Origin of the sequence: Collinsella sp. An2 (assembly GCF_002160065.1) — a bacterium.
Taxonomy (GTDB): domain Bacteria; phylum Actinomycetota; class Coriobacteriia; order Coriobacteriales; family Coriobacteriaceae; genus Limicola.
Window position 1 is genome coordinate 57672 of the sequence record NZ_NFJW01000004.1, and the last position, 57027, is coordinate 114698.

The following is a 57027-nucleotide window of genomic DNA, read 5'->3' on the forward strand; positions in this document are numbered from 1 at the left end:
GCCGAAGAATCCCGCTACGGCGGCAAAGGGCAGGATGCCCTGGAAGACGACGCCGGAGACGAGGTAGTTGGGACACACAGTGAGCGACATGATGCCCGCGCCGAGGCACACGATGACGCCTCGCTGCTCGTTGGAGCAGCTAGCCTTGACCTTGCCAGAAAACGTGACGAACAGAGAGCAGGTCACAGCCGCTCCGAGGGCACAGACGAGGGCGACGGGGTCGTAGCCGGCGAGCCCTGTTTTGTAGACGCCGCTTGCGAACACGGTGCCGAACACGATGACCGCGGCCGAGGCGATTTCGAGGGGCTTGGGCGCCCGCCGCGTTATGATGGTCTGCCAGATGAGTCCCATCCAGGTGAACTGGAACAGCAGCGTGAGCGCTACGGGTGCGGGGAGCACGCTCATGGCGTAGCAGTACAGAATCGAAGTGGTGCAGGTTAGGGCGCCAAGCCCCATGAGTTTGAGCGCCTGCGTGCCCGTAAGGCGAACCAAGCGCCCGCCGCGCGCCAGTTTCACAGCCGTTGCAAGTACGAAGAACAGGCAGCCGAACCACGCCTGGCTCGCCACCACCTGCGCGGAGGTAAAGCCTGCTGCGTAAGCAAGCTTGTACGTGGTTGCCATCGCGCCATAACAGGCCCCGCCGGCAAATACCTGCAGGGCGGCCGTAACCTGGCGATGCTGCGAAGACGAGGCGTCCGTAGATGGCGTTTGCGAATTGATTGCGCTTCCCATGTCCTCTCCCTCCCGCGCCCCGCCTCGCGCGGGGCATGGCTTCGTACGTTTCGAGCTGTCGGAAGAGAGACCATGCGGTTGGCGACCGCCGACAAAGAAAAGGCCACGCGACCGAAGCTCGGTTGCGTGGCAAAAAGGTGGCTTGCGCCCAGAAAAGTCCACACGTTTTTAGACGGACTAAATTGTCGAGGGTTCTTCGAAAATGTCAAGCAGGAATGGTCGGATCGCCCTCGGCTCTTGACAGCGCTGACGTTGAGGCCATAATGGGTCTCGAAAATCGCAGCGGATTTTTCCGGATACCGTCATCTTTTCGCCGCTCGCCTGCCTCTGGCAGACGGGCGGCCTTTCTATATAGACAGCACCAGCGGGAGAAAGGACATGACATCATGGCGAACGACCTTATCGACCTCATCAAGACGCGTCGCAGCGTGCGATCATACACGGCGGAGCCCGTGCCGGAGGAGCTGCTCGATCAGGTGCTCGAGGCGGGCACCTTCGCGCCCACCGGCGGCGGCCATCAGTCTCCGGTAATCGTGGCGGTGACCAACCCCGAGACCCGCGAGCGCCTGCGTCGGCTCAACGCCGCCGTCATGGGCAGGGACACCGACCCGTACTATGGCGCCCCGGTCATCGTGGTCGTGCTCGCCGACGGCGGACGCGGCACCTTCGTTGAGGACGGTTCCTGCGTGCTGGAGAACCTCATGCTCGCGGCGCATGCCCTGGGGCTCGCCAGCTGCTGGATCCACCGCGAGCGTGAGGTCTTCGACAGCGCGGAGGGCAAGGCGCTCCTCAGGGAGTGGGGCCTGCCCGAGACGCTGCGCGGCGTGGGTGCCATCGCCTTGGGATACGCCGCGGGGCCCGAGGGCGCGGCCGCCCCGCGCAAGGACGGCTATGTTGTGCGCATCTAGCAGGATTTGGTCTTGCCAGAGGCGTCCGTCCTCCTCGGCGGGAATGCAAGCCGCTCGGAAGCTGTCGAGCGAACATCGGCGTTGAGTTCATATTGAGTTCAACTCAAGTGCTCGAAAATTGCCAGATTCTGGCGAATAGGGGGACACCGATACACCACGTAGACGAGAGGCTATGGAAGTGCACGATTTGATTACTGAGTGGGAGTAAAACGATCGCCGTAGGATTGTGGTTCTTGCTATTCCAGGCAGGAGCACTTCTATGGATCGTAAACGTCTCATGGAGGAGGCCATCCACTCTGGCGAGATGGAGGGCGCGTACGTGTCGGCGGAGTTCCGCGAGGACGCCGACGAATACGTCAAAGGGGACATCTCTATCGAGGATTTGATGAAGCGCACTAAGCGGCGCTGGAAGGTCGACCGGGAGAAGGGGACTCGTGCCGTCTGAGTTCGTAGACCCGTATATTGACCCGGCGACCGGGGTACTGAGGAACCTGGTTGGTGCGCAAACGTACGACGAGCTCGCTCGTGCGGAGGGTGAATTCGCCGCCCTGCGCACGGGCGAGCTCTTTGAACAGGGGGATTTGCACCCGACGGGGACGCTCGATGATTTCTGCAGGATTCATCGCGCCCTTTTTCAAGATGTATACGAGTGGGCAGGATGCATCCGCATCATCGAGATTCGAAAGAACATCGAGGGCTCTGAGTTTTTCCTTCCTTCGACAAATATTGCCATGGGCATCGAATGGTCTCGATCAGAGCTTATGAATGATGGCTTGCTCAGACATCTTGATAAACGGCGATTTGTCGAGCGCTTGTCATACCACTACGACAATTACAACTTCGTTCACCCGTTCCGGGAGGGAAACGGGAGAACCCAGCGGGTGTTCTAGTCGCTGCTCTGCCATGATGCGGGTTATGACCTCGATTGGCGCCGCGTGTCCGGCGAGGAGAACGACGAGGCGAGCCGTCTTGCGGCCGAGGATAGGGATTACACAGCGTTGGTTGGCATGTTTGAGAAGATTGCGTCGCCTTGCGATTCGAGCGTTCCCATCAATAGGGACTTGCTGAGTGGGAGACATTTGTAGGCTGGTCAGAGCGGCGTCCACGGGCAGTTGCTTGCCCGGAACGGCATCTACGCGGAGCTGTGCAACAGCCAGTTCGAGCAGACGTTGTAGCAGCTGTGTGCTGAGGAGGTGGACCGGCCGGTCCAAGCTCGAAGGGCCGACGCGACCTAAGGACTTCGCTCATGCCGAGCTGCTGGTCTGAGGCTTCCACCCATGCGAGGCGTTGCTGGGTGGGGGCCTCGATTCTGGACATAATCTGGACACTAAACTGGACAGTAATCTGGACATGAACGGGGGATGTCCAAAATGGGTTGAGCTTCGGTACTGGCCGTGTCCGGCCCGCATTGCTTCGCGGGTACAAAAAGGCAGTCGGGGAAGCCTGGTGGGACGAAAAATGCGGCTGAAGGTACAGGTACCCGCAGCCGCTAAAAGCCTTAGAGCTTTTCACACTGTGCCAAAATTACCACATTAATGGATCCGTTGCAGGGTCGTGGTCATAATGGGGGGAGTGGAGGCGCATCTGTTGGTTTTCCGGCGGGGAGGCGCCGCCGACCGGTTGCTTCGGGCGTGCTTCGCCGACACCGCTCTGAGCGGGGTCGGCTGAACCCGAAAGAGGCCGGGAAGGCATCGCGGCCCTTGCGGGGAGAGCGGACCCCTTGATAGGCTGCGGCGCGAGGAATAACCGACATCCGCCGGCCTCGGCTCGTCGTTATTGGGCTGTTGTCTGGATTTCGTTCGATCGGCTCAGCGCCTGGCCGCGAGGGCGAACTCGGTCCCTACTCTGACCACTCGGACTTACTCTTACCCGAACTAGGCGCTTCATGTGACGGCATGTCATGCGTCTGAGCTGCTGTTTTCATGCATCGGGTAGCCGGCTTGCTGCTGGGCTGCTCGGATCTGCTCGGACTTACTCGGACCTACTCGGAATTACTCTTACCCGCTCGTCCCCGCAGGCCCGGGAATCTCGCCGGGCCTGCGGGGACGTCTCATCAGTCTTAACGGGAACGGGAGAAGGAGTAGTACTGGGACGGGTCCTTGGGGCCGAAGCCGTGCCATGAGAGGATGTCCTTATCGGTGAGGCTCCTCAGGGTCGACCTGGCGAACTTGGCGCTTCTTCCGAGGTGCTCGGACAGCTGCTTGACGGTGACCTTGCCCCTTGCATACACGATCTGAACCGCTGACAGCTCGGGTTCGGTGAGGGCCCTGTACGCGTTCTCCTTTTGAGGCAGTGTTCGATGTCGAGCGCGAGGTCGAGGAAGAGCGAGCGCGGGGCCGAGGTCTGAAAAAGGGCGACTAGCTCAAGCTGTTCATAAATGATGGTGAGACGCTGCTCAATAGCCCTGACTCCGTAAGCCAACAAGGAAGGTTTTCGGCGCGGCTTTGGTCGAGTCCTATGGTCCACGACTATCTATTGAGAAAAAATGCCGCATGCGGCAAAAATGCTCAATAGGTATCATTCGGAAAACTCAGGGAAGCCCAGCGAGCTCGATGGCCTCGTGAACGCGCTCGCCTCCGGCATCGGGACGCTCACGAATCCGAGCAAGCTCGAGGACACGTTCCGAAGCGTGCTCCACTCAAAGATCTCCTCGAACACGATCTCCGGCACATAGGATCTCTCGAGGTGGACTTCGTTGCCAACAGGGGCTCCGACCGCGTCTACATCCAATCAGCGCTGGAGATGCGGACTCCCGAGAAGGCCGCCCAAGAGAAAGCCTCCCTACTCGGCATCAACGACAGCTTCAAGAAGGTCGTGCTCGTGCGGGACGTGGTGAGGCCCCTGCGCGACGAGCGGGGCGTGGTCACGATGAGCGTGTTCGACTTTCTGCTCGACGAGAACAGCCTTGCGGGGATATAGGGGATGAGCTCGCTTGGATGATCGCAACGATGTTCGCCACGTACCTCTCTTTCGGACGGTGATTCCCGGTCCTTTGGGAGAAGTGTCTGCCACGGTCGCAAACAGCCTTCCCGCTGGGGGCGGATCGTGGCGTTTTGTCACTTCACGCAATGGCTCACAGGGGAGTTAACTGCTCGAAAAGCTGTGCGAATCGAGATGGGAAGGCTTCGAACTGGCAGCGGATCTACGTAGAAACGGGCGTCTCCGATAAAATAAAATCTAGGCAGCATCCATTTCGAGAAAGTATTTCTTATGGGCAAAGAAGACGTCAATCGAACATCGCCCAACCAACAAAACGAGAGATTGGGACCGGCTGAATCCGCGGGAAGGGGTATCGGCGCAGAACGCGCCGTAAACCAGCTCTTTGACCAAGAAAAGTTTCACGCACGGCAAGGTCATGGCTTTGCGGCAGAACAGGCGAATAACCTGTATAACAGGATTCATGGCAAAGATGCGCGCGTACTCGGGGATGATTTCGCGAAGAATGGGCCGGATCGAATCGTAGACGGCCAATGGATTCAATCAAAGTACTACGCCAACGGTCGCGAAGCCGTGAACGCATGCTTCGAGGACAGCGGAAAAGGGGCGTTTCGCTACGTAGGCAAGCATGGCGAACCGATGGTCATCGAAGTGCCGAAAGACGATGCTATCTACGATCAAGCCGTCAAGGCGATGCGAGAGAAGATCGCCAACGGCCAGATAGAGGGGGTAAGCGACCCCGCTCAAGCAGAGAAATTCGTCAAGCGCGGCAACTACACCTACCAACAGGCAAGAAACATCGCCAAAGCGGGCAACATCGACTCGCTCAAATTCGATGCGACCAACGGGGCCGTAACGGCCGCTTCCGCCTTTGGCGTGAGCGCCGTCATAGCCTTTGGAACCTGCATCTGGAATGGTGACAAGCCGGATGTCGCCGCGAAGAAGGCGGCGCTATGTGGACTTCGGGTAGGGGGAACTTCGTTTCTCGTCTCTGTCGTTTCGAGCCAGCTTCTAAAAGCAGGACTCAACAGCGCAATGGTTTCAGGCACGGAGGCCATTGCGTCCGCGTTGGGGCCGAAGGCATGCGCGGTCATCGTGAACGCATTCAGAACAGGCGGAAACATCTACGGTGCCGCTGCGATGAAAAGCGCGGCAAAGCTCTTGCGCGGGAACGCCGTGGTCGCCGGCCTCACGGTCGTCGTACTCTCGTCGTTCGACATAGCGGATATAGTACGCGGAAGAATATCTCCCGGCCAGCTCGCGAAAAACCTCGCCAGCACACTCTCATCCGTGGCAGGCGGAACGGCCGGGTGGGTCGGAGGTGCTGCGTTTGGCTCCATGGTGCTCCCAGGCGTCGGCACGGTCGTAGGGGGCGTAATCGGCTCGCTTGGCGGCGGAACTGCCGCAGGAGCAGCGGCGAAAGCGATAACCGGCCTATTCGTCAAAGACGACGCAGAGCAGATGTGCTTGGTCATCGAGGAAGAGATCAAAATCACGGTGACGAATTACCTCATGAATGAAGACGAGGTGAAGCGTCTCGTTGAGTTCGTGAACGGGAAGCTCGACGGGAAGACCCTGAAGGACATGTTCGCGTCCAAAGACCGACCAGAGTTCGTGAGGACTCTCATGAAAGAAGAGATCGAAACGATAGCGGGAGAGCGTCCTGCCATAGACGGGGACATCGATAGCAGAATCGTTGAAGGCCTGGCAAGCGTTCTCGACGATGCGGCGGAAGGCGGAGACCATGGAAACCAAAGCCCTGCTTAAGACGATCGCAGACGAGTATGCTCCTTCCCTTGGGGAGCTCGACGTGCATGTGAGCGAGAGGTCTTTCGAAAAGGGCTCATATTTTGCCAAGGTGGCCGTTCGCGAAGAAGATCCGTTCAAGGCTGCCCGCGATACGGTAATCGACATGGGAACTGTGTTATCCGAAGACCGTGAACATGGAATCGTCGTCGCGATGCTCGGTGGCGGCATCGCCGGCAAAACGCCCGTGGTTTTTGTCGTCGTTGTCGTTGAAAGCGAGATCTCTCTCGGCGCGTACTCTAAAGAAGGCTTGATAAAGCAGAGGGCGGCAAAAAGAGCGGTCGAATCGTTTATCGCATTGCTGAATCGAGATGCCTAGCGGGCTTCCATGGGTCAGCATAAAAACTAGAGCGGTTCCGCCAGGCGGCCCCGCTCTTACAAAACCCGAAGGTTTTTACATCTGTTTGTATTCTGCCCCACTCGGAGCCCAGATGTCAACGAGTCTCCAGAGGAAGCCGAAGAACGACACGATTGCCATGTTGGTTCCGGCGCTCGAGCTCTGCGCGAAGTGCGGCCCCTCGACCGAGGCTTGCACGGCCGCGAGCTTGGTGGCGTGGCGCTTGCGGGTCGATGGTCGCTTGCAGAAGTGGTCGAGCGACCAGAGGGCGGCGGCGATCTGGGCGACGCGCAGGTTTTTGAGCTTGCCGCGCCGCGTGCGCGAGTTCCTCATGCCATGGGCGTTGAGGGAGTCGGATATGAGCAGGTTGGTTGGGAAGTTGGCGGGCGCGTCGTGGGCGTCGAGTCCGTGGACGAGGAGACTGTTGTGCGCGCAAGCGTTGCGAAGGGCCTTCGCGCTCTTGAGCGGGAAATGCACCTGGCGCATCTCCTCGTCGCCCCAGCGCTCGGCGCAGAACAGCCAGAAGTCCACGAACGCTCCGAAGTCGACTACCTCGAGCATGACCCAGGCGGGCATGTCGTCGAGATAGTGGGCGATGAGGTCCCCGCTGTAGACGTCGTGCCGCTCGCCCTCCTCTGCGCGCGCCCGGAGGCCGCCGAGGACGCGCGGGTGGCGCTCGAGGTAGTCTGAGACGATGGAGTGGCCGTCCTCGCCTTCGGCCTCGAGGCGGCGCAGCAGCTCGATCTTCGCGAAGTGTTCGACGTCGATGACGATGCCGAGCATGGCGTCGCGCAGATTGCGGTCTACCGACGACAGCTCGATGAGGTGGGCGAAGTCGAGGTTGATGTACTGTCCGACGCGAGACCCCTCGACCTGCGTCGGGAACAGCTTGCGATAGGAGGCGGCGCGCAGGTAGTTGTTGGTATTCGTGAGGTATGCCACCGCGTCGGCTTCAGGGCAGAGGTCGAACGTGACGCCCCTGGACTTGAGGCGGGCAACCAGCTCTGTGGCGGAGAGCGGGGGTTTAGAGTGCGTGTTGTGGTTTTGGCTGCTGCTTTTGGGCTCGTCCATAAGGCTTTCTCATGTTTGTCAGGACCACGAGAGGGTCCACGGAGAATCGCCTTGTACCGAATCAGGGGGCTCGAGGATTTCATCGGGCAGGCTAATCGGATGTTCGCCGCGCATTGCAAAGTTGTAACTTCGGTTGAGGCTCCTGCGCATGAAAATCCTGGCTCGTTCAGCGGCATTTGGATGCAGCTTCGCTTCCGCATGTGCCTTTTCGAGAGGGATATCTTCGAGTAGTTCTGGATATCCAATTTCATCTAAGACGGCAATCCAGTCAATCCAAAGGAAGGGGTGGTATTGGTAGAGGCGCGCCCCGGCAACAACAGCAAATAGCGCGCCCTTGCTGACAATAGGCCCCTCGTCTTTCGGTATCTCAGAGAGCTTTCGTTCCCCAAACATGCCCCCATAGTAAAGGTCGGTGTTAGCCCGTGTGGCACAGCAACAAACAAGATATTCAAGCGTTTTAAGTTCTTCGGATTCCTCTATCGCGCGGCAGATGCCGGAGACCTCTACGAGGCTGCTGACTTGGATGAAAGATTCTTGGTAGCCCATCGTTTCTTCTCCTGTCCCTTCCTCGTAGCGAACTTATCGCTCAAAATGGAATTGCAATTCCAAATATATCATGTATGATAAAAATGGAAATAGACTTCCGAAACTTTCGTAAGAACCATTCGGGAGGAGAGAGGTACAACAGCAGGGAGGAGTGGGAACATGCAGACGAAGACGTTTACCTCGGCGAGTGCGTCAAAGTTCATTAAGCGGCTGGAGAACGAGAAGAGTCGCCTAATTAACATTGAGCAGAAAAACTCGACGTATGTGTTGGCACAAGGGGAGGAAAGCGAGCCTCCCGTATACGATTACGATGAAATCATCGGCCGCATAGATGAGCTTGATGGGGCTATCCGGCGTGTTCGTCATGCGCTTCACGCGTTTAATGCCCGTACGGTAATTCCTGAAGAGGGAATTACCGTTGACGAGGCGCTCATACGGTTGGCGCAAATGAATGGAAAGCTGCGGCGTTTAGAGCGCCTGCGCGCTGTTGAGCCGAAAAAGCGTCTTACCGGCGGTTATTTTGGCAGCAAGGGCCTTATTGAATATGAGTACGCAAACTTCGATGTAAAGAAAGCCCTTTCCGATTATGAGGAGCTTTACAAGCGCATCGCCGATCTGCAGCTTCGGCTTGATCTGACGAACCAGACCGAGACCTTTTCCGTTGAGATGGACGACTGGATACGATAGAGACGCTCATCGTTCCGGACCTCAGATGCCTGAATGAATATGGACCGCTTATCAGAATAGGGTTGAACCGTTCGTGTTGCTTGTTGTTTGTAGTCGTTTGTATCGTGCGGTTTTGCGTTGAGGTAACCGAAGGTTCAGAGCCTTCATCCGCTATTGAGCAGAAGAGGTCGAAAACCTCCCAAGGACGGCAATGCCCGTTCGTGGGGCTGCTGAGGTTCGGTTTCAAGCAGCGTGTTTATATCATGTCAGAAAACCATCGGTCTCGTTCTGCATTGAGTTCCGCACGCCTATGCTTCATCTCAGCTATTTCGTTGAGTTGGGTGAGGTAGCGGTTGGCGATATCGTGCTGTTCCGTTATCGGCGGCAGGGGGATAAACATATCTCTTAAATCATTGGGAGATATCTGCTGCATAGTGGTCGCGCTGTTTGCAGTGCGACAAAGTGCTTGCTGGCCGAGCGTACTACTGAGGAAAGCGAGCAAATAGTCCGGATTAAGGCGGGGTTTAGGCTGGATGCAATACAGGTTGTCAGCGATGAGGTATGCACTTGCCGGATGCTCGAATGATTCGCGTCCCAGTCGGCAGACTTTGAATGGGGCACCGGTGCGGGAGAGCAAGATGTTGTCGGTGGTGATGGGGGATACGTTGATGGTCTCGAGATCTTTCGCTGCAAAGAATGAGGAGGAGAGGTGCATACCAGCAAAAGTGAGGTGACAATAGTCGTATCCATGCTCGAAATCTTTGGATGTGAGATAGGCCACGGGAGCATTGTTATCGAGTGTGGGCTCAATGCTGCCCAGTGATGAAACGGTGAGGAGCCGGATCCCGCGCAGCCGTGTTTTCGGTATGCCACGCGTTACGGTTGCCACATCTCTTAGACGGACGCCATTGGAGAATGTCGGCCGATATCCTCGATAGCGAAGCGGGGTGAGAAGATAGCCACTGTTCTTAACGTCTTCATAGGGAATCAGCATGTCGCTTTGATCCGCGAATCGCTTCCCGGAGGCGAGGCGGTCGACTTCGTCGGGGAGGATGAACGCAATGCTGTCGGCGAACGCACGATTTTCGGGGCGGCTCAAAATGACTAGCGAGTCATAGGCGACGGTGCTCGGGCGGTGCTGGGGCGGTTGATAGGGATCGTCCATGGCCGCGGAGATCGTGTCCGGAAGCGCGATGACTGCCTCGATGAGCCTGTGGTCGATGAAGTCTTGCTGTCCCATGCGCCAGGCAGAGCGCGAGAGGGCGGTCTGAGGCATGAGAACCATGGCGATGCCTTTTGGACCTGCAAAGTAGAGCGCAAGTGCGGCGAATAGCCAGAACGTAAGCCGGGGAGGTTTGATTTCCAACGCTGTGCAGATGGTTCGGTATACAGATTCATCGCTGGCGGAGAGCGTCTCTTGTACTGGGGGCACACAGAGGACGATGCGTCCGGTCGATTCTTTGGCACGGCTTTTGTTGAACGGTGCCCTGATGATTTCGGGTGGTTCGGGAAGGAAAGGGAGCAACGCTGGAAGGATGCCTGCAACGATGCCTGCAGGGTCGATGATGTTGATAGGGCGCTTCTCGAGCTGCGCGGCGTGCTCAAGGCAGGTGGTGATGGCTGAGATGGAATTTGTTGTGGTCGCTGTCATACGTGCCAATCGATGGTGGTGTCGGTAGGTTGAAAAGACAAAGTGCATCTATCGAAATACTCGGAATTGTATTTCCGAATGCTCTCTTGAGCAAGTCGATGCATCAGAAGTCCCGGTATAGCCTTGCATTGAGCACGTTCATCGATAACGTTTGCGCATTGTTTGGATGAGCATTTGCCCGGCGCTGAGCGGGCACCGAAGCCCATATGACTCGGATTGGAGGATTGCATGGAATGGAAGCTCGTAGCGCCCGACGTTGATAGGCTTCTCAGATGCTTTGACAGAGGCTACAGAAACCCATCGCCCCAGACGAGCATTGTGCTCGGTGCGCTCGACCGGCTTTTCGAGGTGCTGGCCGATCTCGCACCGCTCGTGACCAACGATGAGGCAAAGTCCATCTGGCTCAAGGTTCCACGTGGGAGCCTGGATGATTTCGACAGCTATGAGGACTTACTTGAAGATGGGGAAGTACGTTCACGTTCTGAATACGTTGCGCTATGGGAGAGCGAGTATCCTGATGCCTATACCTGGTACGAACTTACAGTCGTAAAAAATGAGTATTGCCAAGCGGTAGCGGTCGGCAGGGTGTCCGTTGTCTGCGCCGACATCAAACAGAGTCCTGTTGAGTTCGATTGGTATGAAGAGTATCTGCTCGCGCTTCTCGAGCTGCTTGCTCAAGCTGCATGTGAAAGCATGGACGCATTAAGGAGTGGCGCGTACAACGCAGTCGTTTCAGGCGAACTGCCATATTTCCATCGTACCGGTATGGTTGCTCGGAGCGCCGTATGGGCAGCCAATCCAGAATCGAAGAAGGCAATCTTTGAGGGGATGGACGACTCTACCTTCAATGCATTTTGCAAGTATGCTGCGATGGGCGCCGAGGATGCGAGTGCCATCGGACGTCTGCCCTCTATGACGGGAAACGACTTTCTAGCTGCGTGTGCGCTCGGCTATGAGGCGTGTGGATACGACTTGTGCGGGAAGGATGGCAAGCGCTTGCCACTTGATGAGCTGTATCTGCGTTATGCGGATGGGCGTGATGAAGGCCTCACTGGCAAGGGAACGGGTCTCCATTCCGGGCCGGGCATCGATCTCTCGAGCCCTCGGGCATGGGAGGAATGGTACTTCGATCGAAAGCGGATGGGAGGTCATCCATGGGAGGTGTGTCGCGGCGGGAACTCCACACACGTGAGTCTGGCCGTATGTCACGATAGATCGGAAGCCGAGTTTTTACTTCATCTAGGGAGGCTTAGCGATGACGAGTTCCAGGAGATGAGAAGGTCATGGGGGTACTACTACGTCGTTGCGGGCAAAGCTTGGAACAGAGCAGTTGAGGCAGTTCACTTTTATGTTGCGCTCAAATGTGCAGGCTTGCCCGTTATTCTCTCGGACGCTTGCGCCATCCTCGCGCGTTTCAAGGGGGAAGACCTTATCGGTGTGGTTCCGCACGACGTCATCCCTGCAAATTGTGAGGGGCTGTTTCCCGAGCGCTTTGGGACGGTCCTTGATTTCATGCATGTATACGATGAGGATATAGCGAATTTCGGCGACAAGATCGAATGGCTACCAGAGCCAGAGGCGCGGCTCGCGAGCGGGGTCTTGGGATGGGCCTCGCCATCGTGCCTATGGAGTTGACCTTGGACCTGGGACGTCGTTTTCAGGCTCACGAGATACATTCCGAAGGGCGGATCAACGGGGCGCTGCGTGGGTGCCGTTGGATCATCTCTTTGTAACGATTAGGCAAGGAGGGGGTGGTTTGGCAATGTGCGGTATTGGCAACCTCAAGGTTCTTTGTTATTTGGCTGAAACATTGCAAGAGAGGATCCGTCGGTTTCCCGACGAGGAGGAGCTTCTCGCAGCAGTTCGTGCGGTTGGAATGTCCGATCCAATAGCTTTATCGGATATGCGTTCGGCTGCTATAGAGCGTCAATCTTGTTACGTTCTTGTGCCGGTGCTCTGGAATGCCGGCGATTTGAACGCCTATCGTAAGGCTGGATCCCATGGCGCTTCATTGTTCATGCTCGGCCAACGGCTTGTTCGGGACGCGATGGTGCAGTCGGAGCTCTTTCATAATGCCGGGAATCGGTTTATGGACTACCTTTCCTTATGGGCTCAAGAGCTCAATTGCCGTGGCGATGAGATGTATCGGCAGAATGCCCACGAGGATAAGAAGTTAACGCACGACATTGCTCGCTTCGTTGCTTCGCTCGAGTGTATGCATTCCATAGCCCATGAGAGCATGCGCGTCGAAGAGCTGCTCGGAACTCCTCTTCTGCAGAGTTCCGACAATCATGGAGACGTGGATTACATGGCTGTGATTTCCTTAGTTGCGTGTCTGGCGGATCTAAGGCTCAACGGGACGCTCATGAATCGTTTGAAAGCGGACATCGATTGCACGCCTGATATCGAAGAGGGGCCTGAGCAAGAGGTGGATCCAGAGAGGCTCGACGCCATCGAGTCGCCAGCGCTATGGCCTGATCAAATTGAGATAGAGGGACAACGATTTTATCCGGAGATCGAGGCTCAGGAGGTGGGTGCGGCTCTATACCTTGCAGAGCTGATTGCTTAGGACGAATGAGTGTCGGACGGTTGAAAAAGACGAGCAGCTTGAGCTGGGCCCGTTGTGCTCGGTGTAGATGGCTACTAGGTGATTTACGCGAGTCGCATGAACCCATCTGCTGAGTCACGCATAGAGCTCAGCATCCTCGTTCGCCCCTTTTTCGTTTCGAGAGACGAAAAAGGACGAAAGGGCCGGTCAATTGCCCCGACAAACCGGTCTGACCGCATCTATTGCCAGGGGCTGTCGAACTTGATGTCATATAGAGTGGTGAAGTTGGACCGGTCGCCTGCTACGTCCTCGGCGTCCGTTGTCGAGCGCAGGTGGGTGTAGCACACGCGCAGGACGAGGTCGGCGTAGTCATGCACGAGTCGCTCGGGATCGCGGTCGGGCGCGTGGCGTGTTCCAGGCATAGGCGGCCTCCTTCCTCGCTGCTCGCAGCGGTTTGCGGGATGCAGTTGCGTTCCCGTTCACCTATTACACACGGGCGAGGGCAGAATGTGACCATAAGGTTTGACCGGAGTTGCATGCATGGTGGAGAAAATCATTCGATGAGACGGCTACTTTGGACAAGCTGCACGCCAGATTGGACCTGATTCGGGGCTATCGATCGGTCGGGTTCTACCTGTTCTCGCGCTATCCGCTGTCAGAGGGGAGCCTAAAGAAGATGAGTGTCGATGGCGTCGATCATTCGCTGACGCTCGCAGACCTCTACGAACCAACCAGATAGCATGCTACTCGTTTGCAGAAGAGGCCGAACCGCTTCAAGGTATCTTCGCCAATGCTGAAAATCTTCGCCAAATATGATGCATATGGCGAAGATAAAAACAGGATGACGGGGACAATATGGCGCAATCCGAGTACGGAGATATGTATGAAACGCTGATGACTTCTGGGGTTGTACCGCTTCTCGGGAGATGCCCATGCCGGCAGATGGAAGGATTCCGACAATATGATCGCCGAACGCACGGCGGAAGGCGAACTGGTCGCTCGGTTCATTCCCACCTCGGCCGCCGGGACCCCTGCCGCCGTCGAAAAGATTTGCGCCGAGTATTCAAAGCAGATTTGCGCCGGGATTTATGACCCTCTGCTCGTATCGCTCGTCTTTGTCTTCGACTTCGTAAGCATCCATCCCTTCAACGACGGAAACGGCCGCATGAGCAGGCTGCTTACGCTGCTACTCATGTATCGAAGCGGGTACGACGTGGGGAAGTACATATCGATAGAGAGGGAGATCGAGGGCTCGAAAGAGACGTATTACGAAGCGTTGGCAGCAAGCTCCACGGGCTGGCAGGATGGCGAAAACGATTACGTTCCCTTCGTCACATACATGCTTGGCGTAGTAGCGGCCTGCTACCAGGAACTCGACAGCAGATTCTCAACTGTGGCGATGCCCGCGGGGAACGAGGAGGCAATCAGGGCATTCTTCGACAGGCTGATTGGAACGGCGACGAAGCGCGAGATTATGGACGCGAATCCCGGTATGAGCCAGCGCACGCTGGAACGAATCCTTGCAAAGCTCCAAGCTGAAGGTATGGTCGAAAAGGTTGGCGCTGCAAGATCGACGGCATATCGGCGAAGAGTATATAAAGGCTTATGCCTGGTGATGACCAGGCTGCCCCCATGCCTGCTAGTACCGATACACCCACAGTTTGCCGTCGTGGTAGTCGGCGCAGAAGACCTGCGTGGGGTCGTCTATGCCGCGTGCCGCGAGCTCACCCATGAGCCACTCATCGTCCCTGCCCAGCGCGGCAAGCTGGTCGGGTATGATGCGCCCTTCCTCTATCACGACGATGGAGAGGAGTTCCTCACCGCGCTCCAAGATAGTGAGCTGGCCGTTCTGCTCGAACCAGACGCTCTTGAGGTCGTCGAAGTTGGCGATCTTGCGCGTGTTCATCTGGGCGAGAAAATCGCGGATCGAGAGACCCGAGCGCTTGAAGTTGTCGGGCAGGAAATGCCCATCACGCACCAGCTGGATGCGCTTGCCGTCGACGAGTTCCTTCACGCGCACGCTGCGCGCCTTGAGCAGACGGAGCCCCAGCAGAAACGCTGTCCACACGGCGAGGACGAAGACGAACGTTGCGAGCGAGGCTTTGGTGTTGAGCGTGAAGGTACCTATGAGGCCGCCGATGACCATGTTGCCTACCTGGTCGGTGACCGAAGTGGGAGCAAGCTGCGTTTTGCCCGAGAGCCGCACGTAGACCAGGATGATGATGAAGCCGGCGAGGAGCTTCAGCGCGATGTGTGCGTATTCGATAACTCCCATGCTCACCCTCCTGTCCTGCGGCCGATTGGCGTCATCGGTATGCAGTATGCAGCAAAAATGGTATAGCAAAACCTCATCAATAAACGCAAAGGACCTATAGGTTGGCTGTAGCTTCCTGGAGACGCCGCGCGGGTATAACCGACGCAGCAGTATGAAAGCGAGGGATTTCAGCAGAGCAAATCCGAGGCGCTGGCAGTTTGGGATAACCGAAAACTAACGCTCGCACGATAGAATCCGCTCTGGCGGATAAGGCAGAGAGGTGTTGCAATGGCCGAAAGGGTGCTCGTCGTCGAGGACGACCCGGACATGCTGGACGCGCTCGTGCAGCTGCTCGCGAGCGCGGGCCTCGAGGCGCGGGGCGCCGCGGACGGGCTCGCCGGGCTCCGGGCGTTCCAGGCGGCGCTCCGGGCGGAGCCCTTCGACCTGGTGCTACTCGACGTGATGATGCCCAGGATCGACGGGTTTACGCTCTGCGAGGCGATCCGCGCCGCCTCCGACGTCCCCGTCATGGTCCTCACCGCGCTCGACGGGGAGGACGACCAGCTGCGGGCCTTCCGCCTGCTTGCGGACGACTTCGTGTCCAAGCCCTTCTCGCTGCCCGTGGTCCTGGAGCGCGCCCGCGCCCTGCTCAGGAGGGCGGCCCCGGGCCGGCCGGCGGCGGTAGGCGCCCTCGCGTGGCGCGACGTGGTCCTCGACCCCTCGGCGCGCGAGGCCTCGCGCGGCGGGGTCCCCGTCGAGCTCACCCGCACGGAGTTCGACGTGCTCGCCGCCCTCATGGCCCGGCCGGGCCGGGTGCTCTCCCGCGCCGAGCTCGCCTCGGCCGGCGGGCAGGCCGACCCCGCGGACCCCGCCGCCGGTGAGTCCGCCGTGAAGCTCCACGTCATGAACATCCGCCGCAAGCTCGGCGCGGACGTCGTCGAGACGGTGAGGGGGGTGGGCTACCGTGTTCCGCGCGATCGCCCGTAGCCTCTCCGCGAAGGTGTTCCTGCTCACGGCGGCCCTGCTCGCCGCCGGGTGCCTGGCCCTCTACGCCGCCGTGGCCCTCGCGCTGCCGGGCGGCTACCGCGCCCTCTCCGCCGCCCGCGCGGAGGAGGCCGCCGCGGCGCTCGCCGCCGAGCTCTCCGGCGCGGACGCGTCGGAGGCGGCGGGCATCGTCGAGCGCTTCGCCGCGGAGAACGGGGCGGCGGTGTCCCTCTCCGGGGAGCCGGGCGCCGCGGCCTCCGGCGACGGGGCGCCGGAGGGCTCCGCCTACACCGTCTCCGTCGCCGTCGAGCTCGCCGACGGGACGAGCGAGCTCCTCACGATCACCGACTCCTCGGGCGCGCTCGGGATCATCGCGGACGCGCTCCTCAGGCTCTTTCCCCCTGCCGCCGCCCTCATCCTCGCGGTCTCCGCCGCGGGCGCGTGGGTCTGCGCCCGCCTCGTGGCCCAGCCCGTCGTCGAGATCGCGGACGTCTCCGAGCGCCTGTCGCGCCTCGACATGACGTGGTCCTGCGACGAGGGGCGCACAGACGAGGTGGGCGTGCTCGCCAGGAGCCTCAACGCCATGGCGGCGCGGCTCGAGCGCACCATCTCGGACCTCACCGACGCCAACGGGCGCCTGCGCGCCGAGGCCGAGGAGGCTAGCGCCCGGGAGCGGGAGCGGCGCGACTTCCTCGCGGCCGCCTCGCACGAGCTCAAGACGCCGCTCGCCGCCGCGCGGGCGCAGGTGGAGGGCATGATGCTCGGCATCGGCGACTTCTCCGACCACGCCGCGCACCTGCCGCGCGCGCTCGCCGCCATCGACCGCATGGACGCGCTCGTGCGCGAGATGCTCGCCGCCGCCCGCGCGGACGAGCTGCCGCCCGAGGCGCCCGAGGCGGTCGACGTGCGCGCGCTCGCGGCATCGGCGGTGGCGTCGGCGCGCGGGCTCGCGGCGTCGCGGGGCGTGGAGCTCGCTCTCCTCGACTGCGGGCCGTGCCCGGTCCTCGCCGAGCGCTCGGCGCTTGAGATAGCCGTCTCCAACGCGGTCTCGAACGCCGCCCGCCACGCGCTGCCCGGAACGCGCGCGACTGTCTCGATCGAGGGCGGCGCCCTTCGGGTGGAGAACCGCTGCGAGCCCCTGCCCCCCGAGGCCGTCGCCCGGCTTTCGGAGCCGTTCTTCCGCCCCGACTCCTCCCGCTCGCGCGACGCGGGCGGCTCGGGGCTCGGGCTGCATCTCGCCGCGCGGGCCCTCGAGCGCCTGGGGGCCCGGCTCGCGCTCTCCTGCGAGGGCGGCGCCTTCGTCTTCGAGGCGGACCTCACCTGCCTCGCCGCGCCCGCGCGAACGGAAGACTAACCGAACGAGGACCGTCCGCGAACGGGTGCGCGCCACCATCGGTTACGTACGGGCGGCCTCGGCCGCCGAACCCGACGGAAAGGTGGCACCATGCCGTTTCCCAGACGCGCCCTCCTCTATCTCGTCCGAAAGAGGGGCAAGACCCTCACCCTCCTCGCGCTGCTCCTCGTGGTGGCGGTCCTCGCCCTCACGGGCTGGTCGATACGCGGCGCCGCCCAGACGGCGCAGCTGAACGTCCGGCAGGCGCTCGGGGGCACGTTCACCGTGGAGCCGGATAGCTCCAACGCCGCCAACTGGGGCAGCTCGAGCGTGGGCACGGGCTCGCAGGTCACGTTCCAGGGCGAGCCGCTCACGGCCGACTTCGTGCGCGAGGTCGTGGAGGGGGTGGACGGCGTGCGCGGCGGCTCGGGCAGCGTCTCCAACGTCCTCATCCCCGAGACGGAGGACGGGTCGGAGGCGCTCGAGCTCGTGGAGGGCGCCGACGGGGACTCGTCGCTGGCGGCGGGCTTCGCGGGCGACGACTTCGGGCGCACGGTGCAGTTCTTCGCCGTGAGCGACAGCTCCTTCGACTCCCACTTCGCCAACGGCTACCTCAGGCTCGTCGACGGCGAGCCCGTCACGGAGGGCTCCGGCGACGGCGTGCTCGTGAGCCGGGAGTTCGCCGAGAGGAACGGCCTCGCCGTGGGCGACGGGTTCAGCGTGCGCCGCGCGACCGTCCACGCCCAGATGGCGGGCATCGACGTGGAGGACACCCGCACGCAGGTGCGCGTCGCCGGCATCTTCGAGCCCACCGCCAAGTCCCAGGCCGACCTCGCGAGCTGGTCGATGGACAACGCCATCTTCGGCACCATCTCGACGCTCGACCACGCCCGCGAGGGCACCGCCGAGGCCGGCTACGACCGCGTGACCTTCCAGGTGGACGACCCCGCCGAGCTCGGCCGCATCGTCGGGGAGGTCGAGAACCTCGACGCGCTGGCGGGCAAGGGCTACCGCGTCTCCGCGGACACTTCCGACGTCGACGCGGTGAGCGCGCCGCTCGAGAACATGGACCGCCTCGTTACCGCGCTCGCGGCGGCGTCGGTGGCCGTGGGCGCCGTGGTCCTCTACCTCGTGCTCTCCGGGCGCGTGCGCGACCGCCTGCACGAGAGCGGCGTGCTGCTCTCGCTCGGCCTCACGCGCGCCTCGGTGGTGGGCCAGTACCTCTGCGAGGTGCTGCTCGTCGCGGCGGTCGCCTTCGCCCTCGCCGTGCCGGCGAGCTCGCTCGCGGCGCGCACGATGGGAGGCGCCCTTCTGGGCTCGGCGTCCGAGAGCGTCCAGACGGGCGGCGGCGACGGAGGGGTCAGCACCGCCGACGGCGTGTCCACCGTCTCGGGCGACCCCTTCGCGCCGACCTTCGAGGTCGACGGCGCCTCGTTCACCGACATCGAGGTCGAGGTGGGGCCGACGTCCGTCGCGGCGCTCTTCGGCGTGGGGCTCGCGGTCTCGGCCGCCGCGGTGCTGCTCGCGAGCCTGCCGCTCAGGCGCATGGGGCCCCGCGAGATCCTGTCAACGCTCAGCTAGGGAGGAAGACCATGGAGAAGCACCTCGACGCCGGGGCGGCGGCCCCTCGCCCCGCAGCCCTCGAGCTGAGGGACGTTACCTACGCCTACGCCTCGCGCCCGCGGCTCAAGATACTCGACGGCGCCAGCGCCTCGTTCGAGGAGGGGGTTATGTACGCGATCGTGGGCCCGTCGGGCTGCGGCAAGTCCACGCTGCTCTCGCTCCTGGGCGGACTCGACGTGCCCGTGTCCGGCGAGGTCGCGGCCGCCGGCGTCCCGCTCGGGAGGGTCGGGCTCGCTCGGCACCGCCGCGAGAACGTGGCCTTCGTGTTCCAGGGCTACAACCTCGTCGACTACCTGACGCCGGCGGAGAACGTGGCGCTCGCCACGCGCCTGCCCGCGCTGCCGCTCCTCGAGAAGGTGGGGATCTCCGCCGAGGACGCGCGGCGCAGCGTGCTCGCCCTCTCTGGCGGCCAGCAGCAGCGCGTGGCCATCGCGCGGGCGCTGGGCAGCGACGCGCGGGCGCTGCTGTGCGACGAGCCTACGGGGAGCCTCGACGAGGACACGGCGGAGGAGGTCGCGGGCCTGCTCGTGCGGGCCGCCCACGAGGAGGGCCGCTGCGTGGTCGCGGTCACGCACTCGCGCGACCTCGCCCGGCGCGCGGACCGGGTCTTCCGTCTCAAGCGCGGCAGGCTCGTCCGGGAGCGGTAGCGGCGGGCGGATGCCTGTTTGATGCGATTTCGCAGGCATCAGGCTTTGCCATGAGGTTTTCCTTGAGCGGCTCCCCCTTGTTCGTCAGGCAAGAGGGGCCGCTTTCATTCGGTCGAAGAGTCTCCCTGCGAATTACGCGGCAACTGGACGGTGGGTAAAGCCCCCCGCATTATCCGGGTGGCGGACATCCTCGACGCTCGTCGGGCAGGTCGAGCTCCATAAGATGCGAAGCGTGCCAAAGGGGCTTCGACGCGCCACGGTGCCAGCACGTAGTCCTCCGGTGGCCGGCCGTCGAGCACGAAGGCCCCTATCACGGACGTCGCGCCGTCTCCACGAAAACAGTCGCGACAGGAGGCGGCCCTCCCGTCAAACTCTCGGGCTACGAAGAGACTCTTCTCCTGCATCGCGGTTTTGAGGCCTTCGGATGTCGGATACGCACCGAATTCCCACCATATATCGTGGTCCGTCCCCCTCATCCCTTCGGCGACGTCTCGATAGAGCGCCTCGATGGCGGCAAGACAATCTTGCGCCGCCAGGCAGATATGCATGAAGCATCGGCTCCCATCAAGCGTGCCGTGCGGATGCGGGCATCGAGCGTCGAGCATACGCCGCTCGGCCCCTCTTCCGTCTCAACTCTGCGGTTAACGAGATGCGCCGCCAGGGGCTTGGGGAGATGCCAGACAGGTTGGCGACGGTCTGCCCGGTCGCAGGGCCTCTTTCCACTCTTTATTTTGCTTCCGCACGTTTTCGCAGCTTGCAGACCCTTCCATTCGCGAGTCAACGGCGTAGCCTTGTCACTGCCATCCAAAGGAAAGCGAGGTTCCATGTCAGACAGGTTCGGGAGGTTCGAGGACCTCCCCGAGGGGCGCAGGCGGGCGGTGGTGGACGCCGCCGCAGAGGTGTTCGGGGGCGAGGACTACGCTCGCGCCTCGACGGCGGACATAGCCAGCCGCGCCGGGGTCTCGAAGAGCCAGCTCTTCTTCTATTTCCACAACAAGCGCGAGCTCTACCTCTACGTCCTCGGCGCGCTCACGCGGCGCGTGGCGGAAGCGGTGGTCGACGAGCGCTGGTACGAAATCGACGACTTCTTCGAGCTCATGCGATACGCCGCCACGCGGAGGGCCGCTTTCGCAAGGCTCAGCCCGCGCGTCATGGGCTTCTTCGTCCGCGCGTTCTACCCCGGCCACCGCGACGTCTCAGGCGCGCTCGACGCCTTCATGACGGACTCCGTGCCCGCCATGGTGCAGGCGTACCTGGGGCACGTGCGCTGGGAGCGCTTCCGGGAGGGCGTGGACCCCATGCGCGTGGTGCGCATGCTCGTGTGGTGCGGCGACGGCTACCTGCACGAGCAGCTGCGCGGGGGCGGACGGCTCGACATGGAGGCCATGCTCTCCGAGTTCCTCGTCTGGCTGGACTGGCTCAAGCGGGCGACGTACCGGGAGGAGTACCTATGACGGGAGCGGCCAAGGCCCCGGCGATCAGCGTGCGCGGGCTCACGAAAGACTACGGGAGGGGCAGGGGCGTCTTCGGGGTCGACCTCGAGGTCGCCCCGGGCGAGGCCGTCGGCTTCCTCGGGCCCAACGGGGCGGGCAAGACGACGACCATGCGCCATCTCATGGGGTTCGTCCGCGCGCAGGCGGGGACCGTCGAGATCCTGGGGCACGATTGCTTCCGCGAGCGGCCGGCCGTTCAGGCGCGCCTGGGCTACCTTCCCGGGGAGAACTCCTGCATGGGGGAGATGGCCGCCGGCGCCTTTATCCGCCTCATGGGGGACGTGAGGGGGCTCTCCGATCGCTCGCGGGCTCGCGAGCTCTGTGAGTCGCTCGAGGTCGACCTCGGTGCGCGGATCGGCAGGATGTCCAAGGGCAACCGCCAGAAGGTGGCCATAGTGGTCGCGTTCATGGCACGGCCTGACGTGCTCCTGCTCGACGAGCCTACGAGCGGCCTCGACCCGCTCATGCAGGAGCGCTTCCTGGGGCTGGTCGCCGAGGAGCGGGCCCGGGGAACCGCCGTGCTGCTCTCCTCGCACATCTTCGAGGAGGTGGAGCGCGCCTGCGACCGCGTCGTCTTCGTCAGGGGCGGGCGCGTGGCCATGGAGTGCTCGATGGCCGACGTGAGGGCGCGCCGCGGGCGCACCTACGTCATCGGGTTCTCGAGCGCCGGGGAGCGGGAGCGATGGCAGCGCTTGTGGGGCTCTCCTGCGGAAGGGCGCGGCTCCGTGACGGAGCTCCGCGGCGTCGTGGACGCAGGCAGCCTCATCCGCAGCCTTGCGCCCTTCGAGGTCTCCTCGCTCGACGTTCGCGAGCAGACGCTCGAGGAGCTGTTCCTCGAGCTGTACGAGAGGGGCGGGAAAGGTCCCGCCCGGGAATCTGGGAGGTAGGCCATGGTCTGGCCGCTGTTCAAGCACGAGCTCAGGTCCTGTGCCGCGCCCGTTGCCGTCGTCGCGTGCGTCCTCGCGCTCTACGCCGGGGCGGTGGTCGGCATGTTCGATCCCGAGCTCGGGGAGTCGCTCGAGACCATGCGGGGGGCCATGCCCGAGCTGTTCGCCGCCTTCGGCATGGCGGACCAAGGCTCCACGCTGCTGGAGTTCCTCGTCAGCTACCTGTACGGCTTCCTGCTCGTCGTCTTCCCGCTCGCCCTTGCGGCCATGCTGACCGACCGGCTCATGGTGCGCCGCATCGAACAGGGAAGCATCTCCTACCTGCTGGCACAGCCCGTGGGGAGGGCGCGCCTCGCCACCTCGCAGCTCCTCGTCATGACGTCGTGCCTCATTGCCCTCATGGCCGTCATGGGTGCTGTCGAGTATGCCTGCGCGGAGGCCCTCTTCCCCGGGGAGCTTGCGGCTGCGGACCTCCTCGCCATCAACGTATCCACGCTCTGCCTCTGGTCCTTTCTCGCGGGCATTTGCTGGCTCTCCGCCTGTGCCTTGCCGGGCACCGCTGCCGCGCGCTGGGCGGGCGCGGCGATTTGCATCGCCTTCGTGCTCACCGAGATGGCCTCCGGCGTGGGCGAGGGGCTCGCGTGGCTCGGCGACGTCACTCCGCTGGCGCTGTTCGATCCGCTCGGCGTCGTCTCCGGCGAGGCGGGCGCGCTCGCGGGGTCGACGATTCTGGCACTTGCCGGCATCGCTCTCGCCTCGGTGGGCACCGCCGCGTTCTGCAGGCGCGACTTCAGCGTCTAGTTCGCCCATGGGAGGGGCCGCCCAACCGATCAATCCCTACGGGCGGTCCCTCTCGCATAGATTAGTTTCGAGGCGCATTTCGGAAGAGAATGGCTGCCAGGCATGCGCTCAGTGGGAGGGATACGGGCGATGATGGTGCCAAGTTGTGCGAGGGTTAGCACATCACGCCGATGGCTTGTGACAGCAGGTGGAATTATCCGAAGGCAGCTTCTAGGTTGTTGCATTACCTGTATGTGACTGGGTACATACATTAACAATATTCAACAAAAGGTTGGAGATTGTTATGAGTTGTCAGCTAGCGACACGCATCGATGATGTGGAAGCGGAGCGTTTTCGCGAAATCACACGTCGCCTGGGCACGACACCGGCAGATGCGATGCGAATCTTCGTATCCGCCTTTAATGCGCATCGCGGCTTCCCGTTTGATGTCCGGCTGGCGGAGCCGGCAGTCGAGGCGTTTTCCAGCGAGCAGGAGGCAGCAGAGTTTTCGGACCATCTCGCCATGAGGATGATGAGCGATGCGTGGTGAGATATGGACGATGCGAGATGATCTCTATGCGAGCAAAGCTCGCCCGGTGGTCATCGTTCAGAGCGATGAGATTGCTGGCTTCGACTCGGTCGTTCTCTGTCTTCTGACTACATACGACAATACGGATGCGGCAACTCGGGTGCGCGTAGAGCCGTCTGCCGAAAATGGCCTAGAGCGTACGAGTTTCGTTATGACCGAGAAGATTGCGTCGGTAAGCCGCAGTATGCTTGGCAAACGTATCGGCATACTTGAAGAAGTCTATATGAAGCAGGTGTCGCAATCATTGAAAGTGGTTCTTGGCTTGTAAGTGCGCAACTATTCAGAAGCGGGCTGGAAGTGCTTCTCGTTCCTGCTCATCGACACGCGGCTGGCGAGCACCCTGGCCTTCCTCTCGCGCTCGGATTCGAAGAAGGGCGCCGTGAGCTCGTAGGGGTCGCCCCCGCGTCCATGATCATCCTGTTGAACCTTTATGTAGTACTCGATGTCGAGTGTGAGGGAGAGGACTGTCTTGCGGAGGTGGTGGTCGAGCCTTGTGAGCTCGGCGAGGTAGGCGAAGTCAAGGTTGATGTAGGAGCCGAAGCGCTCCGAGCCGGGGTTGGTGTAGCGGGAGAAGCACTTCGCGGACGCCTTCACCTTGAAGAAGAAGTTGTTCTCCCGCAGGAACCGCTCGGCTTCCCGCTCGTCCATCAGCTCGAAACGGCCCCCTCGGTCCTTGAGGTGACGGACCTGCTGGACGTCGTCAATGAGCGGACATCCCCTTGTTGTCGCGGTGCCGGAATCTCCCATATCGGCTCAAAAAGAAAATGCGACTGAAGGTACAGGTACCCGCAGCCGCTAAAAGCCCTAGGGCTTTTCACAATGACTGAAGTATATCCGATCGGGGCGGACGGGGAAAGCGCATGGGAAGTGCTGGCCATCCATCAGAGGAGTTCCATACCCTCGACACAGAGGGGCCTGCGCGCACGACGATTACGCTGGCGCCGACGGGGGCGGGGCAGGCTCGCCCCTCACCTTTGGGACATGCCGAAGATGAGGGCGTCCTCGCGCTCCATGTCAGAGGGCTCCTCCTCGCCGCGCATGGCGGAGAGGTCCCGCGCGAGGAAGTTAGCGGTCCAGGCGAGCCCTCGTCGACCTCGCCGACGGACCGTATGCGCCTGAGCTTCCGGAACACGCGCCATCTCGTGGCTAAGGAAGTACTTGGTCGCGGGGAAAATCCACTCGTCGGGATCGAGGCCGAGCTTGAAGAGAAATGTCCTCGCGTGCTTGTATGATTACAGCAGAAAGCAACTCCTTAAGACATGAAGCCTAAGGTTCCTTATCTACGATGGAGGTGCTCAATGCGTTGGTATGCGCATTCGCCCAGTGAAGAACGTCCAGGCTACTGGCAAAACCTCGACTCGCATTTATTGAATGTTGCGGCGTTGGCCAAGGGCTTCTCCGACAAATTTGGTTTCTCCGTTTGGGGCGATGTGCTGGGGAGATTACATGACATTGGAAAAGCGACCGCTGCATTTCAGGAGCGGCTTGCAGGGTCTCGGCAGCATGTTGACCACGCAACGCCGGGTGCCCTCTTTGCGTATGCCTCGTTCCAAACGCCTCAAGATAAAATTGCTGCAGCCATTCTTGCATATGCAATCGCTGGACACCATGGAGGTATGCCCAACGGGCTGGCAAAAGGCCCATTTGCACAGAGAGTGCCGCTTACTAATCGGTTCAAGGCATATGACGACAGCGACCTCGCGTGGGTTAATGCGCGACTCGGAGAGCTTGGCATTGCGCTCCCCGGCGTAAAGGATCTTGAACCGTTGCCGTTTCTTTGCAGAATGCCACAGTCTGCCCAGGATGATAAGGCGTTTCGGGACAGTGCAGTCTTCTCCCTTTCGCTGCTGTGCCGCATGCTCTATTCCTGCCTCGTGGATGCCGACTACTTAGACACAGAGGCATTCATGATGCCTTCGAGAGCGAACGTTCGAGCTTCGAGCCGACCTCTGGCTCTGCGGGAGCTGTCCGATCGTTTAGACCATTATCTAGATGCGCTTACGGCGAGCGCTTCTCCTTCAGCAGTGAATGATGCCCGGGCAAGCATACTCGGGTCCTGCCGCGTGGCGGCTGATAATAAACCGGGGGTCTTTACGCTTACTGTACCGACCGGCGGTGGAAAAACGCTGTCAAGTCTTTCGTTCGCGCTCCGCCACGCCATCGCGCACGGGATGGAGCGTGTTATCTACGCTATTCCGTATACGTCAATCGTTGAGCAGACGGCGCAGGTATTTCGGAATGTACTCGGTGCGGAAAATGTGTTAGAGCATCATTCGAATTACGATTTTGAAGAGGATGCCGAACGCGGCGAAATCTCTCGTCTGCTAACGCAAAACTGGAATGCACCAATCGTGGTAACAACCAATGTTCAGCTCTTTGAGTCGCTATTCTCAAATCGCCCCGGCAAGTGCCGCAAAGTCCACAATATCGCGCGAAGTGTCGTTGTGCTCGACGAGGCACAAACACTTCCCGACGGTCTGTTGAAACCGACGTTGGCCATGATTGAAGACCTTTGTCTTGATTTTGGCGCGAGCGTTGTGCTGTGTACGGCGACGCAGCCGGCGCTCGCGGGCTTGTGGCCGTTTGGAACAGAAGCGCGCGAGATTGTCACAAACAGAAATGGATTCGACAGAGCGTTTGGTGGTCGCACGCAATTTGTCTGGGAGACGGAAATCGATGAACAGGATCTTGCGTCGCGACTCGTGGATGAGCGCGCGGTACTTTGCATCGTGGGCACCAAATCGAAGGCGAAGTCGATTTACGAGAATGTGAAAAGCCTGATTGGGGTTGCCGAAGATCAAGCTGAATGCAATGGCTGTTGCGACTTTGGCCTGTTTCACCTGAGCGCAAACATGACGCCGCTGCATCGTTCTCGCGTGTTGGAGAAGATTCGCGCCCGCCTGACAGCCGGCGAGCGCTGTATCGTGGTATCGACGCAGCTGATCGAGGCTGGCGTTGATATCGATTTTCCGAGCGTTTATCGCGAGCTTGCCGGCATTGACTCTCTGTTCCAAGCCGCCGGACGTTGCAACCGCGAAGGCACACGAGCGCAAGGCGAGGTGCACGTATTTGAGCTCTTAAGCGATCGCGAAAAGCCGACACCGCACACTTGGCTCGAGCGCATGAAGAGCATAGCGCGCGCTCTGATTGAGCGTAACGGCGGTGTGATAGACGACGAGCTCGTTCCCGCGTTCTTCAGGCAGCGTTACGAAACAGATGGCGACGGCCTCGATGGGAAGGGTATCTTTCGCGAGTTGACGGATAGGGGGCTGATAGAAAGTGAACTGAAAACGCTTCAGTTGGAGTCGGTGGCAAACGAGTACCGGATTATCGAGGACGACACCACGCCCGTATTCGTTCCTTGGGGTGAGGACGGCGCGAAAATGCTGTGCGATTTGCAGCGCCGGATTGAGCACGGCGTTGAGCCTGCCGCGCTAGTCATGAGAATGCAGCGCAGCAGTGTTTCTGTTCGCGGCTATCTTTATGAGAAGCTGAAGGAAGCGGGCGCCATCGACGACGAGTCGTATCAACCGCTTGCCGTTTTACAGCCCGACGTCGGGGGCAACCGGTATTACAGTGATGAGGTCGGACTGTTGCTGCCCGGCGAGGAAGAGCTGAACGACTTGATTGTCTGACGAATTGCGTCCAACTTGAAAAGAGGTTGGGATGGGGTTTGGAATCAGGGTTCTTGTCAGCGGTGAACGCGCGTGTTTTACCCGTCCGGAAATGAAGGCGGAGCGCGTGAGCTATGATGTGATAACGCCATCCGCGGCACGAGGCATTCTCGAGGCGGTGTATTGGAAACCGGCGATACGCTGGCATATCGATGCGATCGACGTACTGAACGAGATTCGCTTCGATACGTTCAGGCGCAACGAGCTGGAAGGCAAGCTGAGTTATCGAGATGCCAAGGCTGCGGCAGACAAAGATGCTCCATTGTCGATTGTCGCTTCAGCTAATCGTCAGCAGCGCGCAACGATGTACCTCAAGCATGTTGCCTATGTCATCACTGCGCACTTCTCGTTAACCGATAAGGCGGGAGCGGACGATACGCCCGAGAAGCACTACAACATTGTGTTGCGGAGGTTGCGCAAGGGCCAACACTTTAATCAGCCCGTTCTGGGTTGTCGAGAGTTCCCCGCCACGGTATCTCTCCTTGAAAAAGATGATGAAGCACCCCGTTCATATTACGCAGACGTTGACGAGCGCGACTTGGGATTCGTGCTCTATGACTTGGATTTCTCTAATCCGGAGTCACCTCAACCGCTGTTCTATCGCGCGGTTATGCGGCGCGGCCACATTGATGTCGCAGGGGCTGCGAGTGGGGTGGTTTCATGATTCTGCGGGAGTTGAGTAATTTATACAGCCGGTTGACTGCAGATCCAGATTCAGGTGTCCCACCGTTGGGTTGGAGCAGCGAAAAGGTTTCTTTTGGCATCATGCTCGCCGAAGATGGTCGCGTTCAGTCGGTCGTTCCCTATAACTCTGGGACGGATAAGAACGCTTCAAATTACCGAACAATGAATGTACCGGAACATGCGGGTCGGTCTGGCAAGAACCCCGCGCCGTACTTTCTGTGCGATACGGCTAAATATTTTTTCGCCATGGATGAAAAGAGCGGCGATTGCAGGTTTGCCGACTCCCGTGAGCTACATGAGACCGTACTGGCGCAGTGCGAAAGTGCGGCAGCTCGGGCGGTTTTGTCGTTTTTCGCCCGCGGTCCTCATCCAGAAGAGTTGCGTGAGGCGGATCGCGACGCCCTTGGTAAGGGCGGGTTCGTGGTATTTTGCCTGGCCGATACGGCTAAGCCGGTAAGCGACGACCCCTTGGTTAGGGATGCCTGGTCGACTTATCGTGCGGCGGCACATACAGACGATGTTGTGGGGTTTTGCTCGGTGACGGGCAAACGAACCCAGCTTGCGAGGTTGTTTCCTCAGGTAACGGGATTGCCGGGCGCACAGTCTTCAGGCGCATCGCTCGTTTCCTTCAATTTCCCCTCTTCAGAGTCATACGGCAAAAAGCAGGCATTCAATGCCTCGATATCCAAAGATGTGGCCCAAGCCGCCGGCTCTGCGCTGAAATATCTCTGCGCGCGGAAGGAACGTCGCATTTCTCTTGGAGACACCTTCATCGTTTATTGGGCAGATCGTTCAGCCCCGCTCGAGGATTCATTTGCGTTTTCATTTTTGCTTGGCATGCCAAAAGGCGAAGACGAGGAAACCCTCCATCTCATCCAAAACGCATTTGAGCGCCTGCGCAGGGGACTTCCCATCGAGGGGGCTGTCGATACGAACGTTTCTTACTGCGTGCTCGGTATCGCGCCGAATAACGCACGTCTTGCCGTGCGTTTCTTTGAACAAAACAGCTTGGGAGAACTGGCTGAGCATTTCTCGTGGTACCTCCGTGATATCGATATGGCGGGGGTACGCCCCGCATCTCTTCAGCAGCTGCTGAGTCAGACGGCGCCACAGGGGGATGCAGACAAGATTCCAAGCACAATTTTGCATGCGGCATTTGAGGCAATGGTCAAAGGAACGATGTTCCCGGTTGCGTTGCGCCAACTCGTTCTCGAGCGCATGCATGTCGATCAGGGAAGTAATAACAAATGGGATCTTGGCCAGAGAGCGGCGTTGCTCAAGGCGTATATGGTTCGCAAATGGAGGAAACGGGGTTACATACCGAGTAACGAGGAGAGGATTGACGTGTCGCTGAATCGAGAAAACTCCAATGAGGGGTATCTGCTTGGCAGAATGTTTGCCGTGATGGCACGTGCTCAGCGTGCTGCCGTTGGCGAAACCAACTCAACGATTGTCGAGCGTTATATCGGGTCGCTGTCGACAACTCCGAACAGGGTGTTCCAAACTCTTATGCGAGGGTTCCACACGCACCTTTCGACTCTGAAGAAAAAGATGCCCGGGCTTGCGGTGAGCCTCTCTAAGGAGATGGATGAGATCGTGGGCAAGATGCCGGGCGATGGACTTGTTCCCAAGGCGCTTTCGTCGGACGATCAGTGCGAGTTTTTCATCGGCTATCACCAGGAGCGAGAGGATCTCTGGTCGAATCACCGTACGGTGGATAGCGAGAAATTGACCAATACCGAGGATGTTGAGGAGTAGCCATGTCTGAGCCTATTACCAACCGTTACGACTTCGTGTTTTTCTGCGATGTGAAGAACGGTAATCCGAATGGCGACCCTGACGCGGGCAATCTTCCGCGCATCGACCCCGAGACGGGGCATGGCATCATTTCGGATGTTTGCATCAAGCGCAAGATTCGCAACTACGTCGACCTTGTCAAAGCGGACGACTATGATAGCCCCGATGTTGAAGAGGGCGCTTTGGGCTACAAGATCTACGTTCAGGAGGGCGCGGTTCTGAATCAGCGCAACGAAAGGGCGTATGTTCACTACAAGCTTAAGCCCGAGAAGGCGAAGCTTCCCAAAAAGATCGAGGACCAGCGCCGGGTTACTAAGTTCATGTGCGACAACTTCTTTGACGTGCGCACGTTTGGCGCTGTGATGACGACGGGTGTGAACTGCGGTCAGGTGCGCGGGCCTGTGCAGCTCTGCTTTGGTGAGTCGATCGATCCGGTTACGCCGCTTGAAATGAGCATCACGCGCATGGCGGCGACCGAGGCGAGCGAAGGCAAGGACAATAAGACCATGGGACGCAAGCAGTACATCCCCTATGGCTTGTATCGTGTCGAGGGCTTTGTCTCTGCTCCTTATGCACAGAAGACCGGCTTCTGCGAAGAAGATCTCAAACTGCTCTGGGAAGCTTTCATGAATATGTTCGAGAATGATCGAAGCACCGCACGTGGCCTTATGACTTCGCGCAAGCTTATTGTTTTCAAGCACGAGAGCAAGCTGGGAAACGCGCCTGCTGAACGTCTGTTCAGCCTTGTGAAGGTCGAGCGTACCATTCCGGATGGACAAGAGGCACGCTCGTATGAGGACTACAGAGTGCTTCTAGATGAGAACGAGTTGCCTGTGGGGGTAAGTGTCGAGCTCTATGACGCGATTGTGCCATCGGCTCTGTAGAGTGCAAGATGTATACGGATTCCGAGCTCCTTGCATTGTCGGGCTTGCAGCATATCGCGTATTGCGAGCGACAGTGGGCTTTAATCCATATCGAGCAGATATGGTCCGATAGTGGGGATACGGCACGCGGCAACGCATTCCATACCAGGGTGGACATCCCCGGCTATTCCGGTACTCACGGTGTGCGAGCTGAACGGAGTCCGAGGCTGGTCAGCTATCGGTTGGGTATCGCCGGAGTTGCGGATATCGTTGAGTATCGCGTGGGCGATAGCTTCTCGGTTATGCCCGTTGAGTATAAGGTCGGCAAGCCGAAGGTGGAGGATTGGGACCGTCTGCAAGTGGCGGCGCAGGCCATGTGCCTTGAGGAAATGGAGGGCGTTATTGTAAAACAGGGAGCCCTCTTTTATGGCGAGACGCGGCGTCGCGAGGTCATAGAGATCGACAAGGCGCTGCGCACCCGCGTCGAGGTTTTGAGCGGGCGCATGCACGAGTTGGCTGCGTCGGGAATGACCCCGCAAGCAGTGCGGTCCTCCAAATGTCGGCGTTGCTCGCTAAAAGACGATTGCCTGCCGGCTGCAGCCGAGAATAGCGCATCCACATACTGGCACGATGTCGGCGGGGTGGAGGACTGGGTATGAAACGTCTTCTCAACACGCTTTATGTGACAAATCCTGATGCGGTCGTGCGCAAGCGGGACGACGCCATATCTGTCGAGCTTGATGGTAAGAGGGTGATGAGCATTCCCTTTCATGTGCTCGACGGGATTGTTTTATTCGGTCACGTCGGATGCACGATGGCAACACTTGCAGCGTGTGCCGAGAAGGGCTTGTCGGTTGTTCTGCTCGATGAAAGAGGTCGTTTTAAAGCGCGCGTCGAGGGGTCCGTTTCGGGGAACGTTTTGCTTCGCAGGGAACAATACCGCCGCGCTGCGAGCGAGCTAGAGGCCCTGGCGTTAGCCAAACGCTTTGTAGTGGGTAAGGTTCGCAACACGAATACGGTGTTGCGTCATTATACGCGCGATCATCCGGAGGTCGCCGATGACGTTGCCGCTACAGTGCGCGCGCTTGACGAAGCTGCGGTGAACGCAGCTTCGTGTCCGTCCCTGGATGAGCTGCGCGGCATTGAGGGAAACGCCGCACACTCCTATTTTTCGATATTTCCCTACTTGCTGCGAGGGGCGGAACCAATCGTTTTTGATGGGAGGACAAGGAGACCGCCGCGCGATCCTGTTAACGCGACGTTGTCGTTTTTCTATACGTTGCTTGCGCGCGATGTGGCGACCGCATGCGAAGCGGTTGGGCTTGATCCGCAAATGGGCTATTTACATTCATGCCGTCCAGGTCGTATGAGTCTTGCACTGGATCTCATGGAGGAGCTCAGGGCACCTGTCGTTGACCGTTTTACGCTTTCATTGTTCAATCGAAAGCAGCTTGCGGCGGAGGATTTTAAGACTGATACGAGCGGTGGCGTCTTCTTCAAAGAGCATGGTCTCAAGCGGGCTCTCGAGGCTTGGCAGAAAAAGAAGCAAGAAACGTTCACGCATCCGTTTCTAAAAGAGCGCATGCCGCTGGGGTTGCTCCCTTTTATTCAGGCGCAGCTTCTATCTCGATATTTCCGCGGAGATCTTGACGATTATCCAGCGTGTATTTGGAGATAGCCATGTATGTTCTTGTCACGTATGACGTAGCGGGATTGGATAAAGGCGGAGCCCGGCGCTTGAGGCGCGTTTCAAAACTCTGCTGCCAGTACGGGCAGCGGGTTCAGTATTCGGTGTTTGAGTGCTTGCTGGAGCCGGCTCAGTTTGTCGAATTGAAGGGTCAGCTTCTGAAGGCTATCGACCCGTTGCAGGATAGCATTCGGTTCTACAATTTAGGAAAGAATCGAAACGCACGCGTCGAAGAATACGGTGCAAAGAAGTCGTATGACCCAGAGGGATTCTTATTCATATAGGAGCGTTTTTACTTGCGCGAACCTCAAGCTGTGGCGCGGAGTGGTGAGGTTCGCGCAAGAGTCCTTAGCTTTCTGAGTGTATATTGAGCTTGATTGACGGACTTCTTTGTGGCTGTGTATTTGAAACGAATAAAATGAATAGGGATATTCAGTTTTCTGACTGAATTGACAGTCGCGCCCCTCGCGGGCGCGTGGGTTGAAACTGAGAACACGAGAGGCTCCCATCCTATCGATCCGTCGCGCCCCTCGCGGGCGCGTGGGTTGAAACGCCAGCTGCGGGCCGTTCATCGGCTTGCGCCGCTGTCGCGCCCCTCGCGGGCGCGTGGGTTGAAACAACGCGCTCAAGGCGCGCGTCGCCGCCGAGATGTCGTCGCGCCCCTCGCGGGCGCGTGGGTTGAAACCGTCTTGGAGGTGGCCTGGGAGATGCCGAGGAGAGTCGCGCCCCTCGCGGGCGCGTGGGTTGAAACGGGTCGGCCATGTCGACCGTGGCGCAGGGAACCGTGTCGCGCCCCTCGCGGGCGCGTGGGTTGAAACCGGTGTTCGCTCCGTAGCGCGGAATCCACACCCAGGTCGCGCCCCTCGCGGGCGCGTGGGTTGAAACGCGATTACGCGGTCGGCGTCTGCGTGCTGGCTCTGGTCGCGCCCCTCGCGGGCGCGTGGGTTGAAACGAGATGGCGGCCGACGGCGCGCGGAAGAGCGACATGTCGCGCCCCTCGCGGGCGCGTGGGTTGAAACGAGAGGGCGGCGACGAACGTGTCTAAATTCAGGAGTCGCGCCCCTCGCGGGCGCGTGGGTTGAAACTGCAACGTGGGGAACGTGGTGCAGCAGGGCTTCGTCGCGCCCCTCGCGGGCGCGTGGGTTGAAACTCGATGGAATCGCGGCAAAGATGAACGGCACGTACGTCGCGCCCCTCGCGGGCGCGTGGGTTGAAACATCTATTATTGTTCCGCTTATCACCAATCACCCAAGTCGCGCCCCTCGCGGGCGCGTGGGTTGAAACTACATCGGTTACAAGAACTATGACGTGGTGGAGGGTCGCGCCCCTCGCGGGCGCGTGGGTTGAAACCCAGAGCAGAAAGGTGAAATTGATTATCGCATGTGGCGTCGCGCCCCTCGCGGGCGCGTGGGTTGAAACCTGGACCTTCCCCTCGACGTCCAGACCAGCGCCGTCGCGCCCCTCGCGGGCGCGTGGGTTGAAACAACAACGGTAGCGCCCCGTCTGTGGCGGACATCGCGGTCGCGCCCCTCGCGGGCGCGTGGGTTGAAACGGGACGCCAGCCGATGCGTTCCAGATCACTAAGGGCGTCGCGCCCCTCGCGGGCGCGTGGGTTGAAACGATAGCTCCCCGGTTGAGGGGGTGACATTGCCAGGTCGCGCCCCTCGCGGGCGCGTGGGTTGAAACTATATGAATAACCTCTATGGCAAGTATGGGACCAAGTCGCGCCCCTCGCGGGCGCGTGGGTTGAAACAGCAACCCACCGTTTGATGATGTGTATGCTGAACGTCGCGCCCCTCGCGGGCGCGTGGGTTGAAACAACATGGACCGCGCTGAGTTCGTGGCCGGCGTGGTGTCGCGCCCCTCGCGGGCGCGTGGGTTGAAACAAGATTGTTAATCGCGCTCATGCTCGGGACGGTTGGTCGCGCCCCTCGCGGGCGCGTGGGTTGAAACGGTTCGATGAAGTAGTCGTTAAGGTCGGCAAACTTGTCGCGCCCCTCGCGGGCGCGTGGGTTGAAACTTAGGTTTGCATTGCATAACACGCCCGTTGAGCCGGTCGCGCCCCTCGCGGGCGCGTGGGTTGAAACACGAGCGTCGGCACGGTCCCCGGCATCTCGGGCGTCGCGCCCCTCGCGGGCGCGTGGGTTGAAACTGATTGGTAGTCAGGGCCATAGGTCACTCCTTACGTCGCGCCCCTCGCGGGCGCGTGGGTTGAAACGGTTGTGTGTGTCCTTATTCGTACGTCCACTCGCGTCGCGCCCCTCGCGGGCGCGTGGGTTGAAACAAGGTAGGGCTTGCGCTCGTCCGTGTGGTCCTTGTCGCGCCCCTCGCGGGCGCGTGGGTTGAAACCGCGTCGCTGCGTCCGTGCTCGTTGGTGGTGATGATGTCGCGCCCCTCGCGGGCGCGTGGGTTGAAACACAAGCTCTGAGGACGAGGACGACGTATATAACAGTCGCGCCCCTCGCGGGCGCGTGGGTTGAAACTTTTGCGGGACTGTCTACACAGGCGCAATCTATAGGTCGCGCCCCTCGCGGGCGCGTGGGTTGAAACCAGTAGTCCGTGACACGCTTGCGTGCACCCGGCTGGTCGCGCCCCTCGCGGGCGCGTGGGTTGAAACTACATCGGTTACAAGAACTATGACCTGGTGGAGGTGTCGCGCCCCTCGCGGGCGCGTGGGTTGAAACTTGACGTTTGCGCCCTGCCGCTCTACCGCATCAAGTCGCGCCCCTCGCGGGCGCGTGGGTTGAAACATGTTCAGGCCGGTCCGGCTGCTCGTCTGGTGCTCGTCGCGCCCCTTGCGGGCGCGTGGGTTGAAACCAGGCGTGTCAGGCTCAGAGCGCGACCAGGCGATGTCGCGCCCCTCGCGGGCGCGTGGGTTGAAACAACTTACCACCACCGCCGCCCAGACGCTCGCGCGTCGCGCCCCTCGCGGGCGCGTGGGTTGAAACGACGTGGCCTGGCTGATTCCCAGGAGCGCGCCGAGTCGCGCCCCTCGCGGGCGCGTGGGTTGAAACGGAAGGAAGCGAGGTGGACGTATCGACGGAACCCTTGTCGCGCCCCTCGCGGGCGCGTGGGTTAAAACGTGATTTGCAAGGCCACGGAGGGTACGAGAATCGTGTCGTGCTCCTCGCGAGCTCGTGGACTGAAACTTCAGCGTGTTGTGGTGCGGCGTGCTGCGCTTCGGTCGCGTCTCTCGCAGACGTGTGGGGCTGAAGCATGGGCGGGGCAGAGGAGAATGTGCTTGAGGATGAGTGCAAGCGAAAGAAGCGGGAAGTTCGCTGGCTATTTTGAGACGGCGATAGACTTTCTTAGATTAAGCTCACGAAGCGTGAGAGGTGCCAGGCATCTGATTTGTTGCGGTATGGTCTCTCAGCTTTTGTAGCAGATTCCAAGATTGAAGCGCCTTCTCCTCGGCTACGCCACCTTGCCGAAGGCTCGCCAGGTACGCTCGGCGGCCGTGCTGGGCCTGTGGAGAACACCCCCCCGCCCTCGGGCTCCTTCATCGTCTCAATGTTCCTTCTCCGGTGCTGTTGTGCTTTGTTGGCCGCTGGTCTTCCGGAGCGGAAGTGAGGACGCACGAGTTCCGCGTATTGCTAGGGAGAATAAAGGTCTACGATGATATGGACCCATCCTGATGGCAGCCAAAGAACGTTGTAGCGCTCGATATGCGTGGCTGCAAGAGCCTTATCGAGAACACGCATGCCAGGGACAATGCCGACATCACGGATAAGCTGCCTTGCGAACACACACGTCCTAGAGGACGCTGGCCGCGGACGAAACCGCCTGGATATCGGACGTTCATTCCCTCGAAACATAGAGTCTGTATATTCACATCTCACGGCTGGTTTATGCATTCAGTTGTCGAGGGGTCTGTTGAGGAAGCCGCCTATGTTCGAGTTCATCATGTCCGTCATCGCTGCATTGAATAACAACGTGCTGTGGGGCCTACCCATGGTCGTGCTGATGATTGGCACGGGTATATTCCTGCTCATCATCACCAAGGGTGTTATCTTTACGCGCTTCAATGTAGTGATGCGCTACACCACCAAGACGCTCTTCCACCGTCCTAGCAAGGACGAGCTGGAGCACGGCGCCATCTCGCCCTTCCAGGCGGTATGCACGGCGCTTGCGGCTACACTCGGTACGGGCAACATCGTGGGCGTGGCGCTCGCCGTGGCAACAGGCGGCCCCGGAGCGATCTTCTGGCTGTGGCTGAGCGCGCTTGCGGGCATGGTCATTAAGTTCTGCGAGGTCACCTTGTCGGTGGCCTATCGCACCCGCAACGAGCGCGGCGAGATCGTCGGCGGCCCCATGTACTACATCTCCCGCGGCCTGGGAACTAAGTGGCTCGCGGTGCTTTTTGCCATCTTTGGTTTCCTGGCATCGTTCGGCATCGGTGCGAGCGTGCAGGCCAACTCGCTTGCCGGCAGCGTGAACGCGACGTTTGGCGTGCCGCTGCCCGTCATTGGCATCGTCGTGGCGCTGCTTGCCGGACTCGTCCTCATCGGTGGCATCAAGCGCATCTCGCACCTCACGGAGGTCCTCGTGCCTTTCGCGGCGGTGTTCTATCTCCTTGCTGCGTTCATCGTGCTCATCATGAACGCGGGCGCCGTCCCGGAGGCCTTCGCCATGATCTTCCGCGACGCCTTTACGGGCACGGCTGCCGTGGGTGGCTTCGCGGGCGCTACGGTGATGTATGCCTGCCGCGTCGGCATGTCGCGCGGCGTGTTCACGCACGAGGCGGGCATGGGCTCGGCTCCCATCGCGCACGCTTCGGCCGACACCGACCATCCCGCTCGCCAGGGTCTGTGGGGCTCGATCGAGGTGTTCTTCGACAGCATCGTCATGTGCACCATCACAGGGCTGGTGATCATCACCTCGGGCTTGTGGTGCGCCGACCCCATGATGTCCGAGGGCGCCATGAGCTCAGCGGCGTTTGGGCAGAGTATCCCCGGCGGCCAGTACGTGGTGACGGTGGGGCTCATGCTCTTCGCCTACGCGACGCTCATCGCGTGGTATTACTACGGCGAGAAGTGTGTGGAGTATCTCTTCCGCCGCGTGCCTAAGGCCGGGCGCGTCGCGATTCGCGTCTACCAGGTGGCCTATGTGGCCATGGTGTTCGCGGGCTGTGTGCTGAACCTCGACGTGGTGTGGGAGCTCGCCGACTGCTTTAACGGCCTCATGGCGATCCCGAACCTCATCGCGCTCATCGCGCTCTCGCCGGTGATCAAGCGCCTGGCGCAGGACTTCTTCCGCGACCCCGACCGCAGGCGCCCGCGCGACACGGACTACAGCAGCCTGCTGACGTTCCGGGATAAGTAATTGGAAGCAGGGGGCGTGCCGCCGCGACCAGAATTGGCGGTCCGCGCGCCCCATGCTTCTGCCCGCTCCCCCATATCTGCGTTGATTAGGGGATATCCCACCCTTTCGTCTACTGTTTAGGGGGTCATTAGACCTCCTTCGGAAACTCGTTTCGGTTTTATGTTGTTAAACATGGATTCGGCGAGTAGACCATGATTTCGGTCTGCTGTGACCTGCGCTTTTGTTGAGCAAAATAGTCGTCTACTTGCGTCATCGCGATCTAACTGCATAAAAACGAAACGAGTTTTGCTGACGTCGTGCGAAACGCTCCTAAAGACGGTTTTCGCCTTTTGAGTTACCCCAGACATGCCGTTGCATGTGCTCGAAGGCGGGGTTCTAGTATCATTCCCACGGTCTTCTATGCTGGAACGAGGGGAAAGCTCATGCTGCATACCGTCGATATCGCTGAGTTGGTGCGAAAAGATCCCGTGCTCGTGGTGGCGCTGGTTCTTGCGGCGTTGTCCTGCGTCGCGGTACCGCCCGATGCGGCGTACCTCGGTTATGTTGACCTGCGTACCATCGGCATGCTGTTTAGTCTCATGACCGTCATGGCGGGCCTCTCGCGGCTTGGTGTTTTCAGTGCGGCGTGTCGGCGGCTGCTGGCGATTGCGCGCGGCCCGCGCCGTCTCTGCTTAGCGCTCACCTTGCTCGCGTTCTTCTCGAGCATGTTGATCACCAACGATGTCGCGCTTGTCACGTTCGTGCCGCTTGCCTTGCTTGCGCTGCGCGCACTCGGGTCCGAGCGCCTCACGTGTTTTACCGTGGTCATGATGACTATTGCCGCCAACCTGGGCAGCATGTTTACGCCGGTGGGCAATCCGCAGAACCTTTATCTGTATTCCGCTTCTCAAATGGCGCTGCCCGATTTCTTGGCACTCATGGCCCCCTATACGCTTGGAGCGCTTGTGCTGCTTGCGCTCGCAGTTTTTCTGTGCGGGCGTACGCCAGACGCATCGTCCATCGAGAAAACCCGTCTTCAGAGCTCCGATGATGTGCGACTCTCGTGGTCGCGCGTTGCGATATGGGCGGTCGTCTTTGGCTGCGCGCTGCTCTCTGTTGCCCGAATCGTGCCGTTTGAGGTGACGGTTGTCGTGGCGGCAGCGATGGGCCTCATTGTTGATCGCGGCGCCCTTGCACATGTGGACTATGCCCTCCTGGCCACCTTCGTCGCGTTCTTTGTATTCGTGGGGAACATGGGGCGCATCGAAGCGGTGAACGCCTTCATCGCGCAGATGGTGAGCGGCCACGAACTTGCGGTTGCGGTTGGCGCAAGCCAGGTGCTTTCCAACGTGCCGGCCGCTATCCTGCTCTCAGGCTTTACGTCGAACTGGCCGGCGCTCATCGTGGGCACCAACCTGGGAGGTTTGGGTACGCTTATCGCTTCGATGGCGAGCCTCATCTCGTATAAGCAAATCGCCCTTGTGCTGCCGCGCGCCAAAGGCCGATATTTTACGCTGTTCACCATGTGGAACGTGCTGTTTTTGGCGGTGCTGCTTCTGCTTCACGCGACGTTGGGGATGCTGGGCTAATTGTTGCGAGTGTCCGGACGGGCGGGTATGCTAATCAATCCAACAAGCCCGTGCTCGGCACGAAGCTGACGTGAACCTACTCTGGAAAGCGGGGAGCAAACCGGTGGATATCATTGCGACTCTTGCGGCTGAGCTTGGTCTCAAGCCTGCTGCTGTCGAGGCTGCAGTCAAGCTGATCGATGAGGGCAACACCATTCCGTTTATCGCCCGATATCGCAAGGAGGCGACGGGCGGCATGGACGACGTGGCGCTCCGCTCGCTCGACGACCGCTTGACGTATCTGCGCAATCTTGAACAGCGCAAGGATGACGTCATTGCGCTCATCGACGCGCAGGGAAAGCTCACGCCCGAGCTCGAGGCCGAGATTCGCGCCGCCGTGCAGCTGCAACGCGTGGAGGACCTCTACAAGCCGTATCGCAAGAAGCGCATGACGCGTGCGCAGAAGGCTCGCGAGGCGGGTCTTGAGCCGCTTGCCAACATGATCATCATGCAGGTTGTGCCAAAGGGCGGCTCTCCGCTCACGGCGGCCAAGGAGTTTGTGACGCCCGAGGCCTCAGAGGCCGGCTTTGACACGCCCGATAAGGCGCTTGCCGGTGCGTCCGACATTGTGGCCGAGACGGTAGCGGAGGACGCCGAGAACGTGGCCGACCTGCGCGCGTTTACCGAGGGCGCAGGAGAGCTCGTCGTGGTGGCGACGGATGCGGACGAGAAGACGCCTTACGAGCCGTACTACGACTTCTCGGAGCCGGTTCGCAAGATTCCCAACCACCGCATTCTTGCAATCGATCGCGGCGAGCGCGAAGGAAAGCTGCGCGTGCGCGTAGGCGTAGACACAGATGCCGCTGTCGCGCGCCTGGGCTCGCGATGGCCGCGCCGACAGGGCCCGTTTGCGCCGGTGCTCGACGCCGCGATTGCCGATGGCTACAAGCGCCTTATGGCACCCTCGCTTGAACGTGAGGTGCGCGCAAAGCTTACGGTGCGCGCCCAAACCGACGCCATCAAGGTGTTCGCCAAGAACTTGGAGGGGCTGCTTTCGGCTCGCCCGGTGCGCGGAGCTCGCATAATCGCGCTTGACCCGGGCTATCGTACGGGCTGCAAGGTTGCTGTGCTCGACGAGACGGGCAAGCTGCTCGACCACGGGGTGGTCTATCCTACGCCTCCGCGCCGCGATGTGGCCGGAACGAAGCGCGAGCTTGCGCGTCTGACGAAGAAGTGCCAGATCAACACCATTGTGATCGGCAACGGTACGGCAAGCCGCGAGACGGAAGAGGTCGTCTCGGACTTCATTACCGAACAGGCGCCCGATCTGCGGTACACCATCGTGAACGAGGCCGGAGCGTCGGTCTATTCCGCGAGTAAACTTGCAAGCGAGGAGTATCCCGATCTTGACGTGACCACGCGCGGCGCCATGAGCCTGGGCCGTCGCTTGCAAGATCCCCTGGCCGAGCTCGTGAAGATTCCGCCTCAGTCCATCGGTGTGGGGCAGTACCAGCACGATCTGGACCAGGCGGAGCTTTCGCGCACGTTGGGACATGTGGTCGAGGACGTGGTGAACCGCGTCGGTGTAAACGTGAACACGGCGAGCGCGAGCCTGCTTGGCTACGTTTCGGGCATTACGTCGACCGTGGCGAAAAACATCGTGGCGTACCGCGAGGAGAACGGTCCCTTCAAGGACCGACGCGAGTTCAAGAAGGTTCCCAAGCTGGGCCCGAAGGCATTCGAGCAGTGTGCAGGCTTCCTGCGCATCTCGGGCGGCGTGAATCCGCTTGACGCGACAAGCGTGCATCCCGAGAGCTATGAGGTCGCACGCGGGGTGCTTGAGCGCGCCGGCGTGACCGCCAAAGACCTGGAGCGCGGCGGCATTCCGGACATCGAGAAACGCGTGGGCGGCGTGGCGACGCTTGCGGGGGACCTTGGCTGCGGCGTCCTTACGCTCATCGATATCATTGAGGAGCTCAAGAAGCCGGGACGCGACCCGCGTGACGACGCGCCCGAGGTGGTGTTCAGCCGTGCGGCGCTTTCCATCGATGACCTGCAGCCGGGCATGGAGCTCACCGGCACCGTGCGCAACGTGGTCGACTTCGGCGCGTTTGTAGACGTGGGCGTGCACCAAGACGGACTCGTCCACATCTCCAAGATGGCGAACCGGTTTGTGAAGCATCCGAGCGACGTTGTGACCGTGGGCGACACCGTGAAGGTGTGGGTCGAGAAGGTCGACCGCGAGCGCGGCAAGATCTCGCTTACCATGGTGCAGGGTAAGTAATCTGGCACCGCGTCTGAAACAGGGCGTGATGTGCGAGGATGCCCGTGGGAGGAGCGGCGGCATGAACTGGCGGGACTACGCGCGATATGCTCGGCAAAGCGTCGAGGAGCTTGCCCGTGACTGCGAGGTTCAGGTGTTCCGCGCAACGGGTCCGGGCGGACAGGGCGTGAACACCACGGACTCCGCAGTTCGTATGACGCACGTGCCCACGGGCATTACCGTGACATCGCGCGAGACCCGCAGCCAGTTTCGTAACAGACAGCTCTGCCTGCAAAAGATTCTGCAGGTCATAAAGCGCCGGGCCCAGCCGCCTCGCCCTCGCAAGAAGACACGCGTGCCCAGAGCATCGCGCGAGCGGCGTCTTGCCGACAAGCATCGTCGCTCGGAGATCAAGCGCAGGCGCAGGTCTACGGGGGATGACTGGTAGGCGATGATCGAGCGAACGGCGGCTGCGGGCGCGGGACCGCGTGTGGCGGTGACCGAGCGCGCCGACGTCGCCAGCGTCCGACGCGGTGCGCGAGTGATGCTGTCCGTGCGGTTAAGGTATCGGGGATTGAAAGGGATGAGAATGATTCTCTCGTTGGCTCCTATGGAGGGGATCACGGGACACGTGTTTCGTCGAGTCCATGCGGAATGCTTCGGCAAGCTCGACCGCTACTACACACCGTTTCTCACCCCGCCGCACGTGGGGTCTGCGTTTGGCGGCCGTGCCCGCAAAGAGATTGACCCTGCGCATAACGAGGGCCTCGACGTGGTGCCGCAGCTCCTTACAAAGAATGCCGACGAGTTTGTGTGGGCGGCTCAGCTGCTTGCCGACATGGGCTATACAGAGGTGAACCTGAACCTCGGATGCCCTTCGGGGACGGTCGTCGCCAAGGGGAGGGGATCGGGCTTTTTGCGTACCCCGGACGAGCTCGAGGCATTTCTCCAGGACATATGCGCTCGGTCGTGTCTTCCGGTATCCGTGAAGACTAGGATCGGGGTTGTGGACGATTCTGAATACGAGCGAATCCTGGAGCTGTATTGCCGCTGCCCGCTCAAGGAGCTGATTGTTCATCCGCGCGTGCAAAAGGATCGCTATCAGGGCACGCCGCGGTGGCAGGCGTATGGTGAGACGCTCAGCCGGGCATCGTTCCCTGTGGCGTACAACGGCGACATCTTTGGGGTCGACGACATGGAAGCCCTGCTCAAGGCGTATCCCGAGACTCGACATGTCATGCTGGGGCGAGGACTTCTGACCAACCCCGCACTCGCCTGCATGGTGAAGGGCGGGCCTGCGGCAACCGTTCGCGAGCTCCAGCAGTTCCACGACAAGCTGTTCTGCGCCTATGAGGAAGAGATCGGTGGGAATGCCGTCTTTCGCATGAAAGAGTGGTGGTTCTACGCCCAGTTTGCCTTTGTCGATCCGCTTGCAGTGCATCGGGCGGTGCGAAAGGCGCGCAAGGTGGGGGAGTACAAAGATGCCGTGGGTCGCATCTTTAGCTTTGTGCCCCTTGCAAAGGTTGCCCGGTTTCAGGGGTAGCGGCTCCATGGCGGCGGCGCTGGCGTTGGTTGCCGGCGAACGCATCGGCGGACGAGCGGATTCGAGGTGAGACCATGTGTATGCGGATGTGTGCGTTGACGCATGAAGAGGCGCAGGGCGTGCTTGACGCGCGAGCTCATGCGGGCGCCCATGCGCTTACGGAGGTCGAGAATTTCGCCGACGTGCAGGATGCCTACCCTGGGTCGACGGTTGCGGCATACGTGCGTGCGGATGGTGGGGCTCTTACGACGATTGACGTAACCTGGGGCTTTCCTATGAAGGATAAGCCGCACGCCGTGTTCAATACGAGGCTTGAGACCGCGCTGAGCCAGGCGCGCGAAGGCCGGGGTATGTGGAGTTCGGCCATATTGGGCGGCCGCTGCCTGGTGCCGGTGCGCGCGTTTTACGAGACCCACGGTACCGAGCGCGTGAAAAGCGAGCGCACGGGCAAGATGGTGCGTCGGCAGTATCGGTTTCGTTTGCCGGGCGTGCGGGCGTTTTTGCTTGCGGGCGTCTGTGAGGACGGTTGTCTTTCAATCGTCACCGTTGAGCCCAACGCTGCGGTGGCTCCGGTGCACAATCGTATGCCGCTTGTGTTGGGCCCGGGCGAGTCAAGCGTTTGGCTCGGTCCGGATTTCGCGAGCTTGGCCGATCGAAGCGGGGTCAACTTGCGGGCGGAGCCTGAGCGGTAAGAGCTCGTTGCTTCTGCGTGATGAAGAAGGGCTGCTGCAGGTCGGATTAAGAGATGCTTGCATGTAGGAAGCCGTCTCTCCGAGTCGCTTCGATTGCGACGGGTATACTTGCATCATCAAAGGAGGTGCCATGAAGTCGATTGATATCGCATATGCGTTCATCAACATGAATGACGCGTCACTTGAGTTGACCAATCTTAAATTGAATAAGCTTGTGTATTACGCGCAAGTCGAGGCGCTTCGACGTAATGGTGCCCCTCTGTTTGATGATGCCATTGAAGCGTGGCAGTATGGACCCGTTGAGCCGCTGGTCTACCACACATTCAAACAATACGGCCGAGGCGTGGTTGCGTCGGCTCCCGCTATGTGTGAAGTGGATGATGCTACAAAGGGAATCATTCGATATGTCTCGAATACCTATGGAAGGCTGTCGGCATTCGACCTCGTGAGCCTCTCGCATCGCAAGGGTAGTGCATGGGAGCTCGTATACCGGTCAGACATGGATATGCCCATTACCTGCGACGCGATTAGGCGTTCGGCGGATTTTGCGGGGTTTCCGGGGTTTGAGGGGACGCTTGAACGGGGCATTCAAGAGGTGTGCGCATCTATTCCGAACGCATTGAAGCTGCTGGAGGACTCATGAGTGGGGATGGGCTTGGTGGGCCCATCCCTCTTGTTTTTGATGACGAGGAGCTCGTCCATGCTCTCGCGATACTTATCATGAAGACACACCATGAGCTTGCCGTGCATTCAAAAATGTTTAACCCAAGCACACAGGGTGAAGATGAAGTGTTAGTTGGACGGCTGGAGTCTGTTATTGACGCGGTGTACGGTACACATTTTGGGGTTCCTCCTACCAAGCGATTCATCGATGCGTTTGAACAAGCTGCTTGTTTTTGTGAGCATCTTGCTAAGGACCACATCTTTTTCGACGGCAACAAACGAACGGCTCTGGTTATGCTTTACGCAATGATTCGCCTTGGCGGCTATGATGTGCGCCATTCCGATACGCCGAATCCTGAGGACAACGAAGCCTATCAGTGGATTCAACAGTTGGTGTCAGGAGGCATGACGAGCATAGAACTCGCGGCGTTCGTTCGCGAGCGTGCAGTTCCTCGGAGCGTGTAGACGTTGGCGTCCGAACGATTGCTTCTGCGGTGGGCAGTGTGCCGTTGCTCATTCTTGTTGTGCGCTCGGGGCTCTGCATGCTACAAGCTGCAGAGGCAACTATGCTCAAGAGATGTCTGCTACGAAGATGACTGTCTCTCGATTATTACCGTCGAGCCCAATGCGTTCGTGGCGCCCGTGCACAACCGTATGCCGCTCGTGCTGGGCCCCGGCGAGTCGATCGATGTGCCTGTGGGGTCATCGCAGGTTGCGCAGCATGCGCTCGAGCTCCTTGTCGGGTTGAGTAGCACGGCGTTTCTGAGAGCTAGGCTTGTGAAAGGGCCTCGCCCCGCGTTGTGCTTGCTCGCGCTCAAGGCGCTTGCGATGTTCGCGCAGCTTCGAGCCGTCTAAGTCGGCGAAGCGCGCGAAGGCCTCTTCGGTTACAGCATCGACTTCAGCCGCGCTGCGCACCGTTGGCTTTGAGTTTACTGCTGCGACCAGGACGTCTTTCAGGTCCGGTCCCATTCCGTGCAATGATGCAAAGTACATCGGCGTGGGCCCCTCACCCTGTTCGCAGCGGACATTGACTCGCGGCGTGTCAACATATATGACCAGGCCTACTATCGAACGGTTGTCTATCGAATACACATTGGCCTTATCAAGGGTTCGGCAGTGCGATGCGACTTGACGGACGGACCAGTCTTCTTGCTCGCCGCCGAAGTATTCCCCCGATCGCGTGATTCCGACGAGCGCAACGTGGTGTCTATGCTGTTGTGCTCGATAGTCAACAATGGCCGCCCTGCGTCCTCGTTTCACTTCAATGACGATGACGGCTCGTTCTGTGATGAGCAAAGCATCGATTTCATTGCTGCGTATGCGCTTTTGGTACCGCTGCCCCTCATCGTTGTCGTAGGGTATGACGAGGTTGGCGAGCACGCGCGCATGCCCCAATGCGCCGGTGTCTGCGATGCGCTGTAGCGCACAGAACGCTTCGTATTCCGCGTATCGAGCATCAACGAGCTTTTTGCGCTTGCGTCCGACCGCTGTTGTCTTGCATTCAAACCGCACTGCGCCCCGGCGTCCCAGCTGATAACGCGGTGCTCCAAACGGCGTGTCTCCGCGGTTGCCAAGATCGCACAGGGGGATATGCGTTCGCTGATACCAGCGCGAGATGTAATAGCGCACGGTGGCAAGCTCTCGGAGTGATGCCGTGATTGCTTGGCTCTCTGTCCGCGCTTTCTCAAGCTGTTCAGAGAGATGGGTGATACGGCGGCGCGAGGGGAAAATGGGAAGCCGCCTCAGGATTCCCAACCGTTTATTTTGCCGTTTTGCTGTTTCAAGCTGTTGGGATAGATCGCTGATGGTCGAGGCAAGCGCGGCGTTATGTAGGAGCCGTTCGCGCGCTTCGTCGTCACAGGCGCTTTCGGTGAGCGTGCCGCCGCAGAAGGGGCACGCGTCGTGCGCATTTTCAAGCGGGATGTCTTTGCCGCAACGCCAACAAGCAAGCGCTTCAGGCGTGGGGGAGTAAATGATCATGTCCAATGCGAAATCGGATGTGTCGCTCGATGCTTTCATATCGCACTCCTTTCCCGGGACAACGATCGATGGTTCTTGTTGCGTGATATCTTGCTGCCGAGTTATCCATCGCATCTTGATAGTAAAACCTCGTGCGGACAAAAATGGGCAATGGGCGAGGTGGCGTACGCATTCGCTCATGGGGGAAGTATCCTGCATCATGTGGACAACGGCACCGGTGCCGATCTCGCGCTAAAAAGCAGCGAACCGTCCAACAAGGACCTTCTGTGGCTTGCCTAGTTATAGCGTACAGTCACGCCTAAACTGGCAAGCGCTGGGAAGAGCAGCTCGGCATTGATTCACTCCGTTTTTACCGATAGAGGCATATGGGCTCACGGCGCGTGAGCGGATGTGTGCAGCTGATATGCACGCTAGTCCAAAACCTTCTCAAATCCGGAATTGATTCCGGATTTGAGAAGGTTTGTAAAAACGATGGGGACACATCATGTTCTACAGCTACGCTGAACTTGAAGACGGAGCGCAGATTGCCCGTTCCAATGTTTTGGACGACGGCGTTGTCGAGGTCTCAATTGAGCGTCCTAGCGAGTTGGGTTTTGATACGGTCCATTGTACTCTCCAGGCGTTTGAGTGGTCGGGTGTGAGGGCCTTACTGATGATGGCGCGGTGCACCTCGATGCGTTTGTTCATAGCAACGTGCCACTCGTTCTGCGGTTAGCAGGGGAGGCGTCTGCAAGTCATGTCTAGGTTTCTTCTGTTTCAAGCCTCGACGAGTAACCGATTGCAAATCCCAATCGCTCAAATACCCCTTTCGGACAGCTGCGTGAAGGAATGGAGCGTTCTATCTGAAAGGCGGTTTCTCGTTCACCGATTATCCTGGCATAATGCGAATGTCTCTACTTCTCAACATCAATAAAGAACCGCCTCAGATACGTACGCAGCTCAGGATTGGCAACGTAGACATGCGTTCCATATATTCCTCGCGTGAGCAGAACGTAGTAGATGTTCTTTATATACTGCGCTAACTCTTCTTTCGTTGCTGTTGCCCGACCGTTCCGATCGTAATAGCTCTTGCTATTCGCAATAAGCTGCTCCGATGCAGCATCGTAAACAATGTCGTTGCCGATAATGACATAGGCATAGCTCAGGTCATATCCTTGAATTGAGTGGATGCAACCAACCTCATGAGCAATATCGGGATTGTCGGCGCCCTTGCCTACCCAATCATCATATGTGCAATTCCATCGCAAATGTACAGAATCCAAATTGATGTCGTAGAGGCTTGGAGTCTCTTTGTCTTTTGTCACCCATTTCCATGCATACCCGGCTACCATTCTGCTGAGGGTATGCTGCGAATAGGTCTGCTCAAAACTTTTGGCAAATCCTTCCGGGGTTTCATGGAAGACAAGCTCATAGCCTTCAAAGGGCATGGGCGACGGATTCGTTCCGTTCAATATATCGAGAATAAAATCAAGGTATCCCTTTCCGCCCTTGACGCGCATTTGGCTGCTCAGGTGTATGGGACTGGATGCGGCGGAGTCGAGAATCGCATCAATGGCGTCGGGGCCAACGCAGGAGGGGCCGACCGCCTGGAGTGGGTCGTAGAAAAAGATGGGAAGTTTTGCTTGGCTAAGTACCCAGTCAACCTGAGTGGCGCTTTTGGGAAGTCCGAGCTTCGCACAAGTCTTATCGTAATTACCAAATTGCGTGCCAAGATTAACGCGACGCTTGAGCTTGTGTGCTTCATCAATCAGAACAATGTCGAAGTTTTTGCTCTCGTTCTTGGTGAACCCACAGCTTTCCTTCGCTAGGTCTGCAGGTCCTATAACATCTTTCTTGCTCATTCCTGAGACGGTCGAAACGGTTTTACGTAGCGTGTTGCGAAGCGAGGTGACTGGTTCGATAAGGCGTATGTTCATATTCGAGAAGCGGCTATCATCTTTGAGCATTTTCATGAGATGGACCGCTAGGACTGTCTTCCCAGTACCCGGCATGCCTTCGATGACGATAGGTTTTGCCTGGTTAATGCCCTCTGTAATCGCATCCATAATCTGCTCAAGGGCAATTCGTTGATCCGCTGTCAGACCCTTATAGGGCGAATATTTGAAAACCTCCGATTCCTCAATTTGATCGATGGTGTGTTCCGCAAGCTCCATGGCGCGTAATTGCTCCCAGAGCTCTTCAAACATATCGGCATACGCGTGTTTTGAGAAGTAATTCGAACGTGTCATGCCTTCGTTCTTATTGGTCAATCGATATCTGCCGTCAGCTTGCATCAAGCTTATAAGCCGATGCTCATAGTCTGTGATAACAGAAGCGTTAAATTCTTCGTTGTAAATAATGTTTACGGTGGTGAAGTCGCGCTTTTCTTCATTTGCCTCATGTTGATTGATGCGCGTTGCTACGCTCGTTGTTTGTCCGACGTATGCGGATTTATCGTTGGCGAGAATATACACCATCGGCCAGTCCAGCAGTTTATCTTCTGCGAGACTGCTATATTCGATGTCAACGTGTTTGCCATATTCAAAGGGCATCATGTCAATTTGAAAAGGGGCTCCCTCAGGCTTTGAGGCGTGCTCGCGTGTTGGAATCTCGATGATCATAGTTCACTGTATTTCTTTGATGAGCCTTTTGCCTTGGCTATAGGGTAGTTCGTTTCGTTTTTGCTCAGCTTATTTTCGATAGCGGAGGGAAGATTAACGCCAAGGGCTTCGGCGAGATAGATGCAATAGATGGCGACGTCTGCCAGCTCTTCAGAAGCATGCTTGCGCTTTTCAACGACTTCAAGGTCGGTGCCCGACCATTGAAACACTTCAAGCAGCTCTGAGGCTTCAAGACACAGTGATATAGCAAGATCCTTGGGGTTGTGAAATTGTTTCCATTCGCGCTCGTCGCGGAAGGCAAGGGCGTGTTTTGCTGCGTCTTCGAATGTCATCATCTTGCCTCTCGCGTATCGCCGTGGTTGAAGCCGGCTATTGTCTCAGTCAAGTGTTCATATCATAGCTTGTTGGGCTGTTGAGAGCTTGGCGATACGATGCGTCCGGACGAAAACCAGTTAGAATCATATTAGCTGAGCATGCTGGCGCCGATATCTGGGAGAGTCTTTCCGAGGTTAATGTTGTTGCCCATTGGAAGAGTGAGGGTGAAAACTAGTTCCAAATGACTGGGTAAAAAGGAGGGTCTGCTAGCGTAATGGATATTCTCGAACGAGATGGTCTGTCGGAGTCAGTCCTAACGAGTCTTTCATACCAAAGTGCATTGGGCATTTCGCTCAAGAAGGATCTTCGCTATTTTTCCGAGCAAGAGCTCCTCGATGAGTTGGACGATATTCGCAGATGGTATCAAGGCGCCTCGTTGATTGATGAGCTGCCCATAGACTCTCGTATCAAGAGTAAACAGTCAGTCGTACTCAAGTACCATCGCTACTTTCCTGATCATCAGGCTCGTAAGGTATTTAATGACCTGCTTGGCTTTCGCTCGATGTGCGATACGTATGAAGACGTGTTATGTCTTTCGGGCAGAGCGCATTTTCGCGTTGCAGATTTGAGCTCGGGAAAAGCCGTTGACGACGGATATCGAGGAGTCCATGTATATTTCCAGCTCTCTTCTCGTCACTGGCCCATCGAGATTCAGTACAACACGTTTTATGATCGCCAACTGAATAACTGGCTTCATAAGTATCTGTATAAACGAGTTGAAGACCCAGCGGTTGGGAAGTATTTGCGGGTAAGATACGAAGCGGGCGAAATCAGAAACGAAGCGGAATTTGAGAGGAGTGTCCGCGATGTGCTATCTCGTTGCCAAGTGGTTTGATAAGACGGGTTCGATTGCCATGCGGACGCAGCGCGGGAAAGAACTCTCTGAGATGATTGACCGTCTTGAGAACCGTTTTGGTTTCGATCGGTTGCAATTGGTGACGATAACGCGTCCGTCTGCATACGGGGAATACGAGCCTTATACCTTTGTACGTTCTGAAGACGAGCTTGCCGAGCTTCTCGCTACTCAAGAGGCGGCAATTTAGTCTAACTAGTCTAACGCGAGAAGCCCGTAGGCTCTGCCTGAGGTGCCAACAGCGGCTATGCCGCCGTGGTATCGAGCCCCCTACGGAGCGATGCTAAAGCCCCCGGCCATGCCGGGGAAGATTGCTGCAAAAGGGCCTGCTCATTGGCGGAGCTTGGGAGACGAAGCCTATTGGGATTGTCCATTAGGGTAGGGCACATGCATCGTGCAAGCCCGTCCGCTTGTCTCTGCAGACTACCTAAGGTGGCCATAGATCTGCTCCAGGATATCCTTATCGGCAATATTGAGCCTATGCTCGGCGATGATGTGCCGAATCTCTTCGTCCGATCCGGTTATCGCAGGCGGCGCCCAGTAACTATAATTTTGCGCCACGGCTTTGTATTCGCTACCTGGATGTACATCCGTCGGGCGGATGAAGTCACCAAACCAAAGCCCCTCTATCTCATGCTCGGGGTCGATCAAACCGCCCGTTTGGGAGCACATGAGCTCTGGGAAGGGGTCGTAGCGGACAATCTCGCTCGTTTCTACGTTGATATACCGCACGGCCGTGCAAAAGCGGTCGACGAATTCCTTCTTACTTTCGTTGACCACATAGCGGTAGCAGTGAATGGCGACATCGAAAGGCCCATCATAGGGTACCCACCTTTCATATATGCTATCGCCGTCGTAAACGGGGCGTCTGACCTCGGGATGCTCGCGCGTGTAGTCAAACCGCCCACAGATGTCGGTGCAGCTATAAATGTAATCCTCACAGGCCATGTCACCCAGGCGTTGCTCTATCTCGCGTCTCTTCGGATGCGTCTCGTTCTCGAACTCAGCATAATCTCCAAGAAACGCAACGAAATCACCTGCCCAGTCACCGGCGAGCATGGTGAGGGCGGCGTCGGTTTCCTCGCAGCCCAGATAGGCGCTCTCGTGAAGCTTGCTACCGTTCGCCCACGGCCAGTCTTCGATAATCTCGTTCTTATCAAAGTTGACCCAGCTGAAATACTGTCCCATGTTCGCTCCCTGGCGCCGCGTGCAAATGTGTAGGTGAGTCGCGCGGTCCTATTTGTCAGTTTCCCTCAACTGACGACCCCAAAACAACCCCCTTCCTTTTGAGTTAACTCCAAGGAATAGAATCGCTCGCAAAGCAACAATTCGAGAGAAAGGGCCTGCTATGTCATGTGATTGCAAGCATGCGGTACCCGGCACGGGCGGCGAGACGTACATTCCTATGAGTGAGCGCACGGGCAACGAGTCAACCGTCTACTTTACCCGCGACCTGTCGGCCGAGGGCCTGCGCAAGATCTTTGAGCGCGTGAACGCCGGCATCACCGGCAAAGTTGGCATCAAGCTCCACACCGGCGAGCAGAACGGTCCCAACATCATTCCGCGCCCGTGGGTGCAAAACCTTATCGAGACCGACCTGCCCGACGCCACGATCGTCGAGACCAACACCTTCTACGAGGGCGACCGCTACACCACCGAGCAGCATCGCAAGACGCTCGAGGTCAACGGCTGGACGTTCTGCCCCGTCGACATCATGGACGAGGACGGCGTCACCACCTTCCCCGTCAAGGGCGGCAAGTGGTTCACCGAGATGCACATGGGCAAGAACCTCGCCAACTACGATTCGCTCTTCGTGCTCACGCATTTCAAAGGCCATGCGATGGGTGGCTTCGGCGGCTCGGCCAAAAACATCGGCATCGGGTGTGCCGACGGTCGCATCGGCAAGAAGGAAATCCACCAGCGTGAGGGTTCCAATGACATGTGGAGCATCGCGACCGAGGAGCTCATGGAGCGTATCGTCGAGAGCGCCAAGGCCACGGTCGACCACTTCGGCGAGCACATCACCTTCGTGAACGTGCTGCGCAACATGTCGGTGTCCTGCGACTGTGAGGGCACGGCGGCGGCTCCGGTCGTGACGCCGAACATCGGCATCGTGGCGTCCACCGACATCCTTGCAGCCGATCAAGCGTCGGTGGATCTTGTCTACGCGCTTTCCGAAGCCGATCATCACGACCTCGTGGAGCGCATGGAAAGCCGCCACGGCCTGCGCCAGCTCACCTACATGAAGGAGCTTGGCATGGGCAACGACCGCTACAAGCTGGTGGACATCGACAACGGCGACGCCGAGATTCTCGCCGCGGACGCCGTGGCAAACGTCGTGCCTTTCGAGGAATAACTCTTCGAAGGCGCCAATGAACATCGCGCCATCGGCCGTGAAACAACATCAAGCAAATCATGACCACCCTCTATGCGGGTGGTCATGATTGCCGCGCGGCGCAGGGCTGAGGACCCTTACGCAAAGGCCGGGCTCTTCGGGCCCGACCTTCGTCATATATGGCGCCGCCTCTCCACCCTCAACCGCTGGTAGCAGGAATGTGCGCGTCCTATGTGCTATCAAAATGCTCACACATAAAACCGCAGGTACAAGTATGAATAACCCCCTTCACTGATTCCTAAGTACTTCCTGGGAAACTAACGGGTATGCCCGGGCAGAAGAAGAACATCTACTACTTCAACCCGGCAGCCACACGCTCCGGGCAAGAAAGGGGGCGGGCCCCATGTGCACGGGTATCCGCTTTACCGACACGGCCGGTTCTATGTACTTTGGCCGTAACCTCGATTGGACACAGGGCTACGGCGAGCGCGTGGTGGTGACGCCTCCTGCAGCGCAGGTGCCGGCGGCTTTCAGGCACCCGGGCGACCTTGATACGCAACACGCCCACACCGTCATAGGTATGGGCATTATCGTCGAGGGCATTCCTCTGTACTTCGACTGCGGAAACGACGCGGGCCTTGCGGTTGCAGGTCTCAACTTTCCGCAGAGCGCACACTACGCCGACCCCGCCGCCGTCCAGCCCGATGCGATAAACGTTGCCGCCTACGAGTTCCCGTTCTGGATCGCGCGTAACTTCGCCACGCTCGATGAGGTGCGCCAGGCGCTCGCCCAGACGGTCGTCGTGGCCAAGCCGGTCTCGCCGCAGCTGCCGGTGGCCAAGCTTCACTGGCTCATCGGCGACGCCACGGGAAGCATCGTGGTCGAGTGCCTGGAAGAAGGCCTGCGCGTATGGGAGAACGACGTCGATGTGCTCACGAATGAGCCAAACTTCGGCTGGCACCGTCAGAACATCAGGAACTACCTCATGCTCTCCGGAGCAGAGCCTGCCGCCACGACGTGGGACCGCGCACAGCTTGCTCCGTTCGGCTCCGGCATGGGGCTTCAGGGCATGCCGGGGGATTACAGCGGCCCCGCACGCTTTGTGAAGGCGGCGTTTGTGAACAGCCACTATCCCGCACAGAGCGAAGAGGGCGCAAACGTCACGCGGCTATTCCGTACGCTCGGGTCGGTCGCGGTTCCCATGGGCGCGGCGCAAATGCCCGATGGGTCTTCCGAGATCACGCTCTATACCAGCTGCTTTGCTGCAGCGAGCTGCACCTACTACCACGCAACCTACGACGACCCCCAGATTCGGGCCTATCCGCTTTCTGCATACAATCTAAGCGGTGTTGAGCCCTTCGTTGCTCAGGCGGCATAAGGCCGCGTTTTCGCACGGGCAGGTTGCAGGTGCGGCGGCCGAAAGCCGCCGGCGTGCCTGCCCCCATCATCCTTCGTCCTCAAGAAAGGACACATCGTGCATATCACCCAAACACAGCGGGCTTCGCGGTCCGCAGGGGACGTCCATGCCGCGAAGTCGGCATCGTTTCTCGTCCTACCCATCATCATCCTGATTTTGGCGCAGATGGGGGCAACTGGAGACAACGGCGCGTTGTCGCTTGCCACCTCGGCGCTCACGAGCGAGCTGGGCGCCACCACGGCTCAGATTCAGCTTGCAAACATGGTCTACCCGCTGGTCGGCGGTGCGTTCATGATCGCCGGCGGCCTGGCCGGGACCATCCTTGGCTGGGCGCGCACCTTCCGCGGTGGCATCGTGCTCTGCGCTCTCGGCGAGGTCGTGCTGGCACTCTCGCCGTCCATGGAGGTGTTCATCTGGGGCGGACGCGTCTTGGTGGGCCTTGGCGCAAGCTTCATGATTCCTTCGGTGCTCGGTCTTATTCCCCTCATCTATCAGGGCTCGAATCGAACCGTCGCATTCGGTGCGATCGGAGCCGCCTCGGGCCTTTCGGCGCTGTTACCCCTTGGCCTGGGCGTGGTCATGGAGGCAGCGGGCATGCGTGCGACCTTCCTGACCCTCGCTGCCTACTTTGCCATCGTGCTTGCCTGCTCGTTCGCGCTGCCGCGCATTGAGCAGGAGCGCAGCAAGACCTCGTTCGATGCGGCCGGCGTAGGTCTTGCGGCGGTGGGTCTCTTCTTGCTGCTCATCGGCTTGTCGAGCATCTCCTCGTGGGGCCTTGTGGCACCGCTTGCCGGAGCACCCTTCACCATCTTCGGCATCTCACCGGCATTGCCGGTCGCCGCGGCAGGCGTTGTGGTGTTGGGGGTCCTCGTTGCCGTCGAGCGTCGCGTCGAGGCGAAGGGCGGCATTCCCGTGCTGCCAAGCGTCTTCCTCACGACGCCTCAGGTTCGTGCAGGCCTGGTGGCGTGCGCACTCACGTTCTTCTTCATGGGAGCGCAGTCCATCCTCATGGCTCCCTATCTGCAGCTCGTCGCCGGATGGTCTCCCATCGCGGTGGGCGGCATCTCCATTGTCACGGGCGTTCCCACCTTTGCGCTTGCCTTGGGAATCCCTAAGCTCGCGCCGCATGCCGAGCCTCGTCATGTGATTCAGGCGGGCTATGTGGTTATGGCGCTGGCCTTAGGCGTCATGGCGTTCTCGGTCACGCTGAACGGTGCGAATCCGCTGCTCGTCTACCTCGGCGCGTTTTTGGCGGGCGTCGGCGCAGGTACCGTCTCCTCGCATGCGAGCAACGTCGTGGCAACGGCTCTGCCCGAGCGCGAGGCGTCGCAGTCGGGCGGCATCCAGAGTACGATGCGCAACGTGGGCCAGGCTCTGGGCGTTGCGTTGCTGGGCGCTGTCCTGCTGTTCGGCATCACGGGTGCGGTGCGCGAGAAGGCAGCTGCCGACCCGTCCATCTCGACGAAGGCTCAAGAGCAGCTTGCCGGCGTGACGATCGACCTGGGAAGCAATCGGACGTTCGAGGACGAAATCTCCAAGCTCGACCTCACGTCGACGGAGCGCGACGACCTGGTGAGCATCGAGGCGGATGCACGGCTCGACGCGGTGCGTACGGCCTATGTGGTGGGTGCGGCTATTGTGCTTGCAGGTCTTGCGACGACGCCGGCCATCGCACTGACACGTCAGCCGCGCCGTCGTCGGATGCACCCAGCACGCGCCGATCGAAGCGGTTCGACCCGCTAGCGGCATCCGTCGTCGTTCGTGTTGGCGTCGCTGTCGCCACCCTGTCCGTTGACGAGGTTCTGCAGGTTGATGCGCTCAAGTCCGTCCAGCAGCGGCCCGCGCAGATAGCAGAGCTTATCCTCGCACTGTGCGCACGTGAGTCGCGCGTTGGTGCGCTCGTCGAATCGCTCGGGGTGGCGCAGCGCCGCCAGCTCCCAGCGCACCAGGATCACGAGGGCAAGGGCAAGCAGCGTCCAGCTAAACCACCCGCCAGCAAAGAGCAGCGGCGTTGCCACCATGATGGCGTCCCAGTTAAAGATCTGGCAGGTCGTGCAGCAGCGATTGTGCATGAGCAGCAGCTGCAGCGGGCACCAAAGCACGACACACACCATGTCGGATACGAAGTACGCGAGTGACCACAGTAGCGCGACGCGGCCGTTGAGCAGCCCCAGGTGCGAGAGGAGCAGCGAAACAAGGGCGTTGCCTACGATCCAGAACACGATGACGGGAAGAATCTCGCGCGTGCGGTCGCGGTAGAGCACGGCGCGCATCGATTGGTCGACGGCCAGGTCACGTTCATCGAACGAGAACACGTGAAGGAAATCGACGTTGTTCAGCAGACGCCGCGCGGCCGTCATGATCGAGCCGCCGCGCACCGATAGGCCCTCGTACGTTTCGGCGAGGGCCGTTTTGCCGTTTTCAACCAGCTTTCTGCCCAAGTCGACGATTTCGCGAAACTGGGCCTGCAGGGCGTCGCGCCCGCCGCTGAAGGTCACCGGCGTGGGGATCTGATAGATGCCGTACTGCTTGAGGCTGCCCGACGAGATGCGGGCATGGACGAAGAACTTGGTCATGAAGTCGCATACGATGGCGATGAAGACGAAGTCGACGAAACCGAATCCGCCTGCTGGGCCAAATTCGCGCGCGACGTCAAGGGCCCCAGGGTTCACAACGAACAGGTAGACGGCAATGGCCAGCAGCGTCAAGCGAAACAGCAGCTGGATAACATAGCCCACAAAGAGCGGCGTGGGCTTCGTGTGTTGGGTGCGCGTCTTCATAGCGTCAGATGATACTGCATGCGGGCGTCTCGAAGCCGCAGGGTGCGGCGACGGGCGCGCGCGACGGGCGCGGTGCGGTCGGTGCTTTCAAGCGCGTGTTGGATGGGCGCGGCTCGGTTGGCGCCCGCACGTGAGCGTGCGCACGCGACCACATGCGGCC

51 protein-coding genes, 2 pseudogenes and 1 CRISPR repeat array (2 of these 54 running past the window's edge) are annotated in these 57027 nt (G+C 59.6%); of the genes and pseudogenes, 39 read left to right on the forward strand and 14 right to left on the reverse strand.

Annotated elements, in window-relative coordinates:
* Nucleotides 1–732, reverse strand: partial view of a DMT family transporter gene (locus B5F33_RS04000; RefSeq protein ID WP_083551342.1) — the 5' portion only. It extends 231 nt beyond the left edge of the window; the window shows 732 of its 963 coding nt (coding positions 1–732); its start codon is at nt 730–732; its stop codon lies off the left edge, out of view.
* 386 nt (nt 733–1118) lie between these two features.
* Between B5F33_RS04000 and B5F33_RS04005 the strand changes: the two genes are divergently transcribed.
* From B5F33_RS04005 to B5F33_RS04015, 3 genes are all read left to right on the forward strand, one after another.
* Nucleotides 1119–1640: a nitroreductase gene (locus B5F33_RS04005; RefSeq protein ID WP_087410508.1), complete on the forward strand. Its 522-nt coding sequence runs from the start codon at nt 1119–1121 to the stop codon at nt 1638–1640.
* Nucleotides 1641–1899: 259 nt separating this feature from the next.
* A complete protein-coding gene (locus B5F33_RS04010) occupies nt 1900–2085 on the forward strand; it encodes an antitoxin VbhA family protein (protein WP_087410509.1) in 186 nt (61 codons plus the stop codon).
* A complete protein-coding gene (locus tag B5F33_RS04015) occupies nt 2075–2530 on the forward strand; it encodes a Fic family protein (RefSeq protein ID WP_087410510.1) in 456 nt (151 codons plus the stop codon). The genes B5F33_RS04010 and B5F33_RS04015 overlap by 11 nt, the downstream gene beginning before the upstream one ends.
* A gap of 1169 nt (nt 2531–3699) precedes the next feature.
* Here the strand turns inward: B5F33_RS04015 and B5F33_RS10915 are convergent.
* Nucleotides 3700–3870 carry a hypothetical protein gene (locus B5F33_RS10915; RefSeq protein ID WP_158095305.1) on the reverse strand — a complete coding sequence of 57 codons (171 nt, stop codon included), beginning with the start codon at nt 3868–3870 and terminating at the stop codon, nt 3700–3702.
* Nucleotides 3871–4325: 455 nt separating this feature from the next.
* Here B5F33_RS10915 and B5F33_RS04020 point away from each other — a divergent pair, with 455 nt between their 5' ends.
* From B5F33_RS04020 to B5F33_RS04030, 3 genes are all read left to right on the forward strand, one after another.
* Entirely contained in the window at nt 4326–4559 is a 234-nt protein-coding gene (locus B5F33_RS04020) for a hypothetical protein (protein WP_204214394.1), read from the forward strand.
* Nucleotides 4560–4850: 291 nt separating this feature from the next.
* On the forward strand, nt 4851–6344 hold the full coding sequence (locus tag B5F33_RS04025) for a hypothetical protein (protein WP_204214395.1): 1494 nt from the start codon (nt 4851–4853) through the stop codon (nt 6342–6344).
* Complete coding sequence (locus B5F33_RS04030) at nt 6322–6702, forward strand: hypothetical protein (RefSeq protein WP_087410512.1); 381 nt, start codon at nt 6322–6324, stop codon at nt 6700–6702. The genes B5F33_RS04025 and B5F33_RS04030 overlap by 23 nt, the downstream gene beginning before the upstream one ends.
* Nucleotides 6703–6777: 75 nt before the next feature.
* Here the strand turns inward: B5F33_RS04030 and B5F33_RS04035 are convergent, their stop codons facing one another.
* Both B5F33_RS04035 and B5F33_RS04040 read right to left on the reverse strand, forming a co-directional pair.
* Entirely contained in the window at nt 6778–7791 is a 1014-nt protein-coding gene (locus B5F33_RS04035; protein WP_087410513.1) for an Abi family protein, read from the reverse strand.
* An 18-nt stretch (nt 7792–7809) separates the two neighbouring features.
* On the reverse strand, nt 7810–8337 hold the full coding sequence (locus B5F33_RS04040) for a hypothetical protein (RefSeq protein WP_087410514.1): 528 nt from the start codon (nt 8335–8337) through the stop codon (nt 7810–7812).
* A gap of 159 nt (nt 8338–8496) precedes the next feature.
* Here B5F33_RS04040 and B5F33_RS04045 point away from each other — a divergent pair, with 159 nt between their 5' ends.
* Nucleotides 8497–9024, forward strand: coding sequence for a hypothetical protein (locus B5F33_RS04045; protein WP_087410515.1), 528 nt, complete (start codon nt 8497–8499; stop codon nt 9022–9024).
* A gap of 235 nt (nt 9025–9259) precedes the next feature.
* Here B5F33_RS04045 and B5F33_RS04050 read toward each other — a convergent pair whose 3' ends face one another.
* Nucleotides 9260–10654, reverse strand: a complete 1395-nt coding sequence (locus tag B5F33_RS04050; RefSeq protein ID WP_158095306.1) for a restriction endonuclease subunit S — start codon at nt 10652–10654, stop codon at nt 9260–9262.
* Nucleotides 10655–10882: 228 nt separating this feature from the next.
* On the opposite strand from B5F33_RS04050, the gene B5F33_RS04055 reads away from it, so the two are divergent.
* Both B5F33_RS04055 and B5F33_RS04060 read left to right on the forward strand, forming a co-directional pair.
* Nucleotides 10883–12289, forward strand: coding sequence for a hypothetical protein (locus tag B5F33_RS04055; RefSeq protein ID WP_087410517.1), 1407 nt, complete (start codon nt 10883–10885; stop codon nt 12287–12289).
* A gap of 121 nt (nt 12290–12410) precedes the next feature.
* On the forward strand, nt 12411–13223 hold the full coding sequence (locus tag B5F33_RS04060) for a hypothetical protein (RefSeq protein WP_143757940.1): 813 nt from the start codon (nt 12411–12413) through the stop codon (nt 13221–13223).
* A 218-nt stretch (nt 13224–13441) separates the two neighbouring features.
* On the opposite strand, the gene B5F33_RS04065 is transcribed toward B5F33_RS04060, so the two are convergent.
* Nucleotides 13442–13624, reverse strand: coding sequence for a hypothetical protein (locus B5F33_RS04065; protein WP_087410519.1), 183 nt, complete (start codon nt 13622–13624; stop codon nt 13442–13444).
* 485 nt (nt 13625–14109) lie between these two features.
* Here B5F33_RS04065 and B5F33_RS11070 point away from each other — a divergent pair.
* A pseudogene (locus B5F33_RS11070) lies at nt 14110–14382 on the forward strand (Fic family protein); the annotation flags it as partial.
* 459 nt (nt 14383–14841) lie between these two features.
* Here the strand turns inward: B5F33_RS11070 and B5F33_RS04075 are convergent.
* Entirely contained in the window at nt 14842–15477 is a 636-nt protein-coding gene (locus B5F33_RS04075) for a YetF domain-containing protein (RefSeq protein WP_087410520.1), read from the reverse strand.
* A 267-nt stretch (nt 15478–15744) separates the two neighbouring features.
* Between B5F33_RS04075 and B5F33_RS04080 the strand changes: the two genes are divergently transcribed.
* The 9 genes from B5F33_RS04080 (at nt 15745) to B5F33_RS04125 (ending at nt 24060) form a co-directional block, all read left to right on the forward strand.
* Entirely contained in the window at nt 15745–16443 is a 699-nt protein-coding gene (locus B5F33_RS04080) for a response regulator transcription factor (RefSeq protein ID WP_087410521.1), read from the forward strand.
* The gene (locus B5F33_RS04085; protein ID WP_087410522.1) at nt 16421–17794 is read left to right on the forward strand and encodes a HAMP domain-containing sensor histidine kinase; all 1374 of its coding nucleotides are present in this window, start codon (nt 16421–16423) and stop codon (nt 17792–17794) included. The genes B5F33_RS04080 and B5F33_RS04085 overlap by 23 nt, the downstream gene beginning before the upstream one ends.
* A 90-nt stretch (nt 17795–17884) precedes the next feature.
* Nucleotides 17885–19354, forward strand: coding sequence for an FtsX-like permease family protein (locus B5F33_RS04090; protein ID WP_087410523.1), 1470 nt, complete (start codon nt 17885–17887; stop codon nt 19352–19354).
* An 11-nt stretch (nt 19355–19365) separates the two neighbouring features.
* A complete protein-coding gene (locus B5F33_RS04095) occupies nt 19366–20043 on the forward strand; it encodes an ATP-binding cassette domain-containing protein (RefSeq protein ID WP_087410524.1) in 678 nt (225 codons plus the stop codon).
* A gap of 824 nt (nt 20044–20867) precedes the next feature.
* Nucleotides 20868–21497 carry a TetR/AcrR family transcriptional regulator gene (locus B5F33_RS04105; protein ID WP_087410526.1) on the forward strand — a complete coding sequence of 210 codons (630 nt, stop codon included), beginning with the start codon at nt 20868–20870 and terminating at the stop codon, nt 21495–21497.
* On the forward strand, nt 21494–22423 hold the full coding sequence (locus B5F33_RS04110) for an ATP-binding cassette domain-containing protein (RefSeq protein WP_087410527.1): 930 nt from the start codon (nt 21494–21496) through the stop codon (nt 22421–22423). The genes B5F33_RS04105 and B5F33_RS04110 overlap by 4 nt, the downstream gene beginning before the upstream one ends.
* A 3-nt stretch (nt 22424–22426) precedes the next feature.
* On the forward strand, nt 22427–23224 hold the full coding sequence (locus B5F33_RS04115) for an ABC transporter permease (RefSeq protein WP_087410528.1): 798 nt from the start codon (nt 22427–22429) through the stop codon (nt 23222–23224).
* 283 nt (nt 23225–23507) lie between these two features.
* Nucleotides 23508–23753, forward strand: a complete 246-nt coding sequence (locus B5F33_RS04120; protein ID WP_087410529.1) for a type II toxin-antitoxin system RelB/DinJ family antitoxin — start codon at nt 23508–23510, stop codon at nt 23751–23753.
* Nucleotides 23743–24060, forward strand: a complete 318-nt coding sequence (locus B5F33_RS04125; protein ID WP_087410530.1) for a type II toxin-antitoxin system PemK/MazF family toxin — start codon at nt 23743–23745, stop codon at nt 24058–24060. Before B5F33_RS04120 ends, B5F33_RS04125 begins: the two co-directional genes overlap by 11 nt.
* An 8-nt stretch (nt 24061–24068) precedes the next feature.
* Here the strand turns inward: B5F33_RS04125 and B5F33_RS04130 are convergent, their stop codons facing one another.
* Nucleotides 24069–24539: an Abi family protein gene (locus B5F33_RS04130; RefSeq protein ID WP_143757941.1), complete on the reverse strand. Its 471-nt coding sequence runs from the start codon at nt 24537–24539 to the stop codon at nt 24069–24071.
* Between the two features lie 551 nt (nt 24540–25090).
* Between B5F33_RS04130 and cas3 the strand changes: the two genes are divergently transcribed.
* The 15 genes and pseudogenes from cas3 to B5F33_RS04210 all read left to right on the forward strand — a co-directional run bounded on the left by cas3 (nt 25091) and on the right by B5F33_RS04210 (nt 44992).
* Nucleotides 25091–27427: a CRISPR-associated helicase Cas3' gene (cas3, locus tag B5F33_RS04140; RefSeq protein ID WP_158095307.1), complete on the forward strand. Its 2337-nt coding sequence runs from the start codon at nt 25091–25093 to the stop codon at nt 27425–27427.
* A 31-nt stretch (nt 27428–27458) separates the two neighbouring features.
* The gene (gene cas5c, locus B5F33_RS04145; protein ID WP_087410534.1) at nt 27459–28130 is read left to right on the forward strand and encodes a type I-C CRISPR-associated protein Cas5c; all 672 of its coding nucleotides are present in this window, start codon (nt 27459–27461) and stop codon (nt 28128–28130) included.
* The gene (gene cas8c / locus B5F33_RS04150; RefSeq protein WP_087410535.1) at nt 28127–29908 is read left to right on the forward strand and encodes a type I-C CRISPR-associated protein Cas8c/Csd1; all 1782 of its coding nucleotides are present in this window, start codon (nt 28127–28129) and stop codon (nt 29906–29908) included. Before cas5c ends, cas8c begins: the two co-directional genes overlap by 4 nt.
* Nucleotides 29909–29910: 2 nt before the next feature.
* Entirely contained in the window at nt 29911–30831 is a 921-nt protein-coding gene (cas7c, locus tag B5F33_RS04155) for a type I-C CRISPR-associated protein Cas7/Csd2 (protein ID WP_087410536.1), read from the forward strand.
* 8 nt (nt 30832–30839) lie between these two features.
* Nucleotides 30840–31469 carry a CRISPR-associated protein Cas4 gene (cas4, locus tag B5F33_RS04160; protein ID WP_087410537.1) on the forward strand — a complete coding sequence of 210 codons (630 nt, stop codon included), beginning with the start codon at nt 30840–30842 and terminating at the stop codon, nt 31467–31469.
* Nucleotides 31466–32488: a type I-C CRISPR-associated endonuclease Cas1c gene (gene cas1c, locus B5F33_RS04165; protein WP_087410538.1), complete on the forward strand. Its 1023-nt coding sequence runs from the start codon at nt 31466–31468 to the stop codon at nt 32486–32488. Before cas4 ends, cas1c begins: the two co-directional genes overlap by 4 nt.
* A gap of 2 nt (nt 32489–32490) precedes the next feature.
* A complete protein-coding gene (gene cas2 / locus B5F33_RS04170; RefSeq protein WP_087410539.1) occupies nt 32491–32781 on the forward strand; it encodes a CRISPR-associated endonuclease Cas2 in 291 nt (96 codons plus the stop codon).
* A 171-nt stretch (nt 32782–32952) separates the two neighbouring features.
* A CRISPR array of direct repeats spans nt 32953–35646; the repeat unit is 32 nt; unit sequence GTCGCGCCCCTCGCGGGCGCGTGGGTTGAAAC.
* A gap of 739 nt (nt 35647–36385) precedes the next feature.
* Nucleotides 36386–37819, forward strand: a complete 1434-nt coding sequence (locus tag B5F33_RS04175; protein WP_204214396.1) for a sodium:alanine symporter family protein — start codon at nt 36386–36388, stop codon at nt 37817–37819.
* A 422-nt stretch (nt 37820–38241) separates the two neighbouring features.
* Entirely contained in the window at nt 38242–39387 is a 1146-nt protein-coding gene (locus tag B5F33_RS04180) for an SLC13 family permease (protein ID WP_087410540.1), read from the forward strand.
* Nucleotides 39388–39490: 103 nt separating this feature from the next.
* Nucleotides 39491–41650 (forward strand): Tex family protein, encoded by a 2160-nt coding sequence (locus tag B5F33_RS04185; protein WP_087410541.1) that lies wholly within the window; start codon nt 39491–39493, stop codon nt 41648–41650.
* A 97-nt stretch (nt 41651–41747) separates the two neighbouring features.
* Nucleotides 41748–42077, forward strand: a pseudogene (locus tag B5F33_RS04190) (peptide chain release factor-like protein); the annotation flags it as partial.
* A 141-nt stretch (nt 42078–42218) separates the two neighbouring features.
* Nucleotides 42219–43172 (forward strand): tRNA-dihydrouridine synthase family protein, encoded by a 954-nt coding sequence (locus B5F33_RS04195; RefSeq protein ID WP_087410543.1) that lies wholly within the window; start codon nt 42219–42221, stop codon nt 43170–43172.
* A 74-nt stretch (nt 43173–43246) separates the two neighbouring features.
* Nucleotides 43247–43864: an SOS response-associated peptidase family protein gene (locus B5F33_RS04200; protein WP_087410544.1), complete on the forward strand. Its 618-nt coding sequence runs from the start codon at nt 43247–43249 to the stop codon at nt 43862–43864.
* A gap of 130 nt (nt 43865–43994) precedes the next feature.
* A complete protein-coding gene (locus B5F33_RS04205; RefSeq protein WP_087410545.1) occupies nt 43995–44507 on the forward strand; it encodes a type II toxin-antitoxin system antitoxin SocA domain-containing protein in 513 nt (170 codons plus the stop codon).
* Nucleotides 44504–44992, forward strand: coding sequence for a type II toxin-antitoxin system death-on-curing family toxin (locus B5F33_RS04210; protein ID WP_087410546.1), 489 nt, complete (start codon nt 44504–44506; stop codon nt 44990–44992). Before B5F33_RS04205 ends, B5F33_RS04210 begins: the two co-directional genes overlap by 4 nt.
* 237 nt (nt 44993–45229) lie before the next feature.
* Here B5F33_RS04210 and B5F33_RS04215 read toward each other — a convergent pair whose 3' ends face one another.
* The 3 genes from B5F33_RS04215 to B5F33_RS04230 all read right to left on the reverse strand — a co-directional run bounded on the left by B5F33_RS04215 (nt 45230) and on the right by B5F33_RS04230 (nt 49439).
* Complete coding sequence (locus B5F33_RS04215) at nt 45230–46546, reverse strand: nuclease-related domain-containing protein (RefSeq protein ID WP_158095308.1); 1317 nt, start codon at nt 46544–46546, stop codon at nt 45230–45232.
* 854 nt (nt 46547–47400) lie between these two features.
* Nucleotides 47401–49107, reverse strand: coding sequence for a DUF2075 domain-containing protein (locus tag B5F33_RS04225; protein WP_087410549.1), 1707 nt, complete (start codon nt 49105–49107; stop codon nt 47401–47403).
* Nucleotides 49104–49439 (reverse strand): nucleotide pyrophosphohydrolase, encoded by a 336-nt coding sequence (locus tag B5F33_RS04230; protein WP_087410550.1) that lies wholly within the window; start codon nt 49437–49439, stop codon nt 49104–49106. Before B5F33_RS04230 ends, B5F33_RS04225 begins: the two co-directional genes overlap by 4 nt.
* 257 nt (nt 49440–49696) lie before the next feature.
* On the opposite strand from B5F33_RS04230, the gene B5F33_RS04235 reads away from it, so the two are divergent.
* Nucleotides 49697–50317, forward strand: a complete 621-nt coding sequence (locus B5F33_RS04235) for a hypothetical protein (RefSeq protein ID WP_087410551.1) — start codon at nt 49697–49699, stop codon at nt 50315–50317.
* On the forward strand, nt 50289–50525 hold the full coding sequence (locus B5F33_RS04240) for a DUF6718 family protein (RefSeq protein WP_087410552.1): 237 nt from the start codon (nt 50289–50291) through the stop codon (nt 50523–50525). Before B5F33_RS04235 ends, B5F33_RS04240 begins: the two co-directional genes overlap by 29 nt.
* 233 nt (nt 50526–50758) lie before the next feature.
* On the opposite strand, the gene B5F33_RS04245 is transcribed toward B5F33_RS04240, so the two are convergent.
* Nucleotides 50759–51523, reverse strand: a complete 765-nt coding sequence (locus B5F33_RS04245) for a hypothetical protein (RefSeq protein ID WP_087410553.1) — start codon at nt 51521–51523, stop codon at nt 50759–50761.
* Nucleotides 51524–51683: 160 nt separating this feature from the next.
* On the opposite strand from B5F33_RS04245, the gene B5F33_RS04250 reads away from it, so the two are divergent.
* The 3 genes from B5F33_RS04250 (at nt 51684) to B5F33_RS04260 (ending at nt 55830) form a co-directional block, all read left to right on the forward strand.
* Nucleotides 51684–52691 (forward strand): DUF362 domain-containing protein, encoded by a 1008-nt coding sequence (locus B5F33_RS04250; protein ID WP_087410554.1) that lies wholly within the window; start codon nt 51684–51686, stop codon nt 52689–52691.
* Nucleotides 52692–53073: 382 nt separating this feature from the next.
* Nucleotides 53074–54048 (forward strand): choloylglycine hydrolase, encoded by a 975-nt coding sequence (bsh, locus tag B5F33_RS04255; RefSeq protein ID WP_087410555.1) that lies wholly within the window; start codon nt 53074–53076, stop codon nt 54046–54048.
* A 96-nt stretch (nt 54049–54144) separates the two neighbouring features.
* Nucleotides 54145–55830 (forward strand): MFS transporter, encoded by a 1686-nt coding sequence (locus B5F33_RS04260; protein WP_239284780.1) that lies wholly within the window; start codon nt 54145–54147, stop codon nt 55828–55830.
* Here the strand turns inward: B5F33_RS04260 and B5F33_RS04265 are convergent.
* Both B5F33_RS04265 and B5F33_RS04270 read right to left on the reverse strand, forming a co-directional pair.
* Nucleotides 55827–56867, reverse strand: coding sequence for a hypothetical protein (locus B5F33_RS04265; RefSeq protein ID WP_087410556.1), 1041 nt, complete (start codon nt 56865–56867; stop codon nt 55827–55829). The two genes, B5F33_RS04260 and B5F33_RS04265, sit on opposite strands and share 4 nt — an antisense overlap.
* Before the next feature lie 4 nt (nt 56868–56871).
* Nucleotides 56872–57027 carry the 3' portion of a glycoside hydrolase family 2 TIM barrel-domain containing protein gene (locus B5F33_RS04270; RefSeq protein WP_087410557.1) on the reverse strand. It continues 2100 nt past the right edge of the window, so 156 of the gene's 2256 nt are visible here — the last part of the coding sequence; its start codon lies beyond the right edge, outside the window; its stop codon occupies nt 56872–56874.

Excerpts from the sequence above, each read along its gene's own strand:
- B5F33_RS04005 (WP_087410508.1), top strand. The coding sequence starts at position 1,119 with ATGGCGAACGACCTTATCGACCTCATCAAGACGCGTCGCAGCGTGCGA.
- B5F33_RS04010 (WP_087410509.1), top strand. The coding sequence starts at position 1,900 with ATGGATCGTAAACGTCTCATGGAGGAGGCCATCCACTCTGGCGAGATG.
- B5F33_RS04025 (WP_204214395.1), top strand. The coding sequence starts at position 4,851 with ATGGGCAAAGAAGACGTCAATCGAACATCGCCCAACCAACAAAACGAG.
- B5F33_RS04030 (WP_087410512.1), top strand. The coding sequence starts at position 6,322 with ATGGAAACCAAAGCCCTGCTTAAGACGATCGCAGACGAGTATGCTCCT.
- B5F33_RS04035 (WP_087410513.1), bottom strand. The coding sequence starts at position 7,791 with ATGGACGAGCCCAAAAGCAGCAGCCAAAACCACAACACGCACTCTAAA.
- B5F33_RS04040 (WP_087410514.1), bottom strand. The coding sequence starts at position 8,337 with ATGGGCTACCAAGAATCTTTCATCCAAGTCAGCAGCCTCGTAGAGGTC.
- B5F33_RS04045 (WP_087410515.1), top strand. The coding sequence starts at position 8,497 with ATGCAGACGAAGACGTTTACCTCGGCGAGTGCGTCAAAGTTCATTAAG.
- B5F33_RS04050 (WP_158095306.1), bottom strand. The coding sequence starts at position 10,654 with ATGACAGCGACCACAACAAATTCCATCTCAGCCATCACCACCTGCCTT.
- B5F33_RS04055 (WP_087410517.1), top strand. The coding sequence starts at position 10,883 with ATGGAATGGAAGCTCGTAGCGCCCGACGTTGATAGGCTTCTCAGATGC.
- B5F33_RS04065 (WP_087410519.1), bottom strand. The coding sequence starts at position 13,624 with ATGCCTGGAACACGCCACGCGCCCGACCGCGATCCCGAGCGACTCGTG.
- B5F33_RS04075 (WP_087410520.1), bottom strand. The coding sequence starts at position 15,477 with ATGGGAGTTATCGAATACGCACACATCGCGCTGAAGCTCCTCGCCGGC.
- B5F33_RS04080 (WP_087410521.1), top strand. The coding sequence starts at position 15,745 with ATGGCCGAAAGGGTGCTCGTCGTCGAGGACGACCCGGACATGCTGGAC.
- B5F33_RS04090 (WP_087410523.1), top strand. The coding sequence starts at position 17,885 with ATGCCGTTTCCCAGACGCGCCCTCCTCTATCTCGTCCGAAAGAGGGGC.
- B5F33_RS04095 (WP_087410524.1), top strand. The coding sequence starts at position 19,366 with ATGGAGAAGCACCTCGACGCCGGGGCGGCGGCCCCTCGCCCCGCAGCC.
- B5F33_RS04105 (WP_087410526.1), top strand. The coding sequence starts at position 20,868 with ATGTCAGACAGGTTCGGGAGGTTCGAGGACCTCCCCGAGGGGCGCAGG.
- B5F33_RS04110 (WP_087410527.1), top strand. The coding sequence starts at position 21,494 with ATGACGGGAGCGGCCAAGGCCCCGGCGATCAGCGTGCGCGGGCTCACG.
- B5F33_RS04115 (WP_087410528.1), top strand. The coding sequence starts at position 22,427 with ATGGTCTGGCCGCTGTTCAAGCACGAGCTCAGGTCCTGTGCCGCGCCC.
- B5F33_RS04120 (WP_087410529.1), top strand. The coding sequence starts at position 23,508 with ATGAGTTGTCAGCTAGCGACACGCATCGATGATGTGGAAGCGGAGCGT.
- B5F33_RS04125 (WP_087410530.1), top strand. The coding sequence starts at position 23,743 with ATGCGTGGTGAGATATGGACGATGCGAGATGATCTCTATGCGAGCAAA.
- B5F33_RS04130 (WP_143757941.1), bottom strand. The coding sequence starts at position 24,539 with ATGGGAGATTCCGGCACCGCGACAACAAGGGGATGTCCGCTCATTGAC.
- cas3 (WP_158095307.1), top strand. The coding sequence starts at position 25,091 with ATGCGTTGGTATGCGCATTCGCCCAGTGAAGAACGTCCAGGCTACTGG.
- cas5c (WP_087410534.1), top strand. The coding sequence starts at position 27,459 with ATGGGGTTTGGAATCAGGGTTCTTGTCAGCGGTGAACGCGCGTGTTTT.
- cas8c (WP_087410535.1), top strand. The coding sequence starts at position 28,127 with ATGATTCTGCGGGAGTTGAGTAATTTATACAGCCGGTTGACTGCAGAT.
- cas7c (WP_087410536.1), top strand. The coding sequence starts at position 29,911 with ATGTCTGAGCCTATTACCAACCGTTACGACTTCGTGTTTTTCTGCGAT.
- cas4 (WP_087410537.1), top strand. The coding sequence starts at position 30,840 with ATGTATACGGATTCCGAGCTCCTTGCATTGTCGGGCTTGCAGCATATC.
- cas1c (WP_087410538.1), top strand. The coding sequence starts at position 31,466 with ATGAAACGTCTTCTCAACACGCTTTATGTGACAAATCCTGATGCGGTC.
- cas2 (WP_087410539.1), top strand. The coding sequence starts at position 32,491 with ATGTATGTTCTTGTCACGTATGACGTAGCGGGATTGGATAAAGGCGGA.
- B5F33_RS04175 (WP_204214396.1), top strand. The coding sequence starts at position 36,386 with ATGTTCGAGTTCATCATGTCCGTCATCGCTGCATTGAATAACAACGTG.
- B5F33_RS04180 (WP_087410540.1), top strand. The coding sequence starts at position 38,242 with ATGCTGCATACCGTCGATATCGCTGAGTTGGTGCGAAAAGATCCCGTG.
- B5F33_RS04195 (WP_087410543.1), top strand. The coding sequence starts at position 42,219 with ATGATTCTCTCGTTGGCTCCTATGGAGGGGATCACGGGACACGTGTTT.
- B5F33_RS04200 (WP_087410544.1), top strand. The coding sequence starts at position 43,247 with ATGTGTATGCGGATGTGTGCGTTGACGCATGAAGAGGCGCAGGGCGTG.
- B5F33_RS04205 (WP_087410545.1), top strand. The coding sequence starts at position 43,995 with ATGAAGTCGATTGATATCGCATATGCGTTCATCAACATGAATGACGCG.
- B5F33_RS04210 (WP_087410546.1), top strand. The coding sequence starts at position 44,504 with ATGAGTGGGGATGGGCTTGGTGGGCCCATCCCTCTTGTTTTTGATGAC.
- B5F33_RS04215 (WP_158095308.1), bottom strand. The coding sequence starts at position 46,546 with ATGAAAGCATCGAGCGACACATCCGATTTCGCATTGGACATGATCATT.
- B5F33_RS04225 (WP_087410549.1), bottom strand. The coding sequence starts at position 49,107 with ATGATCATCGAGATTCCAACACGCGAGCACGCCTCAAAGCCTGAGGGA.
- B5F33_RS04230 (WP_087410550.1), bottom strand. The coding sequence starts at position 49,439 with ATGACATTCGAAGACGCAGCAAAACACGCCCTTGCCTTCCGCGACGAG.
- B5F33_RS04235 (WP_087410551.1), top strand. The coding sequence starts at position 49,697 with ATGGATATTCTCGAACGAGATGGTCTGTCGGAGTCAGTCCTAACGAGT.
- B5F33_RS04240 (WP_087410552.1), top strand. The coding sequence starts at position 50,289 with ATGTGCTATCTCGTTGCCAAGTGGTTTGATAAGACGGGTTCGATTGCC.
- B5F33_RS04245 (WP_087410553.1), bottom strand. The coding sequence starts at position 51,523 with ATGGGACAGTATTTCAGCTGGGTCAACTTTGATAAGAACGAGATTATC.
- B5F33_RS04250 (WP_087410554.1), top strand. The coding sequence starts at position 51,684 with ATGTCATGTGATTGCAAGCATGCGGTACCCGGCACGGGCGGCGAGACG.
- bsh (WP_087410555.1), top strand. The coding sequence starts at position 53,074 with ATGTGCACGGGTATCCGCTTTACCGACACGGCCGGTTCTATGTACTTT.
- B5F33_RS04265 (WP_087410556.1), bottom strand. The coding sequence starts at position 56,867 with ATGAAGACGCGCACCCAACACACGAAGCCCACGCCGCTCTTTGTGGGC.